Origin of the sequence: Roseibium litorale (assembly GCF_014842915.1) — a bacterium.
In the GTDB taxonomy this organism is placed as follows: domain Bacteria; phylum Pseudomonadota; class Alphaproteobacteria; order Rhizobiales; family Stappiaceae; genus Roseibium; species Roseibium litorale.
Genome location: NZ_JACYXI010000014.1, coordinates 55,516 through 113,186 on the forward strand (window position 1 = coordinate 55,516; position 57,671 = coordinate 113,186).

Annotated in this window: 49 protein-coding genes and 3 pseudogenes (2 of these 52 only partly in view); 22 read left to right on the plus strand and 30 right to left on the minus strand. The window is 58.1% G+C overall.

Annotation, left to right across the window (positions count from 1 at the left end; genetic code table 11):
* The 3 genes in view from IG616_RS18910 to IG616_RS18920 are tightly spaced (at most 54 nt apart) and all read right to left on the minus strand, a layout consistent with a single transcriptional unit that may run on beyond the window.
* On the minus strand, positions 1–671 hold the 5' portion of the coding sequence (locus IG616_RS18910) for an NAD(P)/FAD-dependent oxidoreductase (protein WP_192149796.1). Its footprint begins 568 nt before the window's first position; only the first 671 of its 1,239 coding nucleotides appear in the window; its start codon is at positions 669–671; the stop codon falls past the left edge of the window.
* Positions 672–725: 54 nt separating this feature from the next.
* Positions 726–1,073 (minus strand): RidA family protein, encoded by a 348-nt coding sequence (locus tag IG616_RS18915; RefSeq protein WP_192149798.1) that lies wholly within the window; start codon positions 1,071–1,073, stop codon positions 726–728.
* Positions 1,074–1,097: 24 nt separating this feature from the next.
* Entirely contained in the window at positions 1,098–1,823 is a 726-nt protein-coding gene (locus IG616_RS18920) for a TetR/AcrR family transcriptional regulator (RefSeq protein WP_192149800.1), read from the minus strand.
* A gap of 191 nt (positions 1,824–2,014) precedes the next feature.
* Between IG616_RS18920 and IG616_RS18925 the strand changes: the two genes are divergently transcribed.
* Genes IG616_RS18925 through IG616_RS18935 form a run of 3 tightly spaced genes read left to right on the plus strand, consistent with a single transcriptional unit; the run spans position 2,015 to position 4,840 of the window.
* The gene (locus IG616_RS18925; RefSeq protein WP_192149802.1) at positions 2,015–3,301 is read left to right on the plus strand and encodes a TRAP transporter large permease; all 1,287 of its coding nucleotides are present in this window, start codon (positions 2,015–2,017) and stop codon (positions 3,299–3,301) included.
* A gap of 10 nt (positions 3,302–3,311) precedes the next feature.
* Positions 3,312–3,851, plus strand: a complete 540-nt coding sequence (locus IG616_RS18930; protein WP_192149804.1) for a TRAP transporter small permease — start codon at positions 3,312–3,314, stop codon at positions 3,849–3,851.
* Between the two features lie 2 nt (positions 3,852–3,853).
* Complete coding sequence (locus tag IG616_RS18935) at positions 3,854–4,840, plus strand: TRAP transporter substrate-binding protein (protein ID WP_192149806.1); 987 nt, start codon at positions 3,854–3,856, stop codon at positions 4,838–4,840.
* A gap of 93 nt (positions 4,841–4,933) precedes the next feature.
* Here the strand turns inward: IG616_RS18935 and IG616_RS18940 are convergent, their stop codons facing one another.
* The 11 genes from IG616_RS18940 to IG616_RS18990 form a co-directional block, all read right to left on the minus strand.
* Positions 4,934–6,433 carry an amidase gene (locus IG616_RS18940; RefSeq protein WP_192149808.1) on the minus strand — a complete coding sequence of 500 codons (1,500 nt, stop codon included), beginning with the start codon at positions 6,431–6,433 and terminating at the stop codon, positions 4,934–4,936.
* Between the two features lie 121 nt (positions 6,434–6,554).
* Positions 6,555–6,752, minus strand: coding sequence for a hypothetical protein (locus IG616_RS18945; RefSeq protein ID WP_192149810.1), 198 nt, complete (start codon positions 6,750–6,752; stop codon positions 6,555–6,557).
* Between the two features lie 256 nt (positions 6,753–7,008).
* Positions 7,009–7,563, minus strand: a complete 555-nt coding sequence (locus IG616_RS18950; RefSeq protein ID WP_192149812.1) for a thioredoxin family protein — start codon at positions 7,561–7,563, stop codon at positions 7,009–7,011.
* 106 nt (positions 7,564–7,669) lie between these two features.
* Positions 7,670–8,371 (minus strand): ribulose-phosphate 3-epimerase, encoded by a 702-nt coding sequence (gene rpe, locus IG616_RS18955; protein ID WP_192149814.1) that lies wholly within the window; start codon positions 8,369–8,371, stop codon positions 7,670–7,672.
* Between the two features lie 30 nt (positions 8,372–8,401).
* Positions 8,402–9,334 (minus strand): CbbX protein, encoded by a 933-nt coding sequence (gene cbbX / locus IG616_RS18960; protein WP_192149816.1) that lies wholly within the window; start codon positions 9,332–9,334, stop codon positions 8,402–8,404.
* A 60-nt stretch (positions 9,335–9,394) separates the two neighbouring features.
* Positions 9,395–9,814, minus strand: coding sequence for a ribulose bisphosphate carboxylase small subunit (locus tag IG616_RS18965; RefSeq protein ID WP_192149818.1), 420 nt, complete (start codon positions 9,812–9,814; stop codon positions 9,395–9,397).
* Between the two features lie 59 nt (positions 9,815–9,873).
* Positions 9,874–11,337, minus strand: coding sequence for a form I ribulose bisphosphate carboxylase large subunit (locus tag IG616_RS18970; RefSeq protein WP_192149820.1), 1,464 nt, complete (start codon positions 11,335–11,337; stop codon positions 9,874–9,876).
* Between the two features lie 26 nt (positions 11,338–11,363).
* Positions 11,364–12,443: a class II fructose-bisphosphate aldolase gene (gene fba, locus IG616_RS18975; RefSeq protein ID WP_192149822.1), complete on the minus strand. Its 1,080-nt coding sequence runs from the start codon at positions 12,441–12,443 to the stop codon at positions 11,364–11,366.
* A 17-nt stretch (positions 12,444–12,460) separates the two neighbouring features.
* Positions 12,461–14,449 (minus strand): transketolase, encoded by a 1,989-nt coding sequence (gene tkt / locus IG616_RS18980; protein WP_192149824.1) that lies wholly within the window; start codon positions 14,447–14,449, stop codon positions 12,461–12,463.
* A gap of 11 nt (positions 14,450–14,460) precedes the next feature.
* Entirely contained in the window at positions 14,461–15,333 is an 873-nt protein-coding gene (locus IG616_RS18985; protein ID WP_192149826.1) for a phosphoribulokinase, read from the minus strand.
* Between the two features lie 42 nt (positions 15,334–15,375).
* Positions 15,376–16,383: a class 1 fructose-bisphosphatase gene (locus IG616_RS18990; protein ID WP_192149827.1), complete on the minus strand. Its 1,008-nt coding sequence runs from the start codon at positions 16,381–16,383 to the stop codon at positions 15,376–15,378.
* A gap of 94 nt (positions 16,384–16,477) precedes the next feature.
* Here IG616_RS18990 and IG616_RS18995 point away from each other — a divergent pair, with 94 nt between their 5' ends.
* Together IG616_RS18995 and IG616_RS23455 are read left to right on the plus strand one after the other, a co-directional pair.
* On the plus strand, positions 16,478–17,437 hold the full coding sequence (locus IG616_RS18995) for a LysR family transcriptional regulator (protein WP_192149829.1): 960 nt from the start codon (positions 16,478–16,480) through the stop codon (positions 17,435–17,437).
* A 185-nt stretch (positions 17,438–17,622) separates the two neighbouring features.
* A pseudogene (locus IG616_RS23455) lies at positions 17,623–17,730 on the plus strand (helix-turn-helix domain-containing protein); the annotation flags it as partial.
* Between the two features lies 1 nt (position 17,731).
* Here IG616_RS23455 and IG616_RS23460 read toward each other — a convergent pair.
* From IG616_RS23460 to IG616_RS19025, 6 genes are all read right to left on the minus strand, one after another.
* Entirely contained in the window at positions 17,732–18,238 is a 507-nt protein-coding gene (locus tag IG616_RS23460; RefSeq protein WP_425504199.1) for a transposase, read from the minus strand.
* 63 nt (positions 18,239–18,301) lie between these two features.
* Positions 18,302–18,760 carry a MarR family winged helix-turn-helix transcriptional regulator gene (locus tag IG616_RS19005; RefSeq protein ID WP_246476321.1) on the minus strand — a complete coding sequence of 153 codons (459 nt, stop codon included), beginning with the start codon at positions 18,758–18,760 and terminating at the stop codon, positions 18,302–18,304.
* A gap of 66 nt (positions 18,761–18,826) precedes the next feature.
* A complete protein-coding gene (gene fhuB / locus IG616_RS19010) occupies positions 18,827–20,848 on the minus strand; it encodes a Fe(3+)-hydroxamate ABC transporter permease FhuB (RefSeq protein WP_192149833.1) in 2,022 nt (673 codons plus the stop codon).
* Positions 20,841–21,743, minus strand: coding sequence for an ABC transporter substrate-binding protein (locus tag IG616_RS19015; protein WP_192149835.1), 903 nt, complete (start codon positions 21,741–21,743; stop codon positions 20,841–20,843). The genes fhuB and IG616_RS19015 overlap by 8 nt, the downstream gene beginning before the upstream one ends.
* Positions 21,743–22,576, minus strand: a complete 834-nt coding sequence (locus IG616_RS19020) for a heme ABC transporter ATP-binding protein (RefSeq protein ID WP_192149837.1) — start codon at positions 22,574–22,576, stop codon at positions 21,743–21,745. Before IG616_RS19020 ends, IG616_RS19015 begins: the two co-directional genes overlap by 1 nt.
* Positions 22,570–24,621 (minus strand): TonB-dependent siderophore receptor, encoded by a 2,052-nt coding sequence (locus IG616_RS19025; protein ID WP_343072399.1) that lies wholly within the window; start codon positions 24,619–24,621, stop codon positions 22,570–22,572. The genes IG616_RS19020 and IG616_RS19025 overlap by 7 nt, the downstream gene beginning before the upstream one ends.
* Before the next feature lie 288 nt (positions 24,622–24,909).
* Between IG616_RS19025 and IG616_RS23215 the strand changes: the two are divergent.
* A pseudogene (locus tag IG616_RS23215) lies at positions 24,910–25,175 on the plus strand (DDE-type integrase/transposase/recombinase); the annotation flags it as partial.
* Here the strand turns inward: IG616_RS23215 and IG616_RS19030 are convergent.
* Positions 25,129–26,046, minus strand: coding sequence for a LysR family transcriptional regulator (locus tag IG616_RS19030; RefSeq protein WP_192149841.1), 918 nt, complete (start codon positions 26,044–26,046; stop codon positions 25,129–25,131). The pseudogene IG616_RS23215 and the gene IG616_RS19030 sit on opposite strands and share 47 nt — an antisense overlap.
* A gap of 91 nt (positions 26,047–26,137) precedes the next feature.
* Between IG616_RS19030 and IG616_RS19035 the strand changes: the two genes are divergently transcribed.
* The 5 genes from IG616_RS19035 (at position 26,138) to IG616_RS19055 (ending at position 35,787) form a co-directional block, all read left to right on the plus strand.
* Complete coding sequence (locus IG616_RS19035; RefSeq protein ID WP_192149843.1) at positions 26,138–27,715, plus strand: bifunctional 3-(3-hydroxy-phenyl)propionate/3-hydroxycinnamic acid hydroxylase; 1,578 nt, start codon at positions 26,138–26,140, stop codon at positions 27,713–27,715.
* On the plus strand, positions 27,715–28,734 hold the full coding sequence (locus IG616_RS19040) for an alpha/beta hydrolase (RefSeq protein ID WP_192149845.1): 1,020 nt from the start codon (positions 27,715–27,717) through the stop codon (positions 28,732–28,734). Before IG616_RS19035 ends, IG616_RS19040 begins: the two co-directional genes overlap by 1 nt.
* Positions 28,731–29,771 carry a maleylacetate reductase gene (locus IG616_RS19045; protein ID WP_192149847.1) on the plus strand — a complete coding sequence of 347 codons (1,041 nt, stop codon included), beginning with the start codon at positions 28,731–28,733 and terminating at the stop codon, positions 29,769–29,771. Before IG616_RS19040 ends, IG616_RS19045 begins: the two co-directional genes overlap by 4 nt.
* 74 nt (positions 29,772–29,845) lie before the next feature.
* Positions 29,846–30,634, plus strand: a complete 789-nt coding sequence (locus IG616_RS19050) for a dioxygenase family protein (protein WP_192149900.1) — start codon at positions 29,846–29,848, stop codon at positions 30,632–30,634.
* A gap of 140 nt (positions 30,635–30,774) precedes the next feature.
* Positions 30,775–35,787 carry a CHASE domain-containing protein gene (locus IG616_RS19055; protein ID WP_192149849.1) on the plus strand — a complete coding sequence of 1,671 codons (5,013 nt, stop codon included), beginning with the start codon at positions 30,775–30,777 and terminating at the stop codon, positions 35,785–35,787.
* Positions 35,788–35,917: 130 nt separating this feature from the next.
* Here the strand turns inward: IG616_RS19055 and IG616_RS19060 are convergent, their stop codons facing one another.
* Together IG616_RS19060 and IG616_RS19065 are read right to left on the minus strand one after the other, a co-directional pair.
* Positions 35,918–36,331, minus strand: coding sequence for a response regulator (locus tag IG616_RS19060; protein WP_192149851.1), 414 nt, complete (start codon positions 36,329–36,331; stop codon positions 35,918–35,920).
* Between the two features lie 149 nt (positions 36,332–36,480).
* Positions 36,481–38,241: an MASE1 domain-containing protein gene (locus IG616_RS19065; RefSeq protein ID WP_192149853.1), complete on the minus strand. Its 1,761-nt coding sequence runs from the start codon at positions 38,239–38,241 to the stop codon at positions 36,481–36,483.
* A 435-nt stretch (positions 38,242–38,676) separates the two neighbouring features.
* Here IG616_RS19065 and IG616_RS19070 point away from each other — a divergent pair, with 435 nt between their 5' ends.
* From IG616_RS19070 to IG616_RS19085, 4 genes are read left to right on the plus strand one after another with little or no spacing between them, the layout of a single operon-like run.
* Positions 38,677–40,566 carry a TackOD1 domain-containing metal-binding protein gene (locus IG616_RS19070; protein WP_192149855.1) on the plus strand — a complete coding sequence of 630 codons (1,890 nt, stop codon included), beginning with the start codon at positions 38,677–38,679 and terminating at the stop codon, positions 40,564–40,566.
* Positions 40,563–41,825, plus strand: a complete 1,263-nt coding sequence (locus IG616_RS19075) for a glycosyltransferase family 2 protein (RefSeq protein WP_192149857.1) — start codon at positions 40,563–40,565, stop codon at positions 41,823–41,825. Before IG616_RS19070 ends, IG616_RS19075 begins: the two co-directional genes overlap by 4 nt.
* Positions 41,826–41,865: 40 nt before the next feature.
* The gene (locus IG616_RS19080) at positions 41,866–42,903 is read left to right on the plus strand and encodes an HlyD family secretion protein (RefSeq protein WP_192149859.1); all 1,038 of its coding nucleotides are present in this window, start codon (positions 41,866–41,868) and stop codon (positions 42,901–42,903) included.
* A 36-nt stretch (positions 42,904–42,939) separates the two neighbouring features.
* Positions 42,940–43,284, plus strand: coding sequence for an Hpt domain-containing protein (locus IG616_RS19085; protein ID WP_192149861.1), 345 nt, complete (start codon positions 42,940–42,942; stop codon positions 43,282–43,284).
* Positions 43,285–43,339: 55 nt separating this feature from the next.
* On the opposite strand, the gene IG616_RS19090 is transcribed toward IG616_RS19085, so the two are convergent.
* Entirely contained in the window at positions 43,340–43,726 is a 387-nt protein-coding gene (locus IG616_RS19090; protein WP_209007761.1) for a response regulator, read from the minus strand.
* A 280-nt stretch (positions 43,727–44,006) separates the two neighbouring features.
* On the opposite strand from IG616_RS19090, the pseudogene IG616_RS19095 reads away from it, so the two are divergent.
* A pseudogene (locus IG616_RS19095) lies at positions 44,007–44,721 on the plus strand (IS6 family transposase).
* Positions 44,722–44,923: 202 nt separating this feature from the next.
* On the opposite strand, the gene IG616_RS19100 reads toward IG616_RS19095, so the two are convergent.
* The 6 genes from IG616_RS19100 to IG616_RS19125 form a co-directional block, all read right to left on the minus strand.
* Positions 44,924–46,372 carry a sulfatase-like hydrolase/transferase gene (locus IG616_RS19100; RefSeq protein ID WP_192149868.1) on the minus strand — a complete coding sequence of 483 codons (1,449 nt, stop codon included), beginning with the start codon at positions 46,370–46,372 and terminating at the stop codon, positions 44,924–44,926.
* A gap of 22 nt (positions 46,373–46,394) precedes the next feature.
* Entirely contained in the window at positions 46,395–48,035 is a 1,641-nt protein-coding gene (locus tag IG616_RS19105) for an ABC transporter ATP-binding protein (RefSeq protein ID WP_209007763.1), read from the minus strand.
* 58 nt (positions 48,036–48,093) lie between these two features.
* Positions 48,094–48,912 (minus strand): ABC transporter permease, encoded by an 819-nt coding sequence (locus IG616_RS19110; protein WP_192149872.1) that lies wholly within the window; start codon positions 48,910–48,912, stop codon positions 48,094–48,096.
* A gap of 8 nt (positions 48,913–48,920) precedes the next feature.
* On the minus strand, positions 48,921–49,877 hold the full coding sequence (locus tag IG616_RS19115; protein WP_192149875.1) for an ABC transporter permease: 957 nt from the start codon (positions 49,875–49,877) through the stop codon (positions 48,921–48,923).
* 58 nt (positions 49,878–49,935) lie between these two features.
* On the minus strand, positions 49,936–51,489 hold the full coding sequence (locus tag IG616_RS19120) for an ABC transporter substrate-binding protein (RefSeq protein WP_192149877.1): 1,554 nt from the start codon (positions 51,487–51,489) through the stop codon (positions 49,936–49,938).
* A gap of 144 nt (positions 51,490–51,633) precedes the next feature.
* Positions 51,634–52,374 carry a class II aldolase/adducin family protein gene (locus tag IG616_RS19125; RefSeq protein WP_246476316.1) on the minus strand — a complete coding sequence of 247 codons (741 nt, stop codon included), beginning with the start codon at positions 52,372–52,374 and terminating at the stop codon, positions 51,634–51,636.
* Positions 52,375–52,773: 399 nt separating this feature from the next.
* Here IG616_RS19125 and IG616_RS19130 point away from each other — a divergent pair, with 399 nt between their 5' ends.
* From IG616_RS19130 to IG616_RS19155, 6 genes are all read left to right on the plus strand, one after another.
* Positions 52,774–54,048, plus strand: coding sequence for a flavin-containing monooxygenase (locus tag IG616_RS19130; RefSeq protein WP_192149902.1), 1,275 nt, complete (start codon positions 52,774–52,776; stop codon positions 54,046–54,048).
* A 44-nt stretch (positions 54,049–54,092) separates the two neighbouring features.
* On the plus strand, positions 54,093–54,506 hold the full coding sequence (locus tag IG616_RS19135) for a RidA family protein (RefSeq protein WP_192149880.1): 414 nt from the start codon (positions 54,093–54,095) through the stop codon (positions 54,504–54,506).
* Positions 54,507–54,537: 31 nt separating this feature from the next.
* Entirely contained in the window at positions 54,538–55,215 is a 678-nt protein-coding gene (locus IG616_RS19140) for a DUF1028 domain-containing protein (protein ID WP_192149882.1), read from the plus strand.
* A gap of 109 nt (positions 55,216–55,324) precedes the next feature.
* Positions 55,325–56,254 carry a LysR substrate-binding domain-containing protein gene (locus IG616_RS19145; RefSeq protein ID WP_192149884.1) on the plus strand — a complete coding sequence of 310 codons (930 nt, stop codon included), beginning with the start codon at positions 55,325–55,327 and terminating at the stop codon, positions 56,252–56,254.
* A 29-nt stretch (positions 56,255–56,283) separates the two neighbouring features.
* Positions 56,284–57,387, plus strand: coding sequence for an acetylornithine deacetylase (argE, locus tag IG616_RS19150; protein WP_246476317.1), 1,104 nt, complete (start codon positions 56,284–56,286; stop codon positions 57,385–57,387).
* A 152-nt stretch (positions 57,388–57,539) separates the two neighbouring features.
* Positions 57,540–57,671 carry the start of an aromatic ring-hydroxylating oxygenase subunit alpha gene (locus IG616_RS19155; protein WP_192149886.1) on the plus strand. It continues 999 nt past the right edge of the window, so 132 of the gene's 1,131 nt are visible here — the first part of the coding sequence; its start codon is at positions 57,540–57,542; its stop codon lies off the right edge, out of view.

Consider the following 57,671-nt stretch of genomic DNA (forward strand, 5'->3'; position numbering starts at 1 on the left):
GTTGCTGCATCGCCTTCCAGGACCTCGCCGCCCCTTGCGCGGAACAGATCCGCATAGGCTTCAACGAGCGCGCCGGGATTGGCGCAGGACCAGCTAGGCTCCCAATGAATGCCACCAGCCGGCGTCACCTTCAAGGCGGGCTCTTCAGCCGCATAGTCAACGCCTGCAAGAGCGCGGTAGGGAACCCCGTAGGTGCTGCGGATGCGTTCGGCGGCGGCCGCCGCTTCCTCGAAGGCGCGCGGATCGCGATAGAGAACGCAAAGGCCCTCTTTGGAAATCATGTTCTGGGCGTTGGCCGCTTCGATCAGCGGAGCATGATCCTGCGTCGCGCGGCAGGTCAGCCCGGCATAGATCTGTGAGATCCGGCGATGGCGTCCGGGCAGGGAATTGCGGAAATAGGACAACAGCGCGGGCGTCATCCGCATAAGCCCAGAGACGCTCCAGACGACATCGTTGCTGATGCCTGCTGCCATTTTGAAGAGCGTGCTGATGTCCAGCGGCAGAGCATAGGGTTCGGCTGCTTCTGACTGAATGATGCCTGCATTGCCGAAGCTTGTCTCACGGCCAGGTTGCTTGCGGTCGACAACGATGACGCTGTGTCCGCGTTTCTGAAAGGCGAGGGCAGTCGATATGCCCACCATTCCGGCGCCGAGAACTATGATGTCTGCCATGGATTTACCTGGAGAGGAGGAGGAGAGGATGCGCCGCATGGCGGCGCATCGAGGTCAGGCTTCTGCGATTACCGTGATTTCAACCTTCGCCGCCGGCAGCATCAGTCCGCTTTGGACGGTCGTGCGCACCGGAAGAGGGGCGGAAAAGAAACCGGCATAGATCGCGTTGAAGGCCTGGAAATCTGCGGCATCGGTCAGGTAGCAGGTGCAGGAAACCACCTTGCCCAGGCTAAGGCCTTCGGCTTCCAGCGTTGCCTTGATGCGCTCGAGGCAGTTTCGGGTCTGAGCCTCGATGCCCTCAGGCAGGCCGCCGTTTGCATCAAATCCAAGCTCACCCGAAAGATAGAGCGTGGAGCCGAGGCGGCGGGACTTGGAGAACGGGGGTTGCGGGATAGCCGGCATGGTCGGTCCTTTGAGCTTGTGAGGTCACGTTGTCTTCCGGGCTCTCATGTCGAGGCCCTCGATGAGAAGGTCGAGCAGCAGCTCGAAGCTGCTGTCGTAGGGAATGCGCACGCCGTTCTGCCAGCGTAGAACGAAGATGCGATTGGTGACGGTCGGAAGGACCGAATGGGTTATCGGATAGAGCTTGGGGTCAATCCCGGCGACGCGCCGGGCGAAGAGGTCTTCCCATTCATCCTGGGTTTCCGTAGGGGCAGTGGCGAGCTCCATCGTTACGAAGCCCGCCAATCCGCCGATCAGAGCATTAAAGGCATCCTTCAGGGCCTCCCCCTCATATCCGGCATCCACAAGGGCCGACAGAACCGTTTCCACCCAGTCCAGGTTGGCGACCCCGTTTGATTTCATCTGCGCACCGAGCAGCGGAGATACGTTCGGATGGATGTGAACGAGTTGCCGGTAGCGCAGGAAAACAGCGCGCAGGCGTTCCTTCCAGTTCTGGCTTGGATCCAGCTCGTGCGACAGCTCGGACGTGATCGAGGCAGAGATCTCGGCAAAAAGATCTTCCTTGCCGCCGCCGACATGCCAATAGATCACCGCTGGCGAGACGTTTAACGAGCGCGCCAGTTCACGCAGCGAAAAGGAGGGGAGCCCCTTTTCGTCGATCTGTTTGATAGCCGCGGCGACGACCTGGGCTTTGGTCAGGCCAATGACCGCTGCTCGTCCACGAGGGGACTTTCCTTTAGCCTGGTGCATTCTTGTCTCAATTTCCGGCATGTCGATGATAATTTATGCAACGGGATCGAATGCCTTCAGCCAATGCAAATTTGCAGTTTACATTTATAGAACGGTGTCCAATAAATGTATAGAACGATGTTCTATCAACAATCAAGCGTGGCTGATTGGCAAGGTCTCGCGCTTCAAACGGCATAGGCATAGAACCCCGAATGGCAGCCTTGTTCATTCTCGCAGTCTCTGCGGTTCTTCTCCTCGGCGGAGCGGTTCTGGCGCATCTGATCGGGGCGGCATCCATCTTGTCGTTCGTCGCGGCGGATCGTGTCCGCTTCCTCGCGGCGGCTCCGCAGAGGATCATCGCGCATATCGATCTTTTTTCCATCATGTCGATGCCTCTCTTCATTCTGGCTGGGGAGATCATGAACAGGGCGGGTGTCACAAAGGCCCTGATCGATCTTGCGATGGCGCTGATGGCGCGGCTGAAGGGCGGACTCGGGCATGTTAACATCCTGACTTCAGTGTTCTTTGCCGGCATTTCCGGTTCCGCGATGGCGGACGCGGCCTCTGTGTCCAGTACACTTGTTCCGGCTATGCGCAAAGCGGGCTATACGGCGCAATATGCCGGTGCGATCACGGCAGCTTCTTCGGTCATTGGCCCGATCATTCCGCCCTCGATCATCATGATTTTCTACGGGGCGATGATGAATACGTCTGTCGCCGCGCTTTTTGTCGCTGGCATCGTGCCTGGGATCATCATGGCGCTGGCGCTCTTCCTTGCGAATGGCTGGCTGGCTCATCGGCACAACCATCCTGCCGGCGAGAAAGTCCCAGCGGCAGAGGTCATCCGCCGCGCCGGCTATGCGCTGCCTGCAACGGTCATTCCGATCATCATTCTCTCCGGAATTGTCTTTGGCGTGATGACGCCAACGGAAGCTGCAGGCGTTGCCGTATGTTGCTCCATTCTCGCGGGCATCATCTACCGCCAGATGACTGTCCGCAAATTGATCGAGAGCCTTGAGCGCACGGCCATCCTTTCCGGCTCAATCTTCATTCTGCTCTCCGGCGTCGCGATCTTCGGCTATCTGGCCGGTCTTGAGAAATTGCCGACCAAGCTTGCTGAAGTTCTGATCGGCTTCGGCTTCGAGGGCTGGAAATATCTGCTGCTGCTGAACTTCGTGTTTCTCGTCGCCGGCATGTTTCTTGAAGTTCCGGTTGCCCTTGCCCTGCTCGTGCCGCTCCTCGTTCCAGCCGGTATCTCCATGGGCGCCGATCCGATCCATCTCGGCATCGTGATCGTCGTGAACATGATGCTGGGTATCGTGACGCCCCCCTTCGGCGCGGCGCTCCTTGTCGTGTCGGCGGTTTCGCGCACGCCTTACTGGGGAATTGCAAGGGCGGCGATGCCGTTCCTGCTCGTGCAGCTCGTTGTGCTGCTCATCCTGACTTTCGTTCCCGAGCTGAGCCTTGCCCTGCCGCGGCTTGCCGGCTTCATCCAGTGAGGGCCTGCGCATGATTTTTCTCGTCGAGTCCCTCTACCGGCTCTCCGGTCTCCTGAACCGGATCGCCCTGCGGATTGCCGCCTTCTGTATTCTCGGCATGCTGGCTGTGATGATGCTCCAGGTTGTTGCCCGGTATGTTTTCGTATCGCCGCCCTTCTGGACGGAAGAATTGGCGCGCTGGCTGATGGTCTGGGGAGGGCTGCTCGGAGCGTCCGCCGCCTTCCGCTTTCATGCCGATCCGGCAATGGTCGAGGCACCAGCCTCGTCCTTGGTGCGGCAGCGGGCACAGGCCGTTGCCCGCTTCGTGGCCTCGTGGCTCTTCTTTGTTCCAGTGCTTTGGTATTGCTGGCCGTTTGTCGAACGCCAGCTGCCGCGTATGTCCGAGGGACTGGAGGTGTCCACCGCATGGATGGTGACGGCGCTTCCCGTGGCCATCGTTTTGATCCTCCTTCACGGGCTCGCCGGTCTGGGCGCGCTCGTTTCCCCTTGGGTTCTGTCGCAGGAAATTGCCCACGGGAAAGACGCTGATGAACCCCCACTGGAGTCATGATCATGAAAATACTACTGGCGGCTGCCGCCTGTCTTATAGCCCTTTCTGGTGCAGCCGAGGCGCAGTCGGTCAACATTGCACTCGATTCAAACCCGGTGCGTGATCAGTCCGGCACGTACCGCTATACGGACAATCTGTTCAAAGCGCTCGAAGCCAAAGGCTGGAAGACGGAGCAGTTCCCGCGCGACACAATCGGTGGCGAAGACGAACGGCTGGACCAGATCCGCGCTGGAATTCTGGACATCTCCTTGTCCAATTTTGCGGTTGCCACGCAGTTCGTGCCGGAAATGCGGGTGCTGCAATTGCCGTACACTTTCGCGAACCCTCAGCATGAGCTGAAGTTCTTCACCGAAAGCGGCTATCTCGACACGGTAAACGAGACCCTTGCCAAGGAAGGCATGAAGATCCTGGCCGTTGTTCCGACCGGTGGCTTCCTCGGAATTTTCAACAATAAGCACGAAGTGAAGACGGTTGCGGACATGCAGGGCCTGCGGATGCGGGCGCTCGATCCGAACCAGCTGGAAATGTTCAAGATGATGGGCGCAAGCGGTGTCGTCATTCCCTTCTCCGAAGTTCCGAATGCGCTTCAGACGGGCATTGCGGATGGCTACGTGAACGCCTCCCTCGTTCCGCTGGTCTTTGGACAGGCCGATCTTTTCTCCAATTTCACCGATGCGAAGGTCATTATGTCCGCGCGGCTGGTGCTTGCTTCCACTGCCTGGTGGGACGGTCTGAGTGAAGAAGAACAGGGCCAGTTCAAGGAAGCGTCCGATGCGGCGCTGAAGGAAGTCTTCGACTGGGTTGATTCAAGCGAGAAACAGCACAAGAAGGGTCTGGCCGACGCCGGGATCGCCGTCTACGAGCCGAGCGGCGAAGAGCTTTCTACCTTCAAGGAAGCCACCAAGCCGATGGCCAGCGTCCTGAGCGACGTGCCGGTGGAGCGGACCGAAGAGCTCCGGCTGATGGTCGATCAATACAAGCCGGAATAAGCTGCCGCTCGTGGTCTTGAAGCCAGCGGCTGAAACAATGAAAGGGCGCCATTCGCGGCGCCCTTTTGGGTTATGCGGAGTGTCTTCGTGGCCTCAGAGACTGAAGAACCCCGGTGTCTTGGAGAGGGCAGGTGCGTTGGCAAGAGCTCCGAGATCCGGCGCTTGCGGGGCCAGGCCGGAGAGGCCGCCGATGATGGCCTCAAGTTCGGCGGCTACGGCCAGAACACCAAGATCGTCATATCTGCGGCCGACGATCTGAAGCCCGAAGGGCATTCCGTTCGCATCGTGCCCGCAGGGAATGGTGATCGAAGGATGGCCGGCAATTGTCGAGGCATAGGCCATGGCGAGCCAATGGTAATAGCTCTTGGTCTCCTTGCCGTCGATGTGCGTCGGGTATAGCTCGTGCCAGTCGCGCGGGCTGATGGTAACTGCGGGCGAAATCACATAGTCGTAGGTCTCGAAAAACGCCTGCCACCGATGGAAATAAGCCGTCTGGCGGCTGAAAGCATCCGCCATGTCGTCGGTCGTGAAAGACCGGCCTTCAATCACGTTGTCGCGGACGTTCGGACCAACCTGCTCGGGGCTTTGGTCAAGCCGTTTGCCATGCATACCGACGAAAAGCAGACCGCGCAGGACCGAGAAGATGCGGTCTGCATCCGAGCAGTCCGGGGTGGCGTTCTCCAGCGCCGTGAAGTAAGGCGCAAGCTGGTTTACCGCCTTGCGGAAATGATCGCGAATGAGGGACTCGGTCGGAGCGAAGCCATAATCCTCGCTGACGGCGACCTTGAGCGGGCTCAGGTTCTTTTGCGGCAGGCAGGCGAAATTTTCCGGTTTCCAGAGCGTTCTGCCATCGATGACTGCTGTGTAGGCATCCCGTCCGTCTGGACGGGCGATGACGGAAAGCATCAGGGCAGCATCCGCCACGGTGCGCGCCATCGGGCCGGAGGTCGACATGGGAATGTAGCCGATCGCGCGGGTGTTGCCGGGAACGACGCCGGGGCTTGGACGATAGCCGACGACCCCGCAGAAGGCGGCCGGGTTTCGGAGACTTCCTCCGGTATCGGATCCGGTCGCAAGAGGTGCGTATCCGCAGGCCAGCGCGGCAGCCGATCCCCCTGAGGAACCGGCGGCACTGCGGGTCACATCATGCGGATTACCTGTTGCGCCATAAACGCGGTTGCGGGTGTTGCCGCCTGCGCTCCATTCCGGATTGTTGGTCTTGCCAATCGGGATCGCGCCGGCCTTCCGCATAGCAGTGACCAGCGCGTCGTCCTTTTGGGCGATGTTGTCACGGAAGAGCTCCGAGCCGAAAGTTGTCGGCAGGCCCTTCACGTCGATCATGTCCTTCACGCCGAAGGGAAGACCATGCAGCGGACCCAGGTCTTCGCCGTCAGTTACCCGTTTGTCGGCCGCCCGTGCGCCTTCCAGGAGACGCTCGAAATCTCTGGCAACAAGGGCGTTCACCGCGTGGTCAACGGCCTCAACCCGCGCGATGCAGGCGGCGGCCAATTCAGTGGCTGAGAGTTCCTTGCGCGCAATCAGCCGGCGGGCTTCCAGTGCACTGAGATCGGCAGGGTTTGATTTCGAAGGCATCGGGCTTCCTCTAGATGAAGGCTTTTCGAAGGATGTTAAGCGCGGCAAGAACGGCGAACGGCGCCGAGATCCGCTGCAGGTGCATGGGCGGGGAGATGGCGGGAGAAACGGGCGCCGGTGGTCATCGGTGGCGCGCCTTCGGCTGGCTGACCATGACAGAGGTGATGCCGGCGCGAAGGGAGATCAGGGCCCTGAAAGCGACCAGTGCGGACCCGCTGAAGGGGCCGCTGCCGCCATCAAGCAAGCCGGAAGGAATGACTGCTATTGCACCGTCCCCAAAGAGGGGAGATTTCGCCATGGCGAAGGGAAGGCCAATCATGAGGAGGAGCCATCGATATGAAACTGGACCTGACCATATCCATCAATAGTACGTTGTTCAATTAATTTCACACCTCGAGCGTCCAATCGGCATGAAGCGGCGATTTGGACCGCCGCGTCTGCTGCTGCCGTCGGAAAAATCCCCTGCGCGATCCGGAACAAATCTCTTCGCCCAGCAGAAATGACCGCGCAAAGCTCGGAATCTCATAGCTGGCTGCGCCTGTTGCTCCAGCGGACGCTTGGAGAATGCGCTGGCGTCAGGCGGGCTTCCATTTGATGGAACAGCCGATGGACGGGATTTGCTCCGCGGGGCCCTGGCCGGTTTCCGCGACCTCTCGCATGGCTTCATAAAGGTCTCTGCGCAAACCGGGGACTTCACGCTCACGCCGTGAGGCGTCGAGCCGGCCGCGGTATTGCAATTCCAGCGCAGCGTTGAAACCAAAAAAGTCCGGCGTGCAGACGGCATTGTAGGCGCGGGCTACCGACTGGTCTTCATCGTGGAGATAGGGGAAGGGAAACTGTTCCGCTTCCGCAAGCTCTGCCATTTTGGCGAAGCTGTCTTCGGGATAGGCATTGCTGTCGTTGGAGCTGATGGCGGCAACGCCAATGCCGAGCGCGGCAAGGTCGCGGGCATCACGCAGGATGCGGTCCCGGATGGCAATCACATAGGGGCAATGATTGCAAATGAACATGATCAGCGTGCCCTTGGGGCCAGCGATGTCTTCAAGACGATAGCGCCTGCCATCGGTGGCTGGCAGATCGAAATGAGGGGCTTTCCAGCCGAAGTCGCAGACAGGCGGGGTGGCTGCCATTTTTCGTCTCCCGGTATTAGCCAGGCCGCCGGGTAGGCGCCTTATCGCAGGATCTGTTGAAGCCAAAGATATTCCGGATCAGAGACAGGACAAGGGTTTCGTCCGCTTATGCGGCCTCGGATCTGGAGCTTCCGGCGGCCTCGCGCAGCGCCTGGATGTTCGCGCCGTAGACGGAGGGCTGATCCACACTGCCATTCCTGAAGACCGCTGAGCCGGCGACAAGAACATCCGCGCCCGCCTCTGCCACCAGGGGGGCGGTCGATGGATCGACGCCGCCGTCGACCTCGATATGGATGGGCCGGTCGCCGATGAGCGCTCTCAGCCTCCGGATCTGGTCAATCTGTGAATGGATGAATTTCTGGCCGCCGAAGCCGGGGTTGACGGTCATGATGCAGATCAGATCGCACAAATCCAGCAGGGGAAGTGCGGCCTCCACCGGCGTGCCCGGATTGAGCGCGAGGCCGGCCTTCTTTTCGAGGTCCCTGACGGCTTGCAGGGAGCGATGGGTGTGCGCCCCGGCCTCCAGATGAAGGGTGATGACGTCGGCGCCTGCCTCGGCAAAGGCTTCGAGATAGGGATCGACCGGCGCGATCATCAAATGCACGTCCATCACCGTCTTGATGTGCTTGCGGATGGCCTTGCACAGTGGCGGCCCGAAGGTGAGGTTCGGAACGAAATGCCCGTCCATCACATCCACATGCACCCAGTCGCAGCCTTGCGCCTCAATGGCCTCAATCTCCTGGCCGAAATTGGCAAAGTCCGCAGACAGGATCGACGGGGCAATCTTTATGGATCGGTCGAAAGTCATCTGGTCTTCCTGGTTCTCAAGAGTGAAGGGTCATTCTGCCGCTGTGGATTGAACCACCCGGCCCGTATCGAGCCCGCCCCGGAACACCCGGCTGGCACGCAGATCCTGTTCGCAGATGGTGGACAGGGCATCGGCCCCCAACGGTCCTTGAGCCTCGCTGAACAGGCGGTTGGCCTGGCGCAGCCGCGCCCGGTCGAGCGCGTTGCGGATCGAGCGGGCATTGGCAAAATGCGGCTGTGTCCGGCGCGCCCGGATGTAATCCGCCATGGCTTTGCGGGCTTCCGGGTCAAACCGGTAGTTCTGGCCGTGCAGCATGGCTTCGGCAATCCGCAGAAGTTCCTCGTCCGAATAGTCCGGAAACTCGATGTGATGGGCAATGCGGGACCGGAACCCGGGGTTTGACTCGAAGAACCGGTCCATCCGGTCGCCGTAGCCCGCGAGGATCACGACCAGATCGTCCCGGTTGTTCTCCATGACTTGCAGGAGGATCTCGATGGCTTCCTGACCGTAGTCGCGCTCGTTTTCGGGGCGGTAGAGATAGTAGGCCTCGTCGATGAAGAGCACGCCGCCCATGGCTTTCTTCAAGATTTCCTTGGTCTTGGGGGCCGTATGACCAATGTACTGGCCGACGAGATCGTCGCGGGTCACGGTCACCAGATGCCCCTTGCGCACATAGCCGAGACGGTGCAGCAGGCTGGCCATCTTGAGAGCCACCGTTGTCTTCCCCGTGCCCGGATTGCCCGTGAAGCTCATGTGCAATGTCGGTGTTTCCGTCGCCAGCCCCAGCTGCCGTCTGGCCTGATCGACCAGCAAAAGAGCCGCCGTCTCCCGGATCCTCTGCTTGACCGGACCAAGGCCGATCATCGTGTCCTCGAGCTCTTGCAGAATGCCGCGCACGCCGCTTTCCTCATAGGCGGCGGCGAGATCCACCTCGGCTGGTCTCGGGGGTATGTCGTCGCTCATGATCACTCTCCGGTTAGAAACGGCGGGCCGCCGGGAGGAGAGCGGCCCGCGGTGGAATGCTCATGCGTAGCGCCGGCCTTCCGGTTCGCGTACGGCATAGCTTTCCACGGTGTAGCGGATGATCCGGCCTTCACCTTCCTGGCGGACAACGCGGAAGCCAGGCTCATCGGATGGCCGGTTGACGATGAAGCTCATCCGGATCGACTCCCAGCCATGGGAGCTGTCGAAGGCAATCACGCGGATATATTTGCTGCCATGTTCCTTGCGGCATTCATTGACCTCGAAGACCACGGCGGCGGCATCCGGATTGTCGAACATGGGGTGGCCCCACATTTCCCAATAAGTGTTCCGGGGATGCGGATCGTCGGTGTACTCGACCGAAACGGCCCAGCCTTTGTCGATGGCATATTGGGCCTGCTCCCGGATCTGCTCGTCGGTGAGATCCGGCAGGAAGCTGAATTGACCCTGTGTGAGACGCATGGGATTGCTCCTTAATTTCTATATGGCCGTGCCAAATTCTGACGGTGAAACGGGCCGGATCACATGGACACGTCAGGTGTCAGTGCAAAGTCCGGAGAGTCCGTTGAGGCATAGTCGAAGGTGACGTCCTTCCAGGTTTCGAGCGCCTGCTTCAGCGGCGTGCAGGTCTCAGCCGCGGCTCGCAGAATGTCAGGTCCTTCGTTCCAGATGTCGCGCCCGGCGTTGCGGGCATAGACCATGGCCTCCAGCGCCACCCGGTTGGCCGTCGCCCCGGCGGCAATGCCATGGGGATGGCCGATGGTGCCGCCCCCGAACTGCAGAACCACATCCTCGCCGAGATAGGTCAGCAGCTGATGCATCTGACCGGCATGGATACCACCGGAGGCAACCGGCATCATCTTGTTGAGCGACGCCCAGTCCTGATCGAAGAAGATGCCGTTTTCGAGGGCCTGCGGATTAAATTCCTCGCGGAAAATGTCGTAGTAGCCCTTGGTGGTGGCAGGATCGCCTTCCAGCTTGCCAACGACAGTGCCAGCATGAAGGTGGTCGACCCCGGCCAGCCGCATCCACTTGGCGATCACCCGGAAGCTCACGCCATGGCTGCGCTGGCGGGTGTAGGTCGAATGGCCGGCGCGATGGAGGTGCAGGATCATGTCATTGTCGCGCGCCCATTTCGCCATGGACTGGATCGCGGTGTAGCCGATGACAAGATCAATCATGACCACAATCGAGCCGAGCGACTTGGCGAATTCGGCGCGCGCATACATTTCTTCCATCGTGCCGGCGGTGATGTTGAGATAGGTCCCCTTGACCTCGCCGGTCGCAGCCGAAGCGCGGGTCACGGCTTCCATGCAATAGAGGAAGCGGTCGCGCCAATGCATGAAGGGCTGGCTGTTGATGTTCTCGTCATCCTTGGTGAAGTCGAGACCGCCCTTAAGAGCTTCGTAGACAACGCGGCCATAGTTCCGCCCGGACAACCCGAGCTTTGGCTTGACCGTCGCACCGAGCAGCGGACGGCCATAGCAGTTGAGCCTTTCCCGCTCGACGACGATGCCGGTGGCAGGCCCCTGGAAGGTTTTTACATAGGCCGTGGGCAGACGCATGTCCTCAAGCCGAAGGGCCTTGAGCGGCTTGAAACCGAACACGTTGCCGATGATCGACGCCGTGAGGTTTGCAATGGAGCCAGGCTCGAACAGGTCGAGGTCATAAGCGATATAGGCGAAGAATTCGCCAGGGCTGTTTGGCACCGGATCGACGCGGTAGGCCTTGGCGCGGTATTTTTCGCAGGCCGTCAAACGGTCGGTCCAGACCACGGTCCAGGTTGCCGTTGAGCTTTCACCGGCGACGGCGGCAGCAGCTTCCACCGCATCGACCCCGTCTTGCGGCGTGATGCGGAACAGCGCGATCACGTCGGTGTCCCTGGGGGTGTAGTCGGGTTCCCAGTAGCCCATCTGGGCGTATTTCATGACGCCGGCAGAATATCTCTTCTTGGCGTCGGTCACGGTTTGAACCTTGTCGAGCATGATGGAAGCTCCTCCTCTTGTGAGATCTATGCTGCCCTGGCGGCGGCGGTTTGCGGGTCGAGCGCGCCGCTTGCGTAGCGCCTGGCCATGTCGTCGAGAGAGACCGGTTTGATTTTCGAGGCGTTGCCGGCCGTGCCGAAACGCTCGAAGCGGTCACGGCACAGGTCCTCCAGCTCTTTCATGGCGGGGATCATGAATTTGCGCGGGTCGAATTCGCTTGGGTTCTCCCGGGCGAGCCTTCGGAACTGGCCGGTCATGGCCATGCGGCAGTCTGTGTCGATGTTGACCTTGCGCACGCCCATCTTGATGCCGCGCTCGATCTCTTCCACCGGCACGCCATAGGTTTGCGGCATGTCACCGCCGTTCTCATTGATGAGATCCTGAAGATACTGGGGCACGGAACTGGAGCCGTGCATGACCAGATGGGTCGAGGGCAGGTTCCGGTGGATCGCCTCGATCGTGGCCATCGACAGGATATCCCCATCCGGCTTGCGGCTGAACTTATACGCCCCGTGGCTGGTGCCGCAGGCAATGGCGAGGGCATCGCATTTGGTGGCCAGAACGAAGCCGATCGCCTGCTCAGGATCAGTGAGAAGCTGATCGTGGCTCAGCTTGCCTTGGGCGCCGGAGCCGTCTTCTTCGCCTGCTTCACCGGTTTCGAGAGACCCGAGAACCCCGAGTTCGCCTTCCACCGATGCGCCGACAGCATGGGCTGCCTTAGTGACGCGCCGGGTGATGCCGAGATTATACTCGTAGCTCGACGGGGTCTTCATGTCCTCCTCGAGTGATCCATCCATCATCACAGACGTGAAACCGTGGCGGATCGCGGAGAGGCATGTCGCTTCGTTGTTGCCATGGTCCTGGTGCATCACGATCGGCACATCGGGATGCATTTCGGCCAGAGCCGAGACGATGTTGCGCAGCATAACGTCGCCGGCATAGGAGCGCGCGCCGCGGCTGGCCTGAAGGATGACGGGAGCGTCGCAGCTCTCTGCCGCGCGCAGGATTGCCAGGCCCTGCTCCATGTTGTTGATGTTGAACGCCGGGACGCCGTAGGCATGTTCAGCCGCATGGTCCAGGAGTTGCCGGAGAGTGATGAGCGCCATGGGAAACTCCTCAAAGGTTACAGAAGGGCCTTGGCGGCTGCTGCGACCGCGGCCGGGGTGATGCCGAAATGCTCGTAGAGCTCTGGGGCAGGGGCCGAAGCTCCGAAACCGGTCATGCCGATGAAAGCGTCTTCCGGGCCGATGAGGCTGTCCCAGCCCTGACGCACGGCGGCTTCGACACCAACGCGGGGAGCCGTTCCGAGCACCGCTTCACGGTAGGCTTTTTGCTGCCGGGCAAAGAGTTCGAACGACGGTGCGGAGACAACGGCGGCCTTGATGCCGTTCACTGCGAGGAGATCTGCCGCTGTCAGCGCGATCTCGACTTCTGAACCGGTGGCGATCAGCGTGACGTGACGCGGTCCGTTGGTGTCCCTCAGCAAATAGGCGCCACGGCGGGTCTTGTTTTCGATCGTATGATCCTTGCGCACCGTCGGCAGGCCTTGCCGGGAGAGACAGAGCACCGTCGGGGTCTTTTGGGCCGTGACCGCAATCTCCCAGGCTTCCGCGGTTTCGACGGCGTCGGCCGGGCGGATGACGGTGAGGTTCGGGATGGCCCGCAGCGAGGCGATGGTCTCCACCGGCTGATGGGTCGGGCCGTCCTCGCCAAGACCGATGCTGTCGTGGGTCATGACGTAAGTCACCGGAACCCCCATGAGAGCGGAGAGCCGGATGGCGGGCCGGCAGTAATCGGCGAAGGCGAGGAAGGTCCCGCCGTAGATGACGAAGCCGCCATGCAGGGCAATGCCGTTCATGGCGGCTGCCATTCCGTGTTCGCGGATGCCGAAATGCAGGTAATTGCCGCGGTAATTGCCCCTGGAAACGGCGCGCATGCCGCTGGTGCGGGTGTTGTTGGAGCCGGTCAGGTCGGCGGAACCGCCAACGGCGTTCGGCAGGGCCGCCGCGACAACTTCTAATGCCAGCTCCGAGGCCTTGCGGGTGGCAAGATTTGGGGCCTCAGTGCTCAGCTTTGCCTTGTACGCGACAATTGCCGCGGCGAGTGCTCCGGTATCGGGCCGCGCGAGACTGGCCTCGAAAGACTGTTTCAAAGGGTGGCCCTGCTTGCCCGCCTCCCAGAGGCGGCGCGCCTGCCTGCCCCGGTCGGCGACAGCTTCCCAGGCATGCTTGACCGCAGCTGGAACCTCGAAGGGGGAGGCGGTCCAGCCCATGGCCTCTTTGGCAGCGGTGATTTCCTGCGCGCCAAGCGGGGCGCCATGAACCTTGTGGCTGCCGGCCATGGTGGGAGCGCCTTTCCCGATGACTGTCCGGCAGGCAATCATTGAGGGGCGTCCGGTTTCGCGGCGGGCATCCGTGATAGCGGCAGCGATGGCTTCCGCATCGTGGCCGTCCACGCTCAAGACGTGCCAGCCAGCTGCCTCGAACCGCTTCATCTGATCCATCGAGGTCGACAGATCCGTCGGCCCGTCGATGGTAATGCGGTTGTCGTCCCAGAAAACGATCAGGCGTCCAAGGCCGAGATGACCGGCCAGGTCTATGGCTTCGTGGCTGATCCCTTCCATCAGGCATCCGTCACCGGCGAGCACATAGGTGAAATGATCCACCAGCGCATCGCCAAAGCGCGCATTCTGCATCCGTTCGGCAAGCGCCATGCCGACAGCAGTAGCAATGCCCTGGCCGAGAGGCCCCGTTGTCGTCTCGATCCCCTTGGCATGGCCATATTCGGGATGGCCCGCGGTGCGCGCGCCGAGCTGGCGGAAGTTCCGGAGCTGTCCGGCATCCATGTCATCGTAGCCAAGCAGATGATGGATCGCGTAGATCAGCATCGACGCGTGACCGGCGCTGAGAACGAAACGGTCGCGGTCGGGCCAGGCCGGGTCCGAGGGGTCGACCTTCAGGAAGCGGTTGAAGAGCACGGTGGCGACATCGGCAAGACCCATGGGAGCGCCAGGATGTCCGGAGTTGGCCGCCTCGACCGCATCCATCGCAAGGACACGGATTGCATTGGCCATCAGGGTTTCGCTGGTCTGAGCCGGAGTGTGGACGTTCATGACAGGCTCCTTCAGGTGCGCCGGGATTCGCTGACAAGGCGCAGGATCATCGGGGTGAAGATCAGCTGCATCGCCAGATCCATCTTGCCGCCGGGAATGACGATGGAGTTGGCCCGGGTCAGCCAGCTGTCGTGGATCATGGTCCGCAGGTAGGCGAAGTCGATGCCGCGCGGGTTCTTGAAGCGGATGACAACAAGGCTTTCGTCCGGCGTCGGGATCCAGCGGGCAATGAAGGGATTGGAGGTGTCGACCACCGGAACGCGCTGAAAGTTGATGTCCGTTTCGGTGAATTGCGGACAAATACAGTGCACATAGGCGTGCATGCGCCGGAGGATCGTGTCCGTAACGGCTTCCGTCGTATAGCCGCGCCGCGCCTTGTCCCGGTGGATCTTCTGGATCCATTCAAGGTTGATGACCGGGACCACGCCGATCTTCAGATCTGCAAGGGCTGACAGATTGACCGTGTCATTGACGACCGCGCCGTGAAGGCCTTCATAGAACAGAAGGTCTGAACCGTCCTCGAACGGAGCCCAATCGGTGAAGGTTCCAGGCGCGGCGCCGTAGCGTCCGGCCTCGTCCTCGTCATGAATGTAGCGGCGGGTTTCTCCCCGTCCTGTTTCGCCGTAGGTACGGAAGACACTTTCCAGCTTTTCCAGTTCGTTGGCGTCATAGCTGAAATGGCTGAAAGTCTCGTCGCCCGCGGCCTTTCGCGTATCGAGCTCCGTCTTCATCTGCGCCCGGTCGTAGCGGTGAAACGCGTCACCCTCGATCGAGACAGTTTTGATGCCCTCGCGCCGGAAGATCTGGTCGAAGGTGCTCTTGACCGTGGTTGTGCCCGCGCCTGATGAGCCGGTCACCGAGATGATCGGATGTTTCTTGGACATGTTGATCCTCTAATTTCTGCTGCGTTTTCAGGGGCGCTGGCGTCAGCTGCGGAACAAGCCGCGGGCTCCGAACAGGGCAGAGACCTCTTGCTCCGGCAGGTCGTGATAGGCAGTGACCCGGTCGACCTTGTCTGCGGTTCCGAAGACAAAAGGCGTCCGCTCGTGCAGCGTTACGGCTGTGTGATCGAGCAACCGGTCTGATCCGGAGGTGGCCCTGCCGCCAGCCTGCTCAATGAGAAAGGCAATCGGGGCGCATTCATAAACGGTGCGCAGGCGCCCTTTTTCGTAACCGGGGCGGCTGTCCGACGGATAAAGAAAGATGCCTCCGCGGCTTAAAATCCGGTGCGTTTCAGCCACCAGAGAGGCCACCCAGCGCATGTTGAAGTTCTTTGCGCGCGGGCCCTGGTCGCCGGCCAGGCAATCGTCGATATAGGCGCGCACAGGCCTGGACCAGTGCCGGTAGTTCGACGCGTTTATGGCAAATTCACTGGAGCTTTCCGGAATGAGGAGGCGGTCATTCGCCAGCCGGAAGCGGCGGGTCATGGGCTCAAGCACATAGTGCTGCACACCGGCGCCAAAGGTCAGGATCAGCGCTGTTTGCGGTCCGTAGATGAAATAGCCCGCAGCAATCTGTTCCCGGCCCGGCCGGAGAAAGGACCCTTCGGCATCCGCTTTGGCTTCAAAGACGGAAAAGATGGTGCCGATCGACACGTTGACATCGATGTTGGAAGACCCGTCGAGCGGATCGATTGCGAGAGCAAACCGTCCCTCCGGCGCCAGTTCCTGGATCTCGTCCTGCTCTTCCGATGCATACCAGCGAACGCCGCAGTTCCGGATTGCGGAGCAAAAGGCAATGTCGGCCTGAAGATCGAGCGCTTTCTGGGTATCGCCATCGGCGTTCTGCCCGACTTCGCGCCCAAGGGCTCCGGCAAGGGGGCCCATTGCGATGCTCCGCGACAGGGCTTCCGCGACACGGCACAGGCCGGTGATCAGGGCAAGGCTGCCGGCTGGAATGTGATGCGGTTCTATGACCGGTTGGATCGCGTTCATCAAGGCCTCCCGTCCTTGTGGGCTGGCCTTGATATTCGCCCTTTTGAGCGTAAACTGAATTTAAAAGTTCAGAAGATCTATTCAAAAAAATTAAATGACAATCCTAAACACCATCACGTTCAAGCAGTTGCGGGCTCTTTCTGCCGTCGTGGAAACAGGCAGCATCAGCGCATCTGCGGATATTCTGGGTCTGACTCCTCCAGCAGTTCACACGCAGCTGAGGGTGCTGGAGGAGAATTTCGGCTGCGCTCTTGTCAATCGCAGCCGGACAGGACGTTTCGAGGCGACGTCAGCGGGCCGGGCACTTCTTGATGCTCATGACGTCTCCCTGTCGGCCTTGACGAGAGCCATTGGCCGCATCGAAGCGATGAAAATGGGCCAGGCAGGGCGTGTGGTCCTAGGGGTGGTCAGTACCGGCAAGTATTTTGCGCCCTCCATCGTCGCCCAGCTCAAGCGGGATTTTCCCTCCATTGCGGTGGTTCTGCAGGTGGGGAACCGGGACCGGACCATTTCCAATCTGGGCTCCGGCAAGATCGACCTTGCGATCATGGGCCGTCCGCCGCGCCAGCCAGTCGTCACCGCCTACAACATCGGCGATCATCCCCACGTGCTGATTGCCCGCCCGGACCATCCGCTGGTGCTGGAAGGCAAGGCCGGCAAGGGGGACATCCTGAAGGAGAATTTTATCATGCGCGAGCCGGGGTCTGGAACGCGCATCCTGTCCATGCGCTTTCTTGATCAGCTGGGAGAAGGCCAGACCTTCACCTTCACGGAAATGGAATCGAACGAGTCGATCAAGCAGGCCGTGATTGCCGGGCTCGGCATTGCCCTCATTTCCGCGCATACGATCATTGAGGAACTGAAATCGGGCCGCCTTGCCCTCGTCCGGGCCGCGCCTTTGCCCATCGTGCGGCACTGGTTCGTCCTGCACCGGAGCGATGTCACGCTGGATCCGGCGATGAAGACCGTCCTCGACTATATCCGCGCCAACGGCGAAGCCTTGCTGGCCGGGGAGGAAATCAAGGCCCTTTTGTCGGCGCCGCCCCCTGGCTGAGACGGATAGAAGGTTAAATGGGCAATTCAGGCCCGCGATGGCTGGCGGGGATAGCAATTAGGTTCCATAAGCTATCTTACCCGATTCTGATGTATGGCCCGGGCACATTCTATCCCGAACTGCAACAAAGGCGTTAAGCTGCCTGCTTTTCGGGAGCGATGTTTTGAGCCGGACCTTTTGCCCATTTGAGTTTTGAAGAACGCAAAACGATTTCCCGTATGCGAGAACAAAAGTGCAGCCAGTCAGAGATAGCCAGACGTCTCGGCCGGGACCGTGCGACTATCTCTAGAGAGATCAGACGCAACTACTGGCATGATCGTCAGTTCCCTGATGCCGATGGCTACTGGGCGTTGACCGCCAATGACATGGCACGTGATCGGCGTAGACGGACCGGCAAACTCTTTCGCCGCGAAGACCTGAGGACTGAAGTGATTGGAAAGCTGGAAGCCGGCTGGTCGCCGGAACAGATAGCGGGCCGCATGTGCTATGAAGGTGCTGCGCACAGGGTCTGCCAGGAAACCATCTACCGCTACATCTATTCAAAGGAAGGTCCCGCTCACCGGTCAGCCTCCCGATCTTGGCATGCAGTTCCTTCACCTCCGCTTCCGTCGGTCCCTCGGATTTGCCCCCACGGGCGGACACATCCGCCATGCCTTCGACAGCCTGACGTTTCCATGGGCTCACCTGGTTCGGATGGACCTGATACTTGGCCGCGATCTCCTGGATCGTCTTGTCACCGCGCAAAGCCTCAAGCGCGGCCTTCGCTTTAAGCGCGTCCGAAAAATTCCGGCGTTTCGCCAATCTCGTATCCCTTCAAATCAATAGGATACACCTTAGCAACCTGTCCGGATTTCCGGGACCAGGTCAGTCTGAGAGGCGCGGAATGGCGCGCACCAGCAGGTCAAGCCCAGTCAGTAAGCTTGCTCTGTCGGAGGGCACCATCTCTGCAAGCATTGCCGACACCCGGTCCCGCCATTCCTGGCGTGTGCTGCTGATTATGCGCTGGCCCTCGTCGCTCAAGAAGAGTTCAACAGCCCGGGTGTCCTTTGGCGACTTTTCCCGCCGGACAAGTCCCTTTTTCAAGAGCCCCGAGAGGCTGCGGCTGATGGTCGACTGGAACATGCCGGTTTGTGCCGACAAGGCATTTACGCCGCAGCCGGGCCGATCCGCGATGGCGGCCATGATGATGATCTGCTGGGTGCTGAGGTCGTTGGTCCGCGCCTCACGGGGCCGGTACTGGAGTAACTGGACAGCCAGCCGCTCCAGGGATAGCGCTGCATGGCGTGTCTCTCCGGGCCCCCCGTCATTCTCCTCTTCCCGCATTGTCACCGGTCCTCTCCCGCAAGATCTACGCACAGCCCATCCATATCAAAGGACCCATTGGCCGCTTCAAGCTGCCACTCCCCGGACAGCTGTATCGCGGCCACGCCGCCGTTTTCCATAAAATCTCAAGACAGTCAGGGTCAGCACAAGGCCAAATGCCCCTATCAGCACCGACATCAGACCGGCAGGCAGCTCATAGGGCAAAAACAGCCGCCGGCCCGCAAAGTCGCTGAAGACAATCACGCTCCCTCCCAAAGCAGCGGAACCGGCAAGATGGCTGCCGGTGGACCGCAAACCGATCACGCGGGCGATCTGCGGTGCGGCCAGACCGACGAAGGTGATCGGCCCGGCTAGCAAAGTCGCGGCGACCGTCAACAAAGCCATCGAAATAATGATGACGGTGCGGGCCAGCGCAAGCGGCATTCCGAGCGCGCGTGCCGTGCCGTTCCCGATCGGCAGGATGTCGAGCCAGCGCAGGGCTGGCAAGATCATCAGGACAGCTACGAGACTGAGCCCGGCTGGTATGGACAAGAGCTCGTAGCTTGCCCGATATGTCGAGCCTGACATCAGCGCGAGAACCTGGCTGACCCTGGGATCACCTGTCGCAAAGAAAATCAGGATCGCCGCATCCGCTATGGCGGTAATCGCAATTCCGACGAGGATGAGGCTGCGGGGGTCGAAGTCCTGGTGCCGACCGTAGAACAGAACCGACATCAGCACAATCAGGGCTCCGCCCAGGGCTCCTGCTGTTTGTCCAACGGTTCCCGCCGCTGGCAGGATCAGCAGGACAAGGACCGTTCCCATGATGGCGCCGGCGGAAATTCCCATGCTTTCCGGGCTTGCCATGGGATTGCCCAGCAGCCGCTGCCCAAGGCACCCGGCACACCCAAGCGCGCAGCCTGCCAGCAGCGCCGTCAGCACACGCGGAGCGCGCCAGTCGAGAATGAGCGGCAGATCGAGGGACGGCAGACCCAGCGCAATGGCAAGGCAGACGAGAAGAACCATGCAGCAAATGGCGACGAGACGCCACTGATCTGCTCTGCTTCGAATGATGTGGGGCCGCAGCCAAAGCGAATGCTCCGGCTGCACCGGCGGCTTTGCCATTTTGCGCATGAGATAGAGGATCAAAGGCGCGCCGAGCATCCCGGCGAGCGCGCCCGCCGGCAGAAACGAGGCAAGGCTCTTCAACAGGAACTGCAAGGCCTGATCGGTAACGCCCAGCAACAACGCACCTGTCAAAGCTGCGGTCAGCAGCTGTGGGATGACCCGGCGCGCACCGGCCATGCGTGCAATATGAGGAGCTGCCAGTCCCACAAACGCGATGATGCCGACAGCCGCCGTAATTGCGGCCGTGATCAGGATGGCAGCGCTGAGGACTATTGCGCGCGCCCATCCAACCGGCACTCCGGCTGACCGCGCCACGCCGGTTCCAAGCCCCAGCAACGACAAGGGCCGGGACATCGCCAGAACGATGGCTGCACCAAAGACCAGCTTGGGAGCGAGAAAGCGCACGCCGTCCCAGCCGTTTTGGGCCAGATCGCCAGCTCCCCAGATGAACATGCTGTTGAGGTAGTGATCCTTGAGAATGAACAGGCAGGTGGTGACGGCAGCCAAAGTGAAGCTAACCGCCATGCCGCTCAACAGCAGTGTCAGGGGATCTTCAAGCCGGCGGCCGCCGATTGCTGCCACTAGGCCCCACGCCAGGAAGGACCCCGTCAGCGCGATGGCAAAGGCATGCGATGCGTGCAGTTCCGGCGCCAGCAGCAAGGTCAAGGTGAGGGCCAGCTGCGCCCCGGAAGAGACGCCCAGCGTGGAGGGCGACGCGAGCGGATTGAGAAGGCTGAGCTGAAAAACACAGCCGGCAAATCCCAACCCTGAACCGGACAAAAGAGCCATAACGAGCTGAGGTGAATAAACGTAGCTCATCCGGATGGAGGAGGCTGTCCCGGATGTCGTGCCGGACCAGATTGGCCCCCACAAACTGCCGCCTCCGATAGCGCTGATATTGGAACCGGCAAGGAAAACCAGAAGGGCGGCCAGGCACAAGAGAGGCCATACCCGCAGAAGCGGGAGTCTCGAACTAGTCATGCGGGCATTCCGGTAGGTTGGCGGAGGTCAGCGCCTTGGCGAGCCTTGCCGCTTCGGGCAGACCGCCGAAGGACCAGATGGCAGGAATTATCCGCAGACGCCCAGCCTCAACGGCAGGCAAGTGATGAAGAAGTGTGTCAAAGGTTTGTGTACCGCCGCTTGCGTCCAGAATACGCTGGACCTGCGGAGGCGTCGGGCCAATGACGATCAGCGCTGCATCGGGATAGTCCAGCAGCGCACTCGCCGGCGCCGTGCCGAACCCCCAGTAGTTGGTTGGCCGCCGCCAGGCGTTTTCGATGTTGCCTGCCTTGAGCACATCGTCATAGAGGCTGCCATCCGCAAACACGCGGACGTGCCGCTCATCGACGAAGTTGACGACCAGGACCGGACAGGCCTCAGGTTTGGTCTCTCTGCTCCGGCGCAGATCTGCCAGTGCCTCGTTGGTGCTTGCGACAAGCTGCTCCGCACGGTCGCTGGCGTTCAGGAGTTCACCCAGTTCCCGGGCGATGCGGATCGAGTTGCTCAAGGGGGTCTTTTCGGGCGTAAACGTCGCGTAGACTTTCGTCTTTGCGATTGTTTCAATGCGCGGCACGATGCTTGAGAATTGCGGCGTGATCAGGATCAGATCGGGATCGGCATTGCGCAACCGTTCCATGTCAGGCGCCAGCCGGAGCCCGAGATCCACGACGTCATCAGACAGATTTTCCGGGCCGACCCAATCGGCGTAGCCCGATTTCTCCGCCAGCGCAGGGACCTTCACGCCAAGCGCGAACAGGGTTGAGGCGAGGCCCCAGTCCAGCGGCACGACACGTGGTGGGGTCCGCGCGGCAGCGTCGCCTGCGATGGCCTGGCCCAGGCAGAGGCAGCACAGAGCTGCACAAAGAAGATGACGCATCACGCTATGTATCCAACGGGACGCCCGTCCACAGGGTGCTGAAACACCTCGATGGGAATGTCGTAGACCTGTGTCAGTGTTTCAGCTGACATAACGTCATGCGGCGTGCTGACCGCCACGAGCCGGCCGTCGCGCAGAGCCATCAGCCGGTCACAGTAACGGGCAGCCAGGTTGAGGTCGTGGACGATCAGAACAACGCCCATGCCGCGCTGATGGGCGATCTGCCGCAGCAGTTCCAGCGTGCGTGCCTGATGTGCCAGGTCGAGGGCCGAGGTCGGCTCATCGAGCAGAAGAAACCGCCGGGCCTGTGCCAGCACCATGGCGATCCAGACCCTTTGTCTTTCGCCGCCGGAGAGCGTCGAAACAAGCCGGTCAGCGTGACGCATGGAATCTGTTTCTTCCAGAGCCCGCGTCACGGCCTCACGATCTTCCCGCGATAGCCGGCGCAAGGGGCCATGCCATGGATACCGCCCCAGCGTCACAAGTTCGCGGACCGAGTAGCTGTCGCTGGCGGGCAAGGTTTGCGGCAAATAGGCAACTTCACGGGAAAACAGCCGCCCCCGCCATTGGGAAAGCGGCTTTTCCAGAAAATTGATAGAGCCCCGGTCGGGCCGTATCTCGCCTGCAAGCAGTTTTATCAAGGTGCTCTTGCCAGCGCCGTTCGGCCCGATGATGCCGAGTATCTGGCCAGGCGCAACGTCAAAGCTGATATCCGTCAGAATGGCTTTGCCATCGCGTGCGTAATGAAGCCCATCGATAGAATATCCGGCTCCGGCCGGGTCGGCTTCGCCGCTCTGGCCGGGGAGGGTAGCGTTTGCATTCACCGTCACCATTTGAACGTGAGCTTTGCCTGAAGCGCCCGCCGCTCGCCGTAGTAACAGGCGTTCTCACCGGCGCATGCTGCGACATATTTCTTGTCGAAGATGTTGGTCACGTTGAAGGAAAGGTCTGCGTTCTTGTAGGTGTAACCGATGCCTGCATCGGCAACGACGTAACTGGGCACTTCCAGCGTGTTGGCCGCGTCGGCATAGGATTTGCCGACATAGCGTGCGCCCGCACCGACACGCAGGCCTTCCAGCTGTTCGGAAAAACTATGGTTGACCCAAAGGGAGGCCATCTGCTGGGGTACGCCGACCGGCACCTTGCCCTGGTCGCCATTTTCCGAGCGTGTGATTTCAAGATCATAGTTCGTGTAGGACGCAAGAACATCCCAGCTTTCCAGAAGCCTTGCTGTTGCCTGCAATTCGATGCCGCGCGACCTCACTTCACCGGTCTGGATCTTATAGGCCGTATTGTTCGGATCGGTTGTCAGCACGTTCTGACGCGTCAGGTTGAACCAGGCGGCCGTCAAGCGGAACCGTCCCTCCGGATCCTCGTATTTGGCGCCGATTTCATACTGTTCCCCCGTTTCCGGGTCGAAGGCAACGCCCGCTGCATCCGTCCCTGTCAGCGGATCGAAGGAGGTCGCATAGCTCATGTAGGGGCGAAAGCCCGTGAACAGCTCATAGCTTGCCCCGATCCGGCCCGTCAGCGCGGAGTCATGGCTGGACGTTTCCGTCGCGGTGAGCCGGTTTTCCGTCTCCTTGTAAACCCAGTCGTGACGCAGCCCCGCCGTCAGGTCGAGCTTCTCGGCCAAGGTGATCTGGTCCTGGAGATAGAGACCCAGACGATGCGTCTTGGTGCGCGCGTTCGTCGTATAGTCCGGCGTGGTAACCGCAATCCCATAGACCGGGTTGACGAGATCCAGGGCGTAATATCCGCCGCTCGGATCGTTGGCGAAGCCGCTCTTGTTGTCGAAGTCCTCATAGCTGTAATCGAGGCCCGTGAGCAGACGATGATGCATCAGGCCTGTGTCGAAATCGCTTTCCAGATGGTTGTCTGTCTGGAAGGTTCCAACGCTCTGGTCAGCCGCCAGCGCCTGGCGCAGCAGCAAGGTGTCCGGATAAGCCGGGAAATAGCTGCTGGCGAGGCCAACCCCGTAAAGCGTTTTATAGTTGGTGGAAACGCTGGAGTAGCGGGTGCTCTGCGAGAACTTCACATCGTTTTCGAAGCTGTGCTCGAATTCGTAGCCGAGCATCCACTGGTCGCGTTTATAGCTGTCGAAGTTGGTGTCGCCCGTGAAGAAGTCCGTGGGGATGCGTCCGTAGGATGCGGATTTGACGGACGCGCTATAGGGCAGGAAGCTGGTCGCGGTGCCGGTATCGTCCTTCTGCAGATTGGCCATGACCGTCAGCCGGGTGTCTTCATTCGGCTTGTAGGTAAAAGACGGCGCGATGAAACCATGATTGTTATCGACGTTGTCAACTTGCGTCTCGCCAAGCTGCCCAAGCGCCGTAAGCCGGGCGAGCATCGTGCCGCTTTCGTTGAGGGCACGATTGATGTCGATTGCGACGCTGCCGCTGTTCGGAATGCCGCCGAGAATGGAAAGCTCTGTGAAGTCTTCGTCTACGGGTTTCTTGGAAACGAGATTGATGAGCCCGCCCGGACTTCCTGCGCCAAACAGCGACGAGCTTGGGCCCAGAAGAACGTCAATCCGTTCCAGGCTATACGGATCCATGTGGAAATTGGCATAGGACTGGGAATGCAGCTGCAAGCCATTCAGATAAAGTCCCTTGTCCTGGGCCGCAAAGCCGCGCAGGAAGAACCAGTCATAGCGTGTATCGACCCCGTAAGCTTCGCTTCGCACGCCCGGTGTGTAGCGTAATGCCCCACCTACGCTTTCCGCCCCCTGCGCATCCATCTGTTTCCGGGTGACCACCGAGATCGACTGCGGAATCCGATCAATATCGGTCGTGGTCTTCGTTCCGCTGCTGGAGGTTCCGGCGATGAAACTGTTTTGATCGTCCCCTCCGCCGTTGACTTCAATCGGCTTGAGCACGGTTACATTTCCGCCCGCTTCTTGCGCCAGTACCGGGTGAACCAGCGCGGACGTCAGCAACAGAAAAACAGACGTCGTTTTGAACCGCGAATGAAACGGACTGCAAGGCATTTGAGGGGCTCCGGCGAGATGCATATATAAATAGATATCGCTGCTATATATTTATATATGAGTACAGAAGTCAAGTTAATCGATGAAGGGGTTTGCCCGCTAAAATGTAACCCGGCAAGGCCCGATTTTTCACTGAGCTGCTCCTGCCTGAGAAGGCGGTACCGGCGGTGCCAATACGTGAGAACATCGGTTGGCGCCGGGGTGTTTCATCCAGATCCTCGCCACTATGTCACCCGGCCTCTCCAGCAAGGCATCGAAAGCGGTCATTTCGGGGTGAAGAAGCACATGCCCAAGACCAGCTGTTTCCAGCCCTTGCCAACGGCGCGCAGGACAATCACCGGGCTCGAAGCGATGCAGTGCTAAGGAAAGGTTTCGGCTTCACTGGCGGCTGGACCGTCAACCATCAGAACGATCTGCGGCAAGCCCGGCTTCACCGGCAATGACGGATCGAAGCCATACACTAGCCGGGTCCTTGTCGTTGAGCTGCGGCCATTGAAGCGCCTCGTGGTACGGCGGCAGTGCGAAAGGCAGGGGATCGATCTGCAGTGGCATGGTCTCGGCCATCTGCTCCGCGAGCCGGCGATGCATGGTGGCGATCCTGCGCGTGCCGCACACATATTGGGTGGCGAGGGTGAAGTTGGGCAGTACAACCTCGATTTCGCGGCGCAGACCAATCTCGTTTATCAGAAATTCTTCGATCGCGGGCTTGCGGGTCTTGCCAAACCGGACGGCCACATGTGGTGACCCAAAATACACCTTCCGCGACATCTCAGCATTGAATTGCTGCGCACATCGGACGGCCACCATCTGTTCGGAAAACAGAATCTGCTTGGGGTGACGTTCGCTCATATAGGTTTCGGGAAAAAGCAGAAAATCCACCTCTCCCCTGTTCAAAGGCGCATCGAAGTCATCGTCGAACTGAATGATCTCAAAACGGATGTCCGGCGCTTCAAGGGCAGCTCTGCGGACGATCTGCCCGAAGAAAACGGTGGCCATGTAGTCGGACATTATGATGCGGAACTTGCGGCGGGATTTCTTGGGGTCGAACTCACTATTCTGAATGACCGCGTCCTTGATATGAGCAAGCGCATCGCGCACCGGCTGCGCCAAAGTCAGGGCGCGGGGTGTCGGCATCAAAACGCGCCCGCTCATGACGAAAAGTTCGTCGCCAAAATATTCGCGCAGCCGTTTGAGCGACGCGCTGACCGCAGGCTGCGTCCGGTGCAGGCGGTCGGCAGTCGCTGTGATGCTTTTCTCAGTCAGCAAGGCGTCAAGGACGACGAGCAGGTTCAGGTCAAGGCCGTGAAATCTCATGACTTATAAATATCATCTATTCCATGATTCATAAGTATCTATTTTTCTTCTGCCCGAGCTTCGCCTAGCGTTCTTGCCGGGAGGTGCTTCGATGCATAAATTTGATGTCGCTGTAGTCGGCTATGGGCCAACGGGTTTGACGATGGCGGCCCTTTTGGGGGCTGCAGGTCACAAGGTGCTGGTGGTTGAACGCTGGCCCACGCTCTATGGCATGCCACGCTTGTCCCATATCGATAGTGAAACCGCACGGTTGCTATCGCTTTCTTGCGATGTGAATGAGGCGCTAAAAGCTTCAAGCGCCATCGATATCTCCCGGTTTTACAGTTCAAGCGGCAAGGTGATTATCGACCTGCAGGGCTTGCCATCAACTCCGATGGGACACCCGGATCACATCTCGATCTACCAGCCCGATATAGAAGATGCGCTGGATGCCCGCGCGAAGTCCTTTGCCAATGTGACGGTGCTTCAGGGGTATGAAGTCACCGCTGTTGCGGAGGGACCGGCGGGCGTGACCCTGACCTACAAAACTCCGGACGGCGAGACCAAGTCGGCGCAAAGCGCTTTCCTATATGCCGCGGATGGTGCCCGCAGTCTTGCGCGGGACTGTGCAGGGATCGGCCGTGAAGACCATGGCTACAATGAGCGGTGGCTCAATGTGGATGGGGTTTTCCACGGCGAACTTAAGGGCCGGTTGCAACATGTCAGCTTTGTCTGTTCGACCGAACGGGCGCATATGTCGATGCCTGTGGGGAAGAAATATCATCGGTTTGAATTTGCAATCCTCGACAACGAGACTGACGAAGAGGCCGCGACGCCTGAATTCGCGGGAAAATTGCTCCGCAAATACTGGGGCCTTGATATCAAGGACATGGAGATCACGCGTCTTCTTGTCTACAGGTTCGAGTGCAAATCCGCGCAGACCTGGCGCAAGGGGCGCATTTTGCTGGGAGGAGATGCCGCCCACACTATGCCGCCGACCCTGGGTCAAGGGGCCTGCTCTGCCATTCGCGATGCAGCGAACCTGGCCTGGAAGCTGGATTTTGTACTGCGCGGACTGGCTGACGAGAGCCTGCTTGATACCTATGAAAGCGAGCGCCGTCCGCATGTCTGGGCGATACAAAAGGCAGCGATGGCGTTTGGCAGCATCGCGACAACAAGGAACAAGGTGAAAGCTGCCCTGCGCAACTTTGTGCTTGGACTGAATATTTTGCCACCCCCTCCCCCATTCCCGCCCATTGGTGAGGGGATCAAGCAGGGTGCAAATGGTAAGAAGTATGCCAAGCAGATTGGCCTGATCCCCCCGCATGGCAAAGTCACTGTGGATGGCAAGACTGACTGGTTTGACCACTTCTCGGGCTACAGATTTGCGGTTGTTGCCAGAGGAGACGCCTTGAACGGCTTGACGCCGCGGGACCTCGATTATCTCGCCAAAATCGGCGCAAAACTGTTTGTGCTGGGCACAGGTGCAGCTCCGGTTGGTGCGCAGACAATGCAAGATTCCGACAACAGGTTCGGCCCCTACCTTGCAAATAACAAGGTCGAGGCGATGATTCTTCGCCCTGATACGAACCTCTTCGGCCTGGCCGAGAATGGCGCAGCGCTGTCGGCATTGGTTGGCGAGCTGCGCAGCAAGCTCTCAGCCCCTGCCTCAAGCCGGAGGGTGGCGTGATGGACCACGTCAAACGCAACGAAGCCATGCGCCGCGCCATGAGCCGGGCCCGCATGCTGGACTACGGCTTGTCGCCAGACCGGGCCGACGAAGGCTTGGCTCGATCGGCGGCCAATCGCCCTTGGGAAGGCATCTTTGCTCAAATTGCCAATGACGCCAGAAAGCAGGGTTTATTAGGCCAAGCTGCTCAAGCCATGAATTTTGCCCAGATGGCTGACAGTTTTGACACGCCTGAGCGGATTGTCCTTTTCAAACAAGGCACCGCCGACTTTGCCGGGCATGTTGCAGGACTTGATGCGCCGCCCAAGCGCATCGAATTGCCCTACAAGGGCAAGACTGTCTATGCCTGGGACTTTGGCAGTGGCGATAAGGCCATTCTGGTTCTCGGCGGCATGAGCGGCTGGGCGGCATCCTTTCTGCGGATCGCTGCTGCGGTGACAGGCAAGGGCATGCGCTGCATCCTGATGGATGGACCGGGACAGGGCGACACGCGGATCATCGGCGGCCTCTATTTGCACGACGGATACACCGGTGCTGTCTCCGCGATGGTGGACCATCTTGAGGCCTCGGGGTCGTCCCGGATTGGGGTTTGGGGCAACTCCATGGGGGGACTGTTCGCGATGATCTCGGCCAGAGACGATAGGCGCTTGCGCGCTGCTTGCTCGAATGGTGCCCCGCCACGAATGTTTCTGCCAGAATTCCGCATGGCCGCCGAACAAATGGCGGCCCTGTTCGGGGTCATGTCCGTAGAAGACGCGGCCATTTTACCGGAGCTTGAGCCCACATTTGAAGCGCTTGCCTTTAACCCGGCGTTGCAACCCTTGCCATGCCCGGGTCTGATCTGTGAAGGCGGCAAGGATCCGCTTGCCCCGCCAGGCGTGCAAAAGCCATTTCTTGACGGCGCTCCGCAAGGGAGCGATGCCCTGCTGTGGGAAGACGGCGAGCACGCGATTTACAATCACGGTGACGACCGCAACGAAAAGGTTACACGCTGGTTCGCAGCGAGGCTCGCCGAATGAAACCGTTCACCTATCAGACCATGCAGGCACGGGTCCGCTTTGACGTGGATGCAGCCACGGCCGTCTGCGAAGAGGTAAAAGACCGCCGGACGCTTGTGCTCTCGACCCCATTTCAGGCGAGTGATGCGCAAGCGCTGGCCAAGGGGCTGGGCGCGCGGTGTGCCGGTCTCTTCACGGAAGCGGCTATGCATACCCCCGTGGATGTGACGGAACGCGCAGTTGCCTTGTTTGATGAGCTGTCCGCCGATTGCGTCGTCGCATTCGGGGGCGGATCGGCCACCGGGCTTGGCAAAGCCATTGCCTATCGCCGCGATTGCCTGCAAATCGCGATACCCACCACTTACGCCGGGTCGGAGGTGACACCGATCCTTGGACAGACGGAAAACGGCCTGAAAACCACATTGCGCGATGCCCGGGTGCTGCCGGATGTGGTTCTTTATGATCCATCGCTGACGCTGGGACTGACGGTCAGCATGTCGGTTACGAGCGGCCTCAACGCCATGGCGCACGCGTTCGAGGCGCTCTACGCCAGGGATTCGAACCCGGTTGCGTCCCATATGGCACTGGAAGGGATCAAGGCGCTGCAATCCGCCTTGCCGGTAATCGCCGGCAACCCGCAGCATCGGGAGGCACGCACGCAGGCACTCTATGGTGCATGGCTCTGCGGCACCGTTCTGGGCTCGGTCGGCATGTCGCTGCATCACAAGCTGGCGCACGCCCTGGGTGGCTCGTTCAACCTTCCCCATGCTGAGACCCACGCAATCCTGCTGCCGCATACCATGGCCTACAACGCCGGGGCGGCAGAGCTGGCCGAGGCTGCAGCTCTGTTCGGCGGTGATTTAGGATCCGGGCTCTACGGCTTCGCCGCCTCGCTGGACGCGCCACTGGCACTTGGCGGCTACGGATTTGAAAAAGCGGATATCGCCCGGGCCGCGAAACTTGCCACTGCCAATCCCTATTGGAACCCGCGCCCGGTAACTGAGCAGGATATCGCAATCCTGCTGTCCCGTGCGCAATCGGGGGCAGCACCAGCTTGAAAGAGGTTAGGGTGGACAACGAAAAACTTGAATATTTCACCGCAGAGACTTCGGCCGGCAATGTCAACGCCCGGATGGGGACTGACATCAATCCACGTTTGGCAGAGGTGATGGCAAGTCTTGTCAAACACTTGCATTCGTTTGCCAAGGACGTGAACCTCACCCAGGCTGAGTGGGCGATGGCGATTGATTTTCTGACCCGGACTGGGCAGATCTGCTCCGCCGAGAGGCAGGAGTTTATCCTCGCATCCGATGTTCTGGGCCTGTCGATGCTGATCGATGCGATCGGATATGACGTGTCCAATGGTACGACCGAAAGCACGGTTCTTGGTCCCTTTCATGTTCCAGGCGCACCGGAACGTGCAATGGGGGAAACCATCAATCTCGATGGCAAAGGCGAAAGCTGCCTGTTCGAGGGCCGGATATTTTCCCCGGATGGCCAGCCGATCGAGGGCGCCCGGCTGGATGTGTGGTCCGACAACGCGGACGGTTATTATGACGTGCAGCAGCCAGGCATACAGCCCAAGTGGAACAACCGGGGCATTTTCACGACTGGGCCGGATGGTAAATACAGTTTTAGGGGGATCAAGCCCTGCAGCTACCCGATCCCGAATGACGGGCCGGTCGGCCAGCTCCTTGAGCAACTGGGACGTCACCCCAACCGGCCCGCGCATATGCATTTCATCGTCACCGCGCCGGGCTTTCGGAAGCTGGTGACGCACACCTTTGCAGATGGCGACAAATGGCTGGCATCGGACGCCGTGTTCGGGGTCAAGGCCTCGCTCATCACCCAATATGAACGGATCGACGCAGAGACGGCCTGGCGTTCCAAGTTCGACTTCATTCTGAGTCCGGAAGATTGAGGCAACTGACGAGCTTGCCGCAAAGCGTTGAGAAGGTCAAAGCGGCCCTGTGATCTACGGATTACTTACGCTTTGCGAACCTTCTGAAGTTCGAAGGGCGATGTCATGTTATTCTGCGCTTAACGGCTTGGGTATAGCCGGTGCTGCATGAACGGGTATCACTCGTAGTCTCTCTCAGATTGAGAGGGCCTGATGGCGTCTTTCTCCTATCGTTCCAAAACTATTTTAAACAATTCAGCCTATCAATACTGGAGGCGATTAGGCTTCGTAAGGTCGGCATGGAAAATTACAGAAAATTCTCGTCAAAAGAGACAATGTTTGGAGTTTTCTTCGTTGCGGCTCTGTGTTTTGTTTCGGGAGGCATCGAATGGTACATCGTGTCTGCGAACACCGTAGAACCCATGGTCTGGCTGCCGGCCGGAGTAGCGATGGCCGCGCTGGTGATTTGGGGCCCCAGACTGTGGCCAGGTCCATTTCTGGGAACATTGGCGCTTCACCTGCTGTTCGGATCTGTTCAGAACGGTTGGGGCAACGTCGGCGTGCCTTTCTGGGGTAGAATAGAAGGCCTTTATTTCTTGTCCGCGGGCCTCGCAGCTGCCGGGGCGCTTCTCCAGCCGCTGGCTGGGTGGTTTCTAATCAGACGTTTCTTGTTCCAGTCCGCCCATGGACCTCTAGCGCTTACCTCCCCCGCGCAAGTCTGTATGATCCTGATTTTTGGGAGTGTCGCTTGTGTCATTTCTCCAGCCATGGATACGTTTGTCCTGTCCCTCAACGGAGAGATTTCCCCGGAAAACTGGGGCGCCACATGGTTTGGTCTCTGGATCAGAAACAGTCTCGGTTTTTTTGTTCTTCTGCCGCTGGCCGCCTTTGCTCAAATAGGCGGGCCGCGTCTGTTCTGGCGCGGAAGGTCCCTGCAGATGTTACCACTGTCCGTTCTTTTGGGAACATTGGCTCCGCTTACGGTCAGCGTGTTTGCATGGGCCGCCAGCCAAACCGCCATTGAACGGCAGGGGCAAAGCCTTTTTGAGACTTATGTGGAGGAAAACAGGCTCGCACTGACCTATCGCCTTCAGTCCTATGTCAACGCCCTCAACAGCACCAAGGCCTTTATTACGACATCCAGTATGCTGTCACAATCAAGCCTTGCAGCCTATGTCGAGACCCTTGATATCGAGAGAACTCTGCCCGGTATAAACGGCATTGGATGGATAGAGGATGTCCCGGAAGACGAGATCGGTGACTTTGTCCGTGAACAGCGGGAGAACGGTCAGCCCGACTTTGATATTCGCGCCCCGAAGCCGGGCGGGCCTTATTATGTCATCACTTATATCGAGCCCAGGCGCCTCAACCAACAGGCAGTCGGGTTGAACATAGCCTTTGAGGCAAACCGGCGGTCTGCGGCAGAGCAAGCCTGGCAGACGGGCGACGCAACGATCACGAAAAAGATTACGCTGGTGCAAGATGACCAGCAAACGCCCGGTTTCCTGCTCCTTCAGCCAGTTTACGACGCAGCCGCTGTCACAGGTGAGCGCAAGACTGCAAGGGGTTGGATCTATGCGCCGTTCATCGCGTCACGGCTGCTCGACAAGCTGACAGGAAGTCAGGAGGATATCTTCAATCTGAAGATCTACGGCGGAACGGAGGAAAACGAGGCTGAGCTAATTTACACAAGTAGTGCTGGCCACGAGCAGACGGCACCACGCTATATTCATAAGTCTGTGGTTGAACAACTCGGCCAAAAATGGCTCATTGTCTGGAGAAGTACACAAAAATATGATCAGCTGAACCAAAGTCCCCTCCCTGTATTCATCCTGATTGTAGGCGTCACGCTCTCCTGTTTGAGTGGGGCCTTTATCGTGATCTTCAGATCCAGACTGTTTCTGAATTGGGGCACGGATAGGTCTTGGCGCGGCTACGTGCTGCCCAGTCTTTGCTTCATTACATGCCTCGGTGCGGTCTTGATGCTGAACGCAACCATGCGTGAGCAGGAGCTCGAAAGAATCTATGTCCGGGCTGACAAAGAGGCTGAAAAATACCAGCTTCTGCTCACAACGCGGGTGCAGAGCTATGTGACCGCCCTTAAGCGCATGGCGAGGCGATGGGAGATGGCAAATGGAACGCCCTTCCCTGTCTGGCAGGACGACGCCGCCAACTATGTTCTCGACATGATCTCGGTGGAGGCTCTCGAATACATCGATAAATCCCTTCATATCCGATGGGTCGAGCCTGTCGCCGGCAACGAGACCGTCATCGGGCTGATGGTGGCCCCGGAGGAGGCCCGCAAGGATGAGCTGCTTGCGGCTGCGAAGGCCGATCGCCCGTTCTTGACACCACCCTTTGCGCTCAAGCAGGGCTACGAAGGTTTCGTGACATATGTGCCGATCACGATCAACCGGCAGTTCGAAGGCTTCATCGCAGCCGTCTTCTCGGTCGACAAGCTGTTTGGCAGTGTCATCAGCCCGGAGCTCGGAAGTCAGTATCATGTGTCGGTCGAATTTAAAGGCAGCCCTAAATTCCAGTCGGGGCAGGTGCCTGAGCAAGCCGGGCGGCGGGTGGTTTCAGAGAGGACAATCAACCTTTACGGTCAGTCTTGGACGCTGCGCATATCCCCTAAAGGCAGCCTCGCTTCCGAGGGCATTCATGATACGTCGAACATTGCCTTGCTCGGCGGGTTGTCCGTATCCTTGGTTCTGGCCATCTTGACCCGTGTGTTGCTGGTCTCCCGCCAACGGGCCAGCACATTGCAAGGATCACTAAGGACGATCGAGCGGCAGACGTCCCATACCAATGCGATCTTGTCGACGGTTCTGGACGGTGTTCTCACGGTCGATCGCCAGGGACACATCCTGAGCATCAATCCGGCTGGTGCGCAGATCTTCGGAGGAGAGCCAGGAGATTTCGTCGGCAAACCCTATCTCTCTCTGATTGCATTTTCTCAGGCAAGCTCTGCGTTGGTAAGCCCGGAAGGGATGGCGCGTTTTCTATCCGGGGCGGTCGGCCAGGTACGGGAACAGAAAGGTGTCCGGAGGGACGGTGAAGTGTTTCCCATGGAAACGCTCATTGGCGAAATGGGCAATGTCAGCGAGACCACCTATGTGGTTTCGGTACGCGATGTCAGCGACCGTATGGCAGCTATTGAAGCCTTGCGCGCTTCGGACTCACTGAATTCCGCTGTTCTACGCAGCGCCCAGTACATGGTTGTCGCGACCCAATTGGACGGCACCGTGACCGTCTTCAATGAGGCCGCGGAGAAGCTGCTGGGAGAGAAGGCTGAAGACGTCATCGGCCAAAAGAAACTTATGGACTGGATTGCCAATCCCGCGCCTTCCGTGGCTGGCCCGGAAGCGGATCTTGCCCGTGCGCTATTTTCGAATAACAGCCGGGGGAAGGTCGATATGTCGGTCTTTCTTGATCTGCTGGAAGGCCAGCATTTTCAGGAAAGCGAATGGACGTTCCGACGAGCTACAGGTGAAACTTTTCCGGTGAGTATCGCCATGTCGTCCCTTATGGATGAGCAGCAGATTATCCATGGTTATGTTGGCATCATCGAGGATATTTCTAGCAAGAGGAAACAGCAAGACGCTCTGCAGTCGAGCGAAGAAACCTTCCGGTCGGCGATGCAATTCGCGTCCATTGGTATGGCGTTGGTGGCACCAGACGGCCGTTGGCTCAAGGTTAATTCTGCCCTATGCGGGCTGCTCGGATATGACGAGGAAGAGCTGTTGAGCATGGACTTCCAGTCCATCAGCCACCCCAGCGACCTTGAGGAAGATCTGAAGCTGACGGAAGAGACTTTTTCCGGTCTTCGCGACAGCTTCCAGCTGGAAAAGCGCTTCATTCACCGGGACGGGCATGCGATCTGGGTTCATCTCAGCACGGCGCTTGTGAGAGATACAGCTGGCGAACCGAAATATTTTGTCTCCCAGATCCTTGATATTTCGGAGCGGCGCGAAATGGACCGGATCAAGAGCGAGTTCATTTCCATCGTCAGCCATGAACTTCGAACTCCACTGACAGCTATCCGCGGGTCACTGGGTCTGCTTATCGGCTCCATGCAGGACAAAATCCCGGAGACCGGTATGCGGATGCTGACCATTGCTCAACAGAATAGCGAGCGGCTGACCCTTCTGATCAATGATATTCTGGACATTGATAAGATCGCGTCCGGAAACATGCATTATGACATTCAGTCTGAAGGCTTGGCGCAGCTTTTGACCGAAAGCCTGGAAGCGAACCAGCCTTATGCGGACCGGTTTGATATCACGCTTGAGTTGAAAGACATTGATGAAGATCTTGAAATACCGGTAGACCGGCAGCGTTTCCTTCAGATCATGGCAAATCTGCTGTCCAACGCTGTCAAGTTTTCGCCACCTGGGGGAAAGGTGGAGGTCCTGGCAGAGACAGGGGAAACCTCTGTCCTTGTCAGCGTTCGCGATTACGGTCAGGGCATCTCTCCCGAATTCCACTCACGGATTTTCGGCAAGTTCAATCAGCAGGACTCTTCGGGCACCCGCGCCAAGGGGGGGACGGGCCTTGGTCTTCACATTACGAAGCAACTGGTTGAACAAATGCACGGCAAGATCAGCTTTACCAGTGAGGTCGAAGCCGGAACGACGTTTGTCGTCGAGTTCCCCAAAACAGAAGATTTCAGCCAGACCACCAACCCGCAAGCCTCTGAACAAGCCGGCGCTGAGCTTCCAAGGCAGAAAATACTATCTCAGCCCTCGGCCCAGGGCCTGCCGCTCATTCTGCATCTCGAACAAGATGCGAGTTTCTCCCAGTTTCTGGCTGACAGCCTCTCCGGTTACGCGAATCTCATCAATGCTGGGAGTATCAGCGAGGCACGTCATCTACTTGAAAACCAGAAATTTGACCTGATTGTCGCGGAACTGGACCTGAAAGACGGAGATTATCTCGATTTTCATAAAATGGCAGATGCCTCTGGCCAGCCGCACATCCCGACTGTGCTTTTGTCGGCGCAAGAGGCAAGTGGCCCTGTGACTGAAAAGGTGAGCGCAGCTTTTGTGAAATCCAAGACGCTGGAAGAGGTCATTGTCGATCAGATCAGGAAGATGCTCGAGACGCTCAGACCTGGGGAAGATGAAACTTTCAAGGACCCAAACATGAAACACCGCCAGGGCCATGCGCTGTAAATTACAGCAAAGGAACGAGGCGCTTGGAGGGTTTTCGTGGCTTAGACGGGAAACCGCTTGACGCAAAATAGTCAGGACGCCGCTTGCGATAGTTGAGAGAGAAGGGCGGCTTTCTGGTGGCTGACTGGTGTCAGGATGCGACCAGCTCTTGCCAGATGCCTTTGATTTCATTCGCAAGAGTCATTGGATCAAAAGGCTTGGTGATGATCCCTGCCTGGGGAACCCGCAGGAGCTCGTCCATTTCATCGGTGTGGGCCCGGGCAGTGATGAAGATAACGGGTGTGTGGGCTGCTTCTGGCCGCCGGCGCAACCTTTGCAAGGTTTCCGGACCAGTCATACCTGGCATCATGACGTCCAGCAGAAAAAGATCGGCCCCAAAACCTTCAGCCTTTTCAACCGCATCAGCCCCATTTTGACAAACCAGCACCTCGAACTGGCCAATGGTTGTCAGCGTCAGCTCAACAATCTCACGAATATCGGCTTCGTCATCCGCGTAAAGAATTTTCCTAAGTTCCGCCACAGGCCCTCCGCCGTCCACTGTCATCCGTGTGTAGGAGTGCCCCGCAAACGGTTAGTCAAAATCCCTCCGGAACGCCCAACCGGCTTTGAGAGACAGCGTCGAGTGTCTCATCCGGGTATTGAGCTTGCGTTCCGGCACGCGCCTTAACCTTTCCGGGCAATCCGAAAACACGGTCAAATAGTTCGGTATTTCTTGAGGTCGGTATTAGCTACGTATTGATCTTGCTGGTCCTCTTCCAAAGGAAGGTCAATGTAGAATACCGTTGGTGCGCTTGCTTGGTAACCTATGGTACCGTGCATTGCTTCCACCAAGGCTTTTGAAATGCTGAGCCCGAGTCCGGAGCCATTTTTGGAGCGGGCGTCGCCGCTATCGGCCTGCTCGAATTTCTGAAAAATCCGGCTGCGGAAACTGTCGGGGATACCGGGGCCATTGTCCTCAACGTAAATTCGAACTTTGCTCCCCCCTTCTATTTCCTTTAGACCGATCGTGACGGTGCCCTCATTTGGCGAGAACTTGATCGCGTTGGACAGCAAGTTGAACAGAACTTGCTCGAGACGGGAGGGATCAATTGTAGCCTTTAGATGCGGATGCTCGAACGCCTTTACGATCGTGATTTTTTTCTCAGGCAGGTATCCGTGTGCCATGTCGACAGCATTGTCTAGGATAGGGCCAAGCTCCAAAGCTTTAAGCGAAACGCTGATCTTCCCGGATTCGATTTGCTCAGTGTCGAGGATGTCGTTGATCATACGCAGAAGCCGGTCAGCATTCGCGACACCTATCTTTACCAGCGATTTTCCCTGATCGGTCAGTGTGCCGCTCAAGACTTGGGGCAACAAGCCCAGGACGCCCCGTATGGACGTGAGCGGAGTGCGCAGCTCGTGGCTCATGTTGGCAACGAATTCGCTCTTGGCTTTGCTGGAGGTGAGCGCCATGCGTGTCAGTTCGCTCAATTCGGCGCGCATGCGCCTCTGCTGTGTAATGATGGCAGCCGTGACCAGGCTGACAAGAGCACTGGTCACAATAAACAGCTGAAGCAGGATGACTTTGGTTTCCAGGTCGGCACTAAGAGCTCCAAATGGCCCGTGTCCCTGGAAGGTGAATATAATTGAAACAAGGGCCAGGAAGGTATTGCCAATCGCCGCTCCCAGTAGGCCAATTCTGTAGGCGGTCAGATAAAGCAGCGGCAGAACCAGATAATGCAGCGATTGCTGGCTGTACCAGAAAATGATGGCAGTGCTTCCAAAACAGGCCAGGAGCAACAGAAGTCCGGCCGGCTGCCGGATCGCTTCAAGCTCGTGTTTCTTATCAAAGGAAGACAGCCGGGCAATCAAGAACGGCGTTCCTGTCAAAAGGCCAAGAGCATCCGCTAGATACCATGTTTGAGCGACCGTAATAAAACCGGTGCCGGCCCAAAAGTGCAGGAACATCGCTGCGAGAATGGCAGCAGCTAACGGAGCAAAAATACCGGCGGCCCAAAAGAAGCTCAAGAGATCTGATGGTTTGGACAGATCGACCCTGTCCCTCCCTCTCAGCAATATCAAAACGGCGATGAGAACTTCGATGCTATTGTTCATCGCCAAGAAAGCGGCCACCGGAATGGAATCGCCACTGATCAGATTGGCGGCAACGTTTCCAATATAAGCCGCGGCAAGGAACAGGTATTTGCGGGCCTTGGGCGCTTCCAGAAGGACTGCGAGCAAAGCCGAGTTGGCGATCCAGATCGTTGCGATCCGGCTGCTCTCGCGCGTGTAGACGATGCACCCATAGGCAAGCAGACAAAAGACCACGGCGACAACGATCAGTTGAAGCCAGGAGGGTGCCTTGAAAAGGGGGGAAACCAGACTTGCGGACTTTTCGGCGGGCTGGACTGTCACTGGTTTCTCGAGATGTACATCGTAGGCTTTGGGATCCTGCCACTCTTGCATATTGTTCATTTGGAGTTACCCCATTGCCGCAATCCGATTGCGCCCAGATTCCGCGGACACGCGCGGGCCGGGCTCATGTCTTTACGTCCGTCCGTGTGTCCCGGTTAACTTTCGGGTTTGCCGGCCGGAGGGTCTCTAGTATGAGCGCTTGACTCCGGTTGCAATCATTTCACACAATCAACCCATCATCGTTAAATGATGTAAAAAGTTTTTAAATCCAAGTGAAAAATATTCTGACTATTTAGATTATTAGAAATTTATACGAGTATTTTTAGAATTGGTCATTGTTATTTTTATCAATGTGAGAAAAATCGATCTTTGCTTTTAGATTATTATTTAATCTTATTTAACAATGCATGCCCATAATGGTGCGGAAACAGCCAGGGAGGCGGCGCCAGCCTCTTTCAGCGTTTTCTTTCAATGACCTGTCGGCAGGGGCAGACAATGAATATGGCAGCGGTCGGACAGGATAAGGACAACGCCGTGAGTACCGGCAAAAAGATCTTAATTGCGGAAGACTCTCCGGTCACCCAAGACATCCTGAAGCTGCTGCTGACATCGAAGGGTTATGACGCCGATATTGCAAGGGACGGGACGGAAGCGCTGAAGTGTCTTCTCGATAAAAGGTATGCCCTGGCCCTCATGGACTTTCACATGCCTGGCCTGAACGGTTCAGAGGTCGTTGCAGAGTTCCGGCGCCTCGCAGATGGCAAGGCCGCACCAGTTTTTGTGGCTATGACTGCTGACCCTGCGGCACTTCTTGCAGAAAAGAACAGCTGCGAGCAGTTCGCGAAAGTTTTTCCCAAGCCATTCGACATCGATGAAGTGCTGGATTTTATCGATTTTAGTCAAGGCGGAGCTGGTCGCGCAGTTGTCCCTGAAGGCCTGAAGTTGCCCGTAACGGAAGAGCCCGAGAGCGGGGGCATCGGTCCGGAGGGCTCTGCTGCCGCACTAGCGCAAGAAACAGCGCGGCGTTTGAGAAATACCGGCGGCCAGCCTGGTATTTCGTCTCTTGCCGATGCCGTTGAGTTTCAAGTCAGTTTTGGTTCCCTCAGCTTGCGTGGCTTAAGATGGCCCGAAGATGTTGGCCCGGCGGGGGTGTCCGTCGCAACACGGAGTTATCTCGCGTCCGGTGGCGGTTATGACGCGGTGATCGTGAGCGAACCCGCTTTGTGTGAGGACCTGCGCGCATTATGGGAGATTGGCGACCTTTATCTGCTTCCCGTGATTGATGAAAACGGCAGCTTGGGACCTTGCGCGGATGTCTCCGTCCCCTCCCTCCCGCGAGGATCCGTCCAGCGCACGATCGAAGAGACCATCCGTGATTTCTCTGAGGCGCGGATGTCTGTTCATGTGCATATCCGGCAGAGCAAGTCCCTCTCAGACAAGGTGGCCGCCTCGACCTATGTGCGCGGGAACAGCTTGAAGCCGCATTACAATGCCAACAAGAAACATGGTTTCGACTTCGACATCTGTCTTGACGCGAAAGAAGGTGCCGCAGCCATGGCGGCTCTGTCTGAACTCGGATTAACGGAAACAGTTTTCTTCGACAGATTTCATATGTGCGGCGGGTGCAGGTCGGTACGGATGAATGTCCGGGAGGAGTGTTTCAGCTGCAGGTCTCCGAACCTCAAGGAGTCCAAGTTCATCCATCATTTCAAGTGTGCCTATCAGGCAGCGGAGGAGGACTTCCGGCAGGGCTCAGATCTGGTCTGTCCGAAATGCTCGCGTGAGCTCAGGCACTTTGGCGTCGATTATGACAAGCCGGGTATCATCATACGGTGTCAGGCCTGTGGCTCTAGTTCCAGTGATACCGCGGTGGGATTCCAATGCATGGACTGCGGCTATCACACGGACGGGGAGGTAGCTGAGACCACCGACGTCTTCGGATATGCCTTGTCAGAAAAAGGCATTGCCTTCGTTGAAGAAGGACCTGTCGTGATTGGCGGCCTTCAGACAAAACTGCGCTTTGCTGAGTTGCCGCTGGAGCTTGTTATCCAGCTCAACAAGGCCGCCCATGACTTTTCGGAAAAGGAAACACCTTTTTCCCTGATTACAATGAGTTTTCCTGCCCGTCGCGAGATGGTGTCCGAACATGGTATCCGCCTGGTCGAGAATTCCCGTGTTCAGATGATGGAGAACATCAAGAACTACTTCGGAGGGAACGCGGTTACCTATCACGGGGAAGCCCAAGACTATGTCCTCATCAACCGGGTTTCACCGGAAAATGCCCGCGCAAATCTGCCGCAGTATCTTGAAGCTGCACAGTCTGGGCTGAGGATCGACTTGCAGGCGCGGATGACCGTTTTTGGGCTGGAGGATCTCTTTGCATGAACTTGATCTCAGAGAGCCTGACCTATCTCTTCTCGCAAAGTATGGCCAGTATGTTCCTTCTCTTTGCGATTGTGATCATTTTCGAGATTCCCCGCTACTTTCTGCTTTTTTTGGTCGGCGCTTTCATGCACAGGCCGAAACAGCGCCCGCTCGAAGCCGCCTACAGGCACAGGGTGACTGTGATCGTTGCCGGGCATAACGAGGAAGACGCTTTTCCCCGATGCGTCGCCTCCTTGAAGGAGCAGTCCAGACCGCCTGATGAGATTGTCGCATTCAGCGACGGATCCACGGACCGGACAGCTGAGGTGTTGCGCAATCTTTTGGCAAAGGGGGAGATCGACAAAGCCTACGCAACGGATTTGCGCGGAGGAAAATCAGCGGGGTTGAACGTCTGCGAGCGGCTGGCGACCGGCGAAATTGTGGTCAATATCGACTGTGACTGTTCTCTCGACCGGGATGCGATCCGCCGGATTGTGGAGCCTTTCGAGGATCCGGATGTCGGCAGTGTTGCGGGAAACATTCAGGTGCGCAATCCGGAGGCGAGTCTCCTTGCGACAGCACAAGCCATCGAATATCTCGTCACGCTTTCCCTCGGAAAACAAAGCGCCCTTGTTCTGGACCAGGTTACCTGTAGTTCCGGAGGCTTTTCGGCATTTCGCAAGAGTGCGCTAGAGGAAACGGGCGGGGCCGATGCCGGTGGTGGCGAGGATCTCGATGCGACCCTCCGCCTGAGGGCGTACGGCTGGAAGATCGGCTTCCGTGCCGATGCCGTTTGCTACACGGATGTGCCTGTGAAGCTCTCCGGCCTGGTCCGCCAGCGGTTCCGGTGGGAGCGGGACGCGATCCGGCTTCGGTTTCGCAAGTATGCGTTTGAGCTCAACCCCTTCGATCCAAGGTTTAAGATTTCAGAGGTGCTGCATCAGATCGAGTTTCTGGTTTTCAACGTCATCGGCGCAGCGCTCATGCCTTTTTACGTGGCCTGGCTCTTCATTCAGTATGGGAGCTTTGCCATCGTCCTTCTTCTGTCAGTAAAGCTTGTCCTTATATTTCTGGATCTCATCGTCTTTCTCATGGCTGCTTACACGACGCCTTATGTGAACAGTATGAGACTTCTTCCATATGTCGTGGCTTATACGTTTTACAATGGCATCCTGATGCGCTTTGTCCGTCTCGGCGCCTATCTCGATGAGTGGCTTCTCGATAGTTCTTATCGCGACAGCTACGTTCCTCAAAAAGTACATGATGTGAGGGGGAAATAGAATGCGGCGGCTCAAGCGGCATGAAAGAACCGATTCTCACGTGAATGACCGTAGGAAGCAAACCAGAGGCAACAGCCGGTGGGTTTACTTTGTCCTCCTGATGGTGCTTGCGGTTGCGGTCCTCAACTACGTCGCTGGAGACTATGTTATCTTCAGGGCGGATGGTGTCGTGGTGCAGAACCGCGTGGATGTTGAGGCAGAGTATGCCGGGCGCCTGGACAAGGTCTTCGTGCGGATCGGACAGCGCGTTGAAGAGGGCGAACCCCTTGTGGTCTACACCTCGATCGAAATTGCCGACCGTCTTGCGGAGCTTCGCCTGCGGCTTGCGGAACTGAGGCAGCGCGATATCGAGAAGAAAGAGGAAATCGAGGTTGCCGGAAACCTGCTGCCGATCGCAGAAGAGAGGGCGTCACACGCCGAGGCTCTCCGGGCATCTTATGAACAGCTCAGTGATAAAGGATTGGCCGCTGCGGACCGGATGCTCGATATTTTGACAGAGAGCAATGCTGCGCAGGAACTTCTTATCCGGTTGAAAGCACGCATTGCCAGCGAGCAAACGGCGGTTGAGGCCTTGAAGCCTGCACTTGAAAGCGCGCAGCTCGCCCTGGAACGGCTTGGCCAGCACTATGGAGACGGCGTGATCCGGGCACCTGTGCCGGGCATTGCTGGCAGCGGGTTGCCCGCGCAAGGGGAGGTGTTTCTCACCGGTGAGCGCATGCTCTCGATTTATACCGGTGATCGCTATGTGCTCGCCTATTTGCCGTCCCGGCACCTGTTTCCCGTTGAGGTCGGCGAGGCTGTTGTTGTCGACACGGGTCAGGTTTTGATCGAAGGTTCCATTGAAGAGATCCTGCTGGTTTCCGACAAGTTGCCGGAGGAGTTCCAGAACACATTCAAGCCTGTGGAGCGGTCCCAGTTGGCAAGAATTGTCATTCGCGACCCTGAAGGTGTCTCGACCAACACGAAAGTTCAGGTTTTCCGCCGGAATGAAACGGTTCGTGGACTGTCTGAACAGGTTTCGGCTTTGCTGACAGGTCTAACCGATAAGGCAAAGAGCCTGTTTGGCGGAGATAGCTGACATGCGTGCTTGCTCGCCCGGTGCAAGGAGGGGAAAATGAGCTCAAGTGCGCTCGACATGCTGATTGCCCGCCATTGCGAGACTCTCAAGGAGATGCTGTCCGAGTTCACCGCGCTTTACCGGCAAGGTCCGGTCAGTGGGCCGCCAGATTTGCAGGCCATGGAGGTCTTGCACAAACTGAAGGGCAGCAGCGGATCCATTGGCTTCCGGGATGTCAACCTGGCTGCAACGGAACTTGAGGCCCTGCTGAAGGCATCTGCTGACGGCCATGAGGCAGGCGGGCCCCATTGGGAGGAGGCCGGAAAACGTCTCGCCGCTTTAGAGACACTTGTCAGGGACATCCGGCCGGAACAATCGTCTCTGTTCGGGCGTCAGATTTAGCCCGCAATCCGTTTTCTGAAGAGAATAGACCACGCCGCGCGTGTCAGCTTCAGACTCATTCCTCGCTTTCCAGCGTTTCGAAAAGCTGGGCAATCTGGCTTGGCAGGCTGATCGGATCAAAGGGTTTGGGGATCACGGCCGACCGGCTGAACTGGTTCAGTTCCGTAATTTCCTCAGCTTTGGCTTTAGCGGTGATAAAGATGGCTGGTATCGAAGATGCTTCCTCCCTCGCCCGGATCGCCATCAAAGCTTCAGGCCCGCTCATTTCAGGCATCATGACGTCCAGGAGCAGCAGATTGGGCTTATACTCGCACGCGGCAAGGGCTGCCTGCTTTCCATTTTCGCAGGCCATCACGTCATAGCCACCCAACTCGCGAAGTGTGAGGCACACAATCTCGCGAATATCCGGCTCATCATCTGCATAAAGAATTTTCGTTAACACGGCCAAATTTTCTCCCTCGAGATCTGGCTCTTTCTCACTATAGCTTCAAAATATGAATCACAAAATTATTTCAGAATTTCTACCTGAACTTGGCAGAATACGCTCTTATGTACGCGTCGCTTTAAATGCTGTTTGACAAGTAATTAACAGCGATCACTGGTAATTCCGGCAGTTGTAAGAATTGCATTTTTACGCAAACCAGAAGAATAGGTGTTGAAGAGTTTTTGATGGGGTTGTCTGGGTAATGTCACGTTGTTGATAGCTTAACTGTCGCTGGTTAATCGGGTGCGATGAACAGATCGGCCGTCAGCTACAAGAACCATCGTTTTCCACCGCAGATTATCGCCCAAGCCGTGTGGCTGTATTTCCGGTTTCCCCTTAGCTTGCGGCTGGTCGAGGAAATGCTGTTGGAGCGCGGCATCGTCGTGTCCTATGAAACGATCCGGCGCTGGGGCCGCAAATTCGGTGCGGCTTATGCAAAGCAGCAACGTAGAAAACGCCCTTCGCGAAAGGATATCTGGCATCTGGACGAGGTGGTGATCACCATCGGCGGCCGGAAGCACTGGCTTTGGCGAGCGGTCGATCAGGACGGATACGTTCTCGACGAAATCGTTCAGGCGCGCCGCAATACAAAAGCTGCCAAGCGATTACTGGTCCGGCTGCTGAAGAAGCAAGGCCTCGCGCCGAAGCGGATCATCACCGACAAGCTGCGCTCATATGGAGCAGCAAGGCGGGACGTGATGCCAACTGTTGAACATCGATCGCACAAAGGCCTGAACAATCGCGCGGAAAATTCGCATCTGCCTGTGCGAAAACGAGAGCGGGTGATGCAAGGTTTTCGATCCGCCGGCGGATTGCAACGTTTCATCTCGATCTTTTCGGCGATCAAAAATCACTTCGTCCCACCACACCAGAAGCACTCCGCCCTTGCCATTCAACTTTATCGTATCCGCGCAATGGCGCAGTGGAAAGCTGCGGCCCGCGCAGTATCTTGATTTCAACCGCAAACCCTTCACCTGGCTTCAGCCAAACAACGTGACATCACCCTCACTTGCGATAGAACTGCATGCGTCTGCTGGAGCGCTCTGAGATCGAACCGGTGGCCCCGTATTGGTAAATCAATCCGGCTTGATGGGAAGATCGACAATTGCCAAGCGGCATTGAGAATGGCTTTCAGCTACCGGCCGTCCACGAAGCTTAAGATGCGGCGGTGGCAGGAGGTGGGGTGGCTGTCGCCGAGCCGATCGCAAGGGCTGCATCGCGGCCGCCATAGCCGGCAACGAGTGCGCTTTGATCGGCAAAGGCCTGTGCGTCGACCGCTGCGGGATCGCAGATGTCGCAAAGCGCCTTGTACATGATCGCAAATTCGCCCGCGAAGGCCGGATTCTCCGCAAGGTTTGTCGTCTCCTCCGGATCAGAGTCCAGATTGAAGAGTTCTGGCGTAAAGCCGTGATAATGAATGAGTTTCCATGGGCCCTTACGCACCATGAAGCAGCCGGAAACGGCGCCCACAGCATGATATTCACTGAACACTACCCGTTCGACATCGTCCTGTTCGGCTGCGATGTCATACAGCGAACGACCCGGACGGTCGCCCTCGAGTTTTGCTCCGAAGTGATCGAGAATTGTCTCGGAAACATCAACGAGGCTGACCGGCGTCTGGCAAAGCTTCGACGTGGCCGTTGGCGGAACGAGAAGCATCGGCACGGAAACCGATTCCTCGTACATGTTGGCCTTTCCCCAAAGCCCACGTGCACCGACATTGTCGCCATGATCGGACGTGTAGATCAACGTGGTATTCTGCGAGAAACCGTTGGCATCGAGCGCAGCGACGATCTTGCCGATGTTGTAATCCAGCCAACTGCACAGCGCATAATAGACGCGGCGTGCAAGCTGGCGCTCGTCTTCGTCACGCATCGCCTCGTCGCCACCGAAGCAGGCAGCCTGCTTGGCCACCCACGGATGCTGAACATAGCCATCACGGGGAGCGAGCTTGATCGGCGGCAGTGAGCCTTCGGGATAAAAATCGAGGAATTCCCGCGGTACGATCAGGGGGAAATGTGGTGCAACCAGTCCTACATAGAGGCACCAGGGATCATGCAGGCCAAGGGAGGCCGTGTCGCTCAGCCATTGCTCGGTACGCTGCACGACCGACGTATCATACTGGATATACGGGCTGTCGCCGGGACCGATATAGTCGCCAAGCATCCGCTCGCTCTTGACCACGCGCTCCTCCTCGCGCCTGATCGATCCCCAGACCATGCCGTGACCGCCGGCTATATGCATGGGAATATGCTCGACATCGAAACCCGCCGGATCTTCGTCGGAACGGTAATGCAGCTTGCCGATCGATTCGACCCTTACGCCGATATCCTGAAGCGCGTGCCCCCAGCCACGCGGCGAACCGGTATAGGGCATTGCATTATCCCATAACCGGTTCTTGTGCACATATTGCCCGGATGCGAAGGAAGCGCGCGCCGGTACGCAGATAGGGCATGGCGTATAGGCATGAGCAAAGCGGACCCCGCGACGGGCCAGTGCATCCAGGTTCGGCGTATGTACGGTCACGTCGGATTGAACGACCCCCAGGGCAGCCGACGTATGTTCGTCCGACATAATGATCAGCAGATTGCCTGTCTGTGTCACTTTCGGTGCCCTCCTTTTTCTCTTAGCCGTCAGCCGCTGGCTGCAGATGAGCGCCTGGAACCGAAATGTCGGGCCGCACGCGCTTGATCCAGTCCGCATCAAGCTCCGGCGTCGCATCCACGAGTGATTTTGTGTAAGGCTCGGTTGGGGCGTCGAGCACCTCGTGAACCGGCCCCTTGTTCACGATCCGGCCATGCCGCATGACCACAACCGTATCGGCAATCTCGCGCACCGTTGCAACGTCATGGGTAATGAAGATGATTCCGAGCCCGAATTCTTGTTTCAGCTTTTTGATCGTACGCAGCACCTCCGCCGCCACCAGCTGATCGAGCGCTGATGTGACTTCATCGCAGATCAGGAGATCGGGACTCGCGGCAAGCGCTCGCGCGATGGCAACACGTTGCTTTTCTCCGCCTGAGAGCTGGTCGGGATAGCGATTGGCATAGGCCGCCGGCAGTTCGAGGCTGGCAAGCAGTTCGCTAACCCGTGCAGCCCGTGCCTTACCCTTCAGGCCGTGAAAGAACTGGAGGGGACGACCGATAATCTTGCCGACGGTATGAGCCCGGTTCAGCGATAGATCGGGAAGCTGATGGACAAGCTGAATCCTGCGCAAGGTGTCCTTATCGCGCATCTCCACGCTCGGCAGGAGTTCCTGCAGGTCAAACACCATCGTGCTGAGCGTGGGCGGCAGAAGCCCGCAGATCGACCGTGCAAGGGTGGATTTTCCGGAACCGCTTTCACCGACAATCGCGACAGTCTCGCGTCGGCGGACATGCAGGGTGATATCGTCCAGCACCTTCACGCCGCCGCCATAGCTTGCGCTCAGCCCGTCAATAGTGAGAAGGGCGCGCTCTGCCATGTCGGGGCCCGAAACCTCGATATCGCCACTGTCGAAACCGTGCAGCAATTGCTGCGTATAGGCCATTTTCGGAGCGGCAAGGATCTCGCGTGTTGGTGCCATTTCCACCACATTGCCGTGACGCATCACCATGATCCGGTCAACGATCTGGGCGACCAGGGCAAGGTCATGCGTAATATAAAGCCCGGCTGTGTTGGTCCGGGCAAGCGCGCGCTTGATGCAGGCGAGAACGTCGAGCTGCGTCGTCACATCGAGTGCCGTGGTAGGTTCGTCGAAGATCAGCAGATCCGGATCTGTCGCCATCGCCATGGCAATCATAGCCCGCTGCAATTGCCCGCCTGACAACTGATGCGGGTATCGATGCCCGATCCTGTCCGGATCCGGCAAGCCAAGTTCGCGGTAAAGTGTCGCTGCCTTGCGATCGATGTCGGCACGGCGCATGCTCGACTTCAACAGCAGCACCTCGGCAAACTGCTGGCCGATAGTATGCGCCGGATTGAAGTAGCTCGCTGCCGACTGCGCAACATAGGCGACTTTCATGCCCCGCATTTTCTCAAGTGTCGCAACAGAGGCCGATGTCATCTCGACGCCGTTGACGTGAACGGTGCCACCCGAGAAGCGACCGCCCGGACGCACATAGCCGAGCGCTGCCATTCCAATCGTGGATTTTCCCGCGCCGCTTTCGCCGATCACGCCCAGCATTTCGCCGCGTTCAAGCTCCAGCGACACGCCATGAAGGATTTCAGTCCAGGCCTTGTCCTTTTCGACTTCGATGCGGAGATTTTCGATTTTGAGAAGTGGCATCTTGTCCATTCATTTCACTCGCAGGCGGAATTCGAGATCATCAATCGCCATCAGCCGATCACCGGTTATGCCGAGCCAGGAATTCAACGAAGAAATTCGTCGCGATCGCCAGAGACGAAATGACGAAAGCAGGGAAGAACGGCGCTAAAACCCCGAAACTAATCGCCGATGCGTTTTCGCGTACCATCGAGCCGAGGTCTGCTGCCGGCGGCTGAATCCCCAGACCCAAGAAGCTCAGGGCTGCGATGAACAGGAAAATGTAGCAGAACCGCAGGCCGAATTCGGTAATGATTGGCATGCGCACGTTCGGCAAAATTTCATGGATCATCAGCCACGGCAGACGCTCCCCGCGTAGACGAGCCGACTCGAAATACTCCATCGCCGTGGCGTTCATCGCCACGAGGCGTGCAAGCCTGTAGACCCTCGCTCCGTCCACCACCGCAATGATTGCGATCAGAACCCCGGTCGAAGGGCCGACTGCTGCAATCACCAGCAGAGTCGTAATCAGGGTCGGGATCGCAATGATCAGATCAACGATACGCGACAGCACCATATCGACCCTGCCCCGCGCGATGGCCGCCCAGAAGCCCATGGACATACCGAGCGCAAAAGCCGCAAAAGCCGCAGACAGCGCAATGATCATGGTGTTTCTCGTGCCATAGAGCAGACGGGAGAGAAGATCGCGACCGAGCTGGTCAGTTCCCAGCAGATTGCCGCTGTGCTCCGATGTCTGTTGCCAGAAGGCGCCGGCCCACATCGAACCGACTATGTCATTGGGAGAAAACGGAGCGACGATCCCGGCCGCCAAGGATGCAAGAAGCCAGAGCCCGACGAGGGCGAGGAGAACCCAGCCGAAGGATTTGAAAATGATGGCCATGGATTTTTTCATCTTGGAAACCGCAAACGTGGGTTGAAGGCGATCGCCACGACATCTGCGACGGTGTTGAGAAAGAGGTAGAGCCCCGCAAAGATCAAGCCTCCCGCCTGGACGACCGGCAGGTCGCGCTGGGTTACACTGTCGATGAGAAGCTGGCCGAGGCCTGGATAGACGAAAATCACCTCGACGACGACCACGCCGACAATCAGATATGCCAGGTTCACCACGATAACATTGATAATAGGCGCGATGGCATTGGGCAGAGCATGTCGCAAGATACGCACCCTGAGCGGCACGCCCTTGAGTTCTGCCATCGCCATATAGGGCTGGTCCAGGACATCGATGATCGCAGCTCTGATCATGCGCATCATATGCGCCACCACTGCAAAGGCCAATGTGACCGACGGCAGGACCAATATCCTGACATGATCAAGAAAGGTGCTGTCGGGACTGAACGTCGAAATGGGCGGAAACAAGGGCCATTGCAGCGCGAACAGGGCTACCAGCACATAAGCGACGAAAAATTCCGGCATCGAAATGGCGCCGAGCGTCACCAGGCTGGCGATCCGGTCGAAGGCCGTTCCTTGCCGCAGAGCGGCTCCGATACCCAGAAAAAGCGCAATCGGAACGGAAATGAGCGAGGCCATGCCAGCAAGAGCGAGTGTGTTTTCAAGACGGAAGGAAATCGCCTTGGTAACAGGTTCGTGGGTGGTAATGGAGGTGCCGAGGTCGCCATGAAGAACGCCCCACACCCATAACCCGAAGCGGACGACCGAAGGCTGATCAAGCCCCATTTTAATCCGGAAGGCTTCAAGCGCTTCGGATGAGGCCGCATTTCCAAGAACGGCGCGCGCGACGTCTCCTGGAAGAAGATCAACTGCGAAGAAGATCGCCGCAGAGATGACCGCGAGCATGACAATGCCTGCGATAAAGCGAACGAGAATTGTTCTGGCAAGGACCGACAAGTTTTTACTTTCCTATGCGGGTTAACGCGGCCTAAGCCGCGTTAACCGTCGTCTTGTATTAGACGAACCACCAACGTTCGGCCGCACGGAAACCGTCCAGGTCCCAGTTGTTGCCGAGATCACCATGGCCGATCTTCTTGCTCGTCGCGTCAACGAAGTTGGCAAAGGCGAAGATGTTGGACGTGCCGCGGGAATAGATGATTTCCTGCATGTCGAAATACATCTGACGGCGCTTGTCCTCGTCGACTTCCTTGCGGGCAGCAACGACGAGCTGGTCGAGCTGCTCGTCCTTCATGCCCGTCTCGTTCCAACCTGCCTCTGCGGCGCTGGTGGTATAGGCCCCGCCGATCGTCAGATCTTCCGTAGGCCGTCCCGACCAACGCGACGCGCAAAGCGGAACCTTCGTCCAGACCCGGTCCCAATAACCGTCGTCAGGCACGCGCTTTACATTGATATCGATGCCGGCCTCGGCCGCGTGTTGCTTGTAGAGAACAGCGGCATCGACAGCACCTGAGAACGGCACTTCGGACACTTCGAGGTCAATGGCAAAATTGGCGAGACCGGCTTTTTTGAGAAGCGACTTGGCCTTATCCGGATCGTATTCGCGCTGCGGGAGGTCCGGATTGAAATAGCCATAGGCCGACGAGATAGGCTGGTCGTTGCCGACCGTTCCATAGCCGTTCAAAATACGCTTCACCATATCCTCGCGGTTGATCGCGTACTGCATGGCTTTGGCCGCATCAGGATTGTTGAACGGCGCCATGGTCTGCATCATCGGGAACACATAATGCGCCTTGGAAGGCAAAGACAGGATCTCGATGGAGTCGTTGCGCTTAAGCAGCTCAACGGTTTTCAGGTTCACCTGGTTATAGGCGTCGATCTGCCCCCCGATCAGGGCAGACGTACGTGCCGACGGATCGGCGATGGCAATGAGTTCGACGCTGTCGAAATGCCCGCGCCCTTCCTTCCAGTAGCTCTGGTTCTTCGTGAACTTCGCCGAAACGCCCGACTGCCAGTGCTCCAGCTTGTAGGGACCCGTGCCATTGCCATCCATCGGATCGACCGTGCCGTCAGCGACGATGGCGGCTGCCGGGATGGTGAGAAGGGCGGGAAAATTGACGTTGCCCTGTTTGAGAACAATCGTAACCTCCAGCGGGCCGGTCACGGTGATGCTGTCGACATCCTTCAGGAATGGCTTGAGCGCAGAGGTGGATTTTTCCGCAAGGTGCCGTTTGATCGTATAGACGACATCTTCCGCAGAGAAAGCCTTGCCGTTGTGGAAGGTGACGCCATCACGGAGTTTGAACACCCAGGTCTGGGCATCCGGGGAGCTTTCCCAGGATGTCGCAAGCTCGGGAATGAGCTTGCCGCCCGGCGCGACCTCGATGAGGCAATTGCGGACGATGTACTGAGCGATGTTGTAGAATTTGGTATCATTGGACGTCGTGTCCAACGTGTCGGTGGTCTTGAAATCGCCAATGCCGACGCGGAAATGACCGCCAGACTTGGGTTCGTTGGCGCGCCCAACCTGAGGGTTCAGAATTAGGGCCGCGCTGGCGACGCCGACCCCGGCCAGGAAGCGGCGACGATCGATTGAGCCGTTGAAGATCAAAGTTATGTTCCCTTCTGATTTGGTTTGGGATGCCCTTTTCGGGCTTTTGTTTTTTGGAGCTCCCCTTCACGGGGCGTCTCTTGGAAGCAGTTGGGAGGTCCCGCCTTTGACGAACCGCCCATTTCGAGCGCGCTCGCCCGGCGTTTAGTCCCGATAGTCTGGGCATTCCTTGTCGAGGATCAGCTTCATTTCCTCGAAATGCTGAATGCAGAAATCCGGAATGGATTCCCAATCCTGCGCGGTTTGTTCGGCAGCTTCGTGCGACAACAGCTTCAACGGACGGCCCGTCGACATTGCCGCGATCACGATCTTGGAAGCGCGATCGAAGGTATAGATGTCATCCCAGGCTTCGCCGATTGTCGGGGCAGTAATCATGACCCCGTGGTTGCCCATCAGCATCCGGCTCCTGTTACCCATCAGACCGGCCAGGCGCGCACCCTCTTCCTCCGAATTGGCCATGCCGCCGTAGTGGAGGTCGACCGCAACGCGATTATAGTAGCGGGCCGAATTCTGATCGATCGCGGGCATTTCCGGCGGATCCAGGCTTGCGAGCGCAGTCGTCATGATAGGATGCAGATGCATGATGACACGTGCCGACGGGCAGAGGCTATGGACCTGTCCGTGGATGATCCGAGCCGTTGTATCGAGATCCTGACGTTCGCGTGTCGCCTCAGGATCGTTCATGTCGACGAGAATGAGGTCAGAGGCTTTGACGCGTGAGAAATGAACCCATTTCGGGTTGATCAGAAAACGCTTTCCGTCGGCAGAGAGCGCGATCGAATAATGGTTCGCAACGGCTTCATGCATGTCTGCGCGCACGGTCATTCGCAGTGCGGCAGCGAGGTCTATTCTTGCCTGATTTTCGTCGACAACATATTTGTCCAAGACAGCTTCCTTTTCGATCTTCGCCCGCCCGGACCCGGGTAAATTCGGGCTGACGGATACGTCCGGGATTGGGAACATCCCTTTTTAATGCGGCCGCAGTGCGAAATAGCGCGGATGTATTTCTGTGAGCGCGCCTGGAGCTAACCCCTGACAAACCCTGGAAAGACAGGAAAAAGTGAGATGCCGCGCTGCAAAAAGTAAATAACAAAAAACAGAGTTAGGGCTTAGCCACAACCTAACGACCATGTGCGCGGCTGCCGGGGGACGGTTAGGTCTCTCCTAATCAGTGCTATCGGATTTGCTATTTTTGTTTGTTCAGCAATGCCCATAGCCTTCCAGTAACGCATGGCCGACCTGGAAGCGGCTCATGCACGATTGAGAAAATGGGATAAGTTACTTATGGCTTTGGAAAGAGTTGATACCGTCGTAATTGGCGCCGGTCAGGCAGGCATCGCCGTGAGCGAACACCTGAGCAAGAACCGCACCGCCCATGTCGTGCTGGAGCGCGGCCGGATCGCCGAGAGCTGGAGAACCGCTCGCTGGGATTCTCTCGTTGCAAACGGTCCAGCCTGGCATGATCGTTTTCCAAACCTCGAATTCGAAGGCAATCAGGACAGTTTCATCTCCAAGGATGCCGTCGCGGACTATTTCACCGCCTATGCCGAGAAGTTCAATGCCCCTGTTCGCAGCGGCGTGGAGGTGCAGTCAGTGGTTCGCAAGGATCGCGAACGGGGCTTCCTGGTGTCCACGGACAAGGGGCCATTCGAGGCGCTGAACGTCATTGTCGCGACCGGGGCTTTCCACAAGCCCTCTATCCCGCCCATCATTGCGGAAACTGCCGGTCTGCTGCAAATGCATTCGTCGGAATACCGCAACCCAGCTCATCTGCAGGAGGGCAATATCCTGGTGGTCGGCGCGGGATCATCCGGTGTCCAGATCGCCGATGAACTCGCTCGCAGCGGCCGCAAGGTTTACCTCTCCGTCGGTCCGCATGATCGACCGCCTCGTACCTATCGCGGTCGCGACTTCGTATGGTGGCTCGGTGTCCTGGGTAAATGGAATGCACAAGCTCAGGCGCCCGGCGCAGAACATGTCACCATAGCCGTGAGTGGCGCGCGGAACGGTGAAACTATCGACTTCCGCAAGCTCGCAGAGCTCGGCATGACACTGGTTGGCCGGACCGAAAGCTTTGAGAACGGTACGCTCCGCTTCGCGGATGATGTGGGCCGCAACATCGCGCGTGGCGACGAGAACTATTTATCGCTTCTCGACGAGGCGGACGCCTATATCGAGCGAAACGGCCTGGACCTTCCCGAGGAACCTCAGGCGCGAGTCTTCGGCCCAACGCCGGACTGCATCACACATCCTATCCACGACCTCAATCTCAAAGAAGCTGGGATCACAACGATCATCTGGGCAACCGGATTCCGCGTGGACTACAGCTGGGTCAAGCTCAATATTTTCGACGAGAACGGTCGACCGATCCATCAGCGTGGTGTGTCACGGGAGCCGGGGATGTATTTTCTCGGCCTGCCCTGGCTGTCCGGGCGCGGTTCCAGCTTCATCTGGGGTGTTTGGCATGACGCAAAATATGTCGCGGATCATATTCTGATTCAGCAACAATATCGCGACTACAAAACCACGACGGAACGGTTGCGAGCCGCAGCTGAATAACACGGTTTTTGAGAGCTCCAGGCCGCGCGCTGAAGGGACATGAGATGGCACATACACGCATTAGAAAATTCAATACGAAGGACACCTATCCGGAGCAGAAGCTTGACAACGATTTGTGTCAGGCCGTGGTCGCAAGAGGGAGAACTGTCTTTTTGCGCGGCCAGTGCCCCCAAGACCTCGACACGGCTGAAAACATCTCCAGCCACGATCCGGTCGAACAGACCCACAAGGTCATGCAGAATATCCGCCAGCTTATCGAGGAAGCTGGCGGCTCGATGGAGCATCTGTGCAAGGTCGTCGTTTACCTGACGGATGTGCGCCACCGCGAGGCGGTTTACCGCACGATGGGCGAATACATCAAAGGCGTTCATCCTGTGTCGACCGGCGTGGTCGTCACCTGCCTTGCGCGCCCGGAATGGCTTGTCGAGATCGACGGTACCGCCGTCATCCCCGATTGAACCGGAATAGCAAGGGAGTGGGAGGCCGGACATGACCTTTTCCATCGTTGCCCGCTGTGGCGAAACCGGACAGTTCGGTGTCGCCATCTCCTCGTCGTCGCCTGCCGTCGCGGCTCGCTGCGTCTTCGCACAAGCCGGGATCGGCGCGGTGTCAACGCAGAATGTCACCAATCCGGCGCTTGGGCCTCGAATGCTTGCCGAGATGAAAAACGGCGGGAACGCCGAACAGGCCGTGTCGGCGGCCCGCGATGCGGATGGTTTTCCAGACTATCGGCAGCTTCTTGCGATTGACGCAAATGGCCGCACCGCAATCCATTCGGGACCTAAAGCACTGGGTATTTGGACCAGCGCAAACGGCACGGATTGCGTTGCCGCGGGCAACCTTCTGGCTAATGATCAGGTCCCCGCTGCCATGGTGGCTGCCTTTGAAAAGACCGGTGGTGTGCTTGCAGATCGGCTCGTCGCGGCCATGCAGGCAGGCTTGGCCTCGGGCGGTGAAGCTGGTCCGGTGCACTCCGCCGGGCTTCTGGTTGTCGATCGGCAAAGTTGGCCCTATGTCGAGCTACGTATTGACTGGCTGGACGGGGATTGTCCGATTGCAGCACTTGGCCGCGCCTGGGAAGTCTACAGTCCCCAGGCAGACGCCTATGTCACACGCGCCCAGAACCCAACTGACGCCCCCTCCTACGGTGTTCCTGGTGACGAATGAAGGATGAAGCGCGGGAGCGGCACATCTATAGCGTGCTTGTCCGACTGCAAAAGCGTTTGTAAAAATAGAACTTGCAAGGTTTCAGCTTTTTAAAGGACAGAGAACCGGCGTGCCCCTTCGTATCACGTTCAGACAGCTGGAGTATTTCGTCGCTGTCTGCGATTGTGGTTCGATTGCCCATGCGGCGCAGAAGATAAATGTTTCCTCCCCCTCCATTTCTGCGGCGATCGCACAACTTGAAGCCGAGTTCGGCCTCAAGTTGTTTGTCCGCCGTCATGCGCAGGGCCTTTCCCTTTCCCAAACCGGTCAACTGTTCCTCATCGCTGCGCGCGAGACACTGGAGAAGGCCAATGCGCTTAATCAATTGGCGGCCAATGTCGCCGGTACAGTACGCGGCAATCTCAGAGTGGGTTGCCTTCTGACATTTGCCCAGATCGTCCTGCCACGTCTGCGCCGCAGTTTTGTCGATCGGTTTCCCGAGGTCGAGTTCAGCCAGTTCGAGCGGGACCAGTCAGAGCTTTTCAATGAATTACGCGCAGCCAAGCTTGATGTGGCTCTCACCTACGATCTCAACATTCCGGCGGATTTCAACTTCGTATCCCTGGTGCGACTGCCGCCATTTGCGCTGTTTAGCGAGGGTCATCCGCTTGCGGAGCGTCAGTATGTCTCGCCGATGGACCTTGCCAGCTATCCAATGGTTCTGCTCGATCTGCCGATGAGCGCCGATTACTTCCTGTCGATTTTCTCCTCGCTCGGTATCCGTCCGGAAATCGTCGAGCGAACACGGGACATGGCAGTGATGCGCTCGCTCGTTGCAAATAATTTCGGATATTCAGTCGCTAATATCCGGCCTTTGTCCAACCTTGCGCCCGATGGCAACAAGCTCTGTTTTGTACCCCTGTCGGGGCCGGTTCGTCCGCTCAATATGGGTCTTCTCATGTCGCAGGGCTCGGAGAATTCCCGCACCATCTCGACTTTCATCGATCACGCGAAAAGCTTCATCCTTCAGGGCGACACCTTTGATCTCGTCGGCAGCTGAAACGCGTTTGCTTCCATTAAGAAATGACAATGTCCCATATGCCGAGAATAAAGCCGCTGCTCGAAAAGCTCGTCGCCTTTCCGACAATCGCGGGCACATCGAATCTTGAACTGATCGACTGGGTCAAAAGCCGGCTTGTCGAGTCCGGGTTCGCAGTCACGGTCGTACCCTCCAGGGATCGGATAAAAGCCGGGCTCCTCGCGCGGTTCGGGGATGGCACCGGCGGCACGATGTTTTCCGCTCACACCGATGTAGTTTCCGCCGAGGGGCAGATCTGGACCACAGATCCGTTCTCGCTTGTCGAGCGCGCGGACCATTATATCGGTCGCGGGACAACCGATATGAAGGGTTTCATCGCCTGCGTTCTGGCTCTCGCTGAAACCTTTCGCGAGACACCGCCTGCAGGGCCGGTCACGATCTGCCTCAGCTGGGACGAGGAACTGGGATGCCGCGGCATTCCGGAAATGATCGATTGTGTTCTTCCGGTGCTGGGCCGGCCGGACCTCTGCATTGTTGGCGAACCAACCTTGATGCGCCCCGTGCTCGGGCACAAAGGCAAAGCCAGCTATCGCGCTGAATTCCAAGGCACGCCCGGTCACTCTGCGATGGCCCCCTATTTTACCAATGCTTTGCACGGTGCTGCGGAATTCGTTCTGGCGTTGCGCAGCCTTCAGGAGGCGTTGGCGCGCGAGGGTATACAGGACGCAACTTTCGATCCGCCTTTTTCCACTGTCCATGCTGGTATTGCCCGCGGCGGCGTCGCGCTCAACATCGTGCCGAGCCACGCTGAAGTGTTGTTTGAAATCCGCCACCTTGCCGACGAAGCGCCGGATGACATCCTGTCGCGCCTCGATCTCCCAAAAGGTATGAGCGTAAGCTGTACGGGGCAATATCCAGGGCTATCGGGCAACGCAGACGAGCCTATGATTGCACGTTTTTCAAAGGCCCTGCCCGACAAGACGCCCTCGACAGTGGCCTTTGGCACGGAGGCCGGATATTTTGCTCAACTTGGCATCCCGACCATCGTCTGCGGCCCCGGCACGATGAAAGATGGCCACCAGCCCGATGAAGCGATCGCCATCGAGCAGCTTGATCGCTACTACACCCTGATCCGCGACTGGATTGCCAACTGACGGCTTCGCATTTCCTTAATTGGAACTAAGTCATTTCTTTCTTTCTAAGGCTCGATCCCCACGCCATCTTGGCTTCAGCGTATCTTGGGCAGGACCGCATTCAAGGCTGCAGGCGCAGGTCTGACGTCGACGGTCGCGAAAAGGAGATTTGAATGACGAAGCATGTGAACCCGACGACCGAGCTTGCCGAAAATGTGGCCACGCCCTTCGAGAACGCTCAGGCCATGCCGGTGTCGGCTTATACGAGCGAGGACTTTCTGGCGCTCGAACAGTCCGAGATCTTC

Coding starts and splice junctions, on each gene's coding strand:
- IG616_RS18915 (WP_192149798.1), bottom strand. CDS start 1,073: ATGCCGGCTATCCCGCAACCCCCGTTCTCCAAGTCCCGCCGCCTCGGC.
- IG616_RS18920 (WP_192149800.1), bottom strand. CDS start 1,823: ATGCACCAGGCTAAAGGAAAGTCCCCTCGTGGACGAGCAGCGGTCATT.
- IG616_RS18925 (WP_192149802.1), top strand. CDS start 2,015: ATGGCAGCCTTGTTCATTCTCGCAGTCTCTGCGGTTCTTCTCCTCGGC.
- IG616_RS18930 (WP_192149804.1), top strand. CDS start 3,312: ATGATTTTTCTCGTCGAGTCCCTCTACCGGCTCTCCGGTCTCCTGAAC.
- IG616_RS18935 (WP_192149806.1), top strand. CDS start 3,854: ATGAAAATACTACTGGCGGCTGCCGCCTGTCTTATAGCCCTTTCTGGT.
- IG616_RS18940 (WP_192149808.1), bottom strand. CDS start 6,433: ATGCCTTCGAAATCAAACCCTGCCGATCTCAGTGCACTGGAAGCCCGC.
- IG616_RS18945 (WP_192149810.1), bottom strand. CDS start 6,752: ATGATTGGCCTTCCCTTCGCCATGGCGAAATCTCCCCTCTTTGGGGAC.
- IG616_RS18950 (WP_192149812.1), bottom strand. CDS start 7,563: ATGGCAGCCACCCCGCCTGTCTGCGACTTCGGCTGGAAAGCCCCTCAT.
- rpe (WP_192149814.1), bottom strand. CDS start 8,371: ATGACTTTCGACCGATCCATAAAGATTGCCCCGTCGATCCTGTCTGCG.
- cbbX (WP_192149816.1), bottom strand. CDS start 9,334: ATGAGCGACGACATACCCCCGAGACCAGCCGAGGTGGATCTCGCCGCC.
- IG616_RS18965 (WP_192149818.1), bottom strand. CDS start 9,814: ATGCGTCTCACACAGGGTCAATTCAGCTTCCTGCCGGATCTCACCGAC.
- IG616_RS18970 (WP_192149820.1), bottom strand. CDS start 11,337: ATGCTCGACAAGGTTCAAACCGTGACCGACGCCAAGAAGAGATATTCT.
- fba (WP_192149822.1), bottom strand. CDS start 12,443: ATGGCGCTCATCACTCTCCGGCAACTCCTGGACCATGCGGCTGAACAT.
- tkt (WP_192149824.1), bottom strand. CDS start 14,449: ATGAACGTCCACACTCCGGCTCAGACCAGCGAAACCCTGATGGCCAAT.
- IG616_RS18985 (WP_192149826.1), bottom strand. CDS start 15,333: ATGTCCAAGAAACATCCGATCATCTCGGTGACCGGCTCATCAGGCGCG.
- IG616_RS18990 (WP_192149827.1), bottom strand. CDS start 16,383: ATGAACGCGATCCAACCGGTCATAGAACCGCATCACATTCCAGCCGGC.
- IG616_RS18995 (WP_192149829.1), top strand. CDS start 16,478: ATGACAATCCTAAACACCATCACGTTCAAGCAGTTGCGGGCTCTTTCT.
- IG616_RS19005 (WP_246476321.1), bottom strand. CDS start 18,760: ATGCGGGAAGAGGAGAATGACGGGGGGCCCGGAGAGACACGCCATGCA.
- fhuB (WP_192149833.1), bottom strand. CDS start 20,848: ATGACTAGTTCGAGACTCCCGCTTCTGCGGGTATGGCCTCTCTTGTGC.
- IG616_RS19015 (WP_192149835.1), bottom strand. CDS start 21,743: ATGCGTCATCTTCTTTGTGCAGCTCTGTGCTGCCTCTGCCTGGGCCAG.
- IG616_RS19020 (WP_192149837.1), bottom strand. CDS start 22,576: ATGGTGACGGTGAATGCAAACGCTACCCTCCCCGGCCAGAGCGGCGAA.
- IG616_RS19030 (WP_192149841.1), bottom strand. CDS start 26,046: ATGAGATTTCACGGCCTTGACCTGAACCTGCTCGTCGTCCTTGACGCC.
- IG616_RS19035 (WP_192149843.1), top strand. CDS start 26,138: ATGCATAAATTTGATGTCGCTGTAGTCGGCTATGGGCCAACGGGTTTG.
- IG616_RS19040 (WP_192149845.1), top strand. CDS start 27,715: ATGGACCACGTCAAACGCAACGAAGCCATGCGCCGCGCCATGAGCCGG.
- IG616_RS19045 (WP_192149847.1), top strand. CDS start 28,731: ATGAAACCGTTCACCTATCAGACCATGCAGGCACGGGTCCGCTTTGAC.
- IG616_RS19050 (WP_192149900.1), top strand. CDS start 29,846: ATGGGGACTGACATCAATCCACGTTTGGCAGAGGTGATGGCAAGTCTT.
- IG616_RS19060 (WP_192149851.1), bottom strand. CDS start 36,331: ATGACAGTGGACGGCGGAGGGCCTGTGGCGGAACTTAGGAAAATTCTT.
- IG616_RS19065 (WP_192149853.1), bottom strand. CDS start 38,241: ATGAACAATATGCAAGAGTGGCAGGATCCCAAAGCCTACGATGTACAT.
- IG616_RS19070 (WP_192149855.1), top strand. CDS start 38,677: ATGAATATGGCAGCGGTCGGACAGGATAAGGACAACGCCGTGAGTACC.
- IG616_RS19075 (WP_192149857.1), top strand. CDS start 40,563: ATGAACTTGATCTCAGAGAGCCTGACCTATCTCTTCTCGCAAAGTATG.
- IG616_RS19085 (WP_192149861.1), top strand. CDS start 42,940: ATGAGCTCAAGTGCGCTCGACATGCTGATTGCCCGCCATTGCGAGACT.
- IG616_RS19105 (WP_209007763.1), bottom strand. CDS start 48,035: ATGCCACTTCTCAAAATCGAAAATCTCCGCATCGAAGTCGAAAAGGAC.
- IG616_RS19110 (WP_192149872.1), bottom strand. CDS start 48,912: ATGGCCATCATTTTCAAATCCTTCGGCTGGGTTCTCCTCGCCCTCGTC.
- IG616_RS19130 (WP_192149902.1), top strand. CDS start 52,774: ATGGCTTTGGAAAGAGTTGATACCGTCGTAATTGGCGCCGGTCAGGCA.
- IG616_RS19135 (WP_192149880.1), top strand. CDS start 54,093: ATGGCACATACACGCATTAGAAAATTCAATACGAAGGACACCTATCCG.
- IG616_RS19140 (WP_192149882.1), top strand. CDS start 54,538: ATGACCTTTTCCATCGTTGCCCGCTGTGGCGAAACCGGACAGTTCGGT.
- argE (WP_246476317.1), top strand. CDS start 56,284: ATGTCCCATATGCCGAGAATAAAGCCGCTGCTCGAAAAGCTCGTCGCC.